This window comes from Nocardia sp. BSTN01 (assembly GCF_015354405.1).
Lineage (GTDB): Bacteria > Actinomycetota > Actinomycetes > Mycobacteriales > Mycobacteriaceae > Nocardia.
In genome coordinates this window covers 1-44535 of sequence record NZ_JADKYP010000053.1, presented here as the reverse complement: position 1 = coordinate 44535, position 44535 = coordinate 1, and the positions used below count along the sequence as shown (strand labels likewise).

Annotated in this window: 46 protein-coding genes and 1 pseudogene; 27 read left to right on the top strand and 20 right to left on the bottom strand. The window is 67.8% G+C overall.

The annotated features are described in order from the left end of the window. Positions 1-75 precede the first annotated feature (75 nt). Positions 76-273 (bottom strand): hypothetical protein, encoded by a 198-nt coding sequence (locus IRT45_RS29330; RefSeq protein WP_194809060.1) that lies wholly within the window; start codon positions 271-273, stop codon positions 76-78. Between the two features lie 220 nt (positions 274-493). Here IRT45_RS29330 and IRT45_RS29325 point away from each other — a divergent pair, with 220 nt between their 5' ends. From IRT45_RS29325 to IRT45_RS29315, 3 genes are all read left to right on the top strand, one after another. Continuing rightward, a complete protein-coding gene (locus tag IRT45_RS29325) occupies positions 494-823 on the top strand; it encodes a hypothetical protein (RefSeq protein ID WP_194809059.1) in 330 nt (109 codons plus the stop codon). Positions 824-919: 96 nt separating this feature from the next. Further along, positions 920-2110, top strand: a complete 1191-nt coding sequence (locus tag IRT45_RS29320; RefSeq protein WP_194809058.1) for an NAD(P)/FAD-dependent oxidoreductase — start codon at positions 920-922, stop codon at positions 2108-2110. A gap of 10 nt (positions 2111-2120) precedes the next feature. Next, on the top strand, positions 2121-3062 hold the full coding sequence (locus tag IRT45_RS29315) for a sigma-70 family RNA polymerase sigma factor (RefSeq protein WP_194809057.1): 942 nt from the start codon (positions 2121-2123) through the stop codon (positions 3060-3062). A 6-nt stretch (positions 3063-3068) separates the two neighbouring features. Here the strand turns inward: IRT45_RS29315 and IRT45_RS29310 are convergent, their stop codons facing one another. From IRT45_RS29310 to IRT45_RS29295, 4 genes and pseudogenes are all read right to left on the bottom strand, one after another. Beyond that, the gene (locus IRT45_RS29310; RefSeq protein WP_228535432.1) at positions 3069-3485 is read right to left on the bottom strand and encodes a nuclear transport factor 2 family protein; all 417 of its coding nucleotides are present in this window, start codon (positions 3483-3485) and stop codon (positions 3069-3071) included. A 63-nt stretch (positions 3486-3548) separates the two neighbouring features. Continuing rightward, on the bottom strand, positions 3549-3818 hold the full coding sequence (locus IRT45_RS29305; protein ID WP_194809056.1) for a Txe/YoeB family addiction module toxin: 270 nt from the start codon (positions 3816-3818) through the stop codon (positions 3549-3551). Continuing rightward, the gene (locus IRT45_RS29300) at positions 3811-3981 is read right to left on the bottom strand and encodes a hypothetical protein (RefSeq protein ID WP_309241204.1); all 171 of its coding nucleotides are present in this window, start codon (positions 3979-3981) and stop codon (positions 3811-3813) included. Before IRT45_RS29300 ends, IRT45_RS29305 begins: the two co-directional genes overlap by 8 nt. 34 nt (positions 3982-4015) lie before the next feature. Continuing rightward, a pseudogene (locus tag IRT45_RS29295) lies at positions 4016-4417 on the bottom strand (zinc-binding dehydrogenase); the annotation flags it as partial. 4 nt (positions 4418-4421) lie between these two features. Between IRT45_RS29295 and IRT45_RS29290 the strand changes: the two are divergent. After that, complete coding sequence (locus IRT45_RS29290) at positions 4422-4787, top strand: hypothetical protein (protein ID WP_228535428.1); 366 nt, start codon at positions 4422-4424, stop codon at positions 4785-4787. Positions 4788-4824: 37 nt separating this feature from the next. On the opposite strand, the gene IRT45_RS29285 is transcribed toward IRT45_RS29290, so the two are convergent. After that, positions 4825-5976 (bottom strand): epoxide hydrolase family protein, encoded by a 1152-nt coding sequence (locus tag IRT45_RS29285; protein WP_194809054.1) that lies wholly within the window; start codon positions 5974-5976, stop codon positions 4825-4827. 61 nt (positions 5977-6037) lie between these two features. Here IRT45_RS29285 and IRT45_RS29280 point away from each other — a divergent pair, with 61 nt between their 5' ends. From IRT45_RS29280 to IRT45_RS29265, 4 genes are all read left to right on the top strand, one after another. Further along, entirely contained in the window at positions 6038-6997 is a 960-nt protein-coding gene (locus IRT45_RS29280) for a YafY family protein (protein WP_194809053.1), read from the top strand. 213 nt (positions 6998-7210) lie between these two features. Then, positions 7211-7651 carry a VOC family protein gene (locus tag IRT45_RS29275; protein WP_194809052.1) on the top strand — a complete coding sequence of 147 codons (441 nt, stop codon included), beginning with the start codon at positions 7211-7213 and terminating at the stop codon, positions 7649-7651. 85 nt (positions 7652-7736) lie between these two features. Next, positions 7737-8681 (top strand): ATP-binding cassette domain-containing protein, encoded by a 945-nt coding sequence (locus IRT45_RS29270; protein ID WP_194809051.1) that lies wholly within the window; start codon positions 7737-7739, stop codon positions 8679-8681. Next, the gene (locus IRT45_RS29265; protein WP_194809050.1) at positions 8678-9445 is read left to right on the top strand and encodes an ABC transporter permease; all 768 of its coding nucleotides are present in this window, start codon (positions 8678-8680) and stop codon (positions 9443-9445) included. Before IRT45_RS29270 ends, IRT45_RS29265 begins: the two co-directional genes overlap by 4 nt. Here IRT45_RS29265 and IRT45_RS37220 read toward each other — a convergent pair. Further along, positions 9429-12722 carry a BTAD domain-containing putative transcriptional regulator gene (locus tag IRT45_RS37220; RefSeq protein WP_228535426.1) on the bottom strand — a complete coding sequence of 1098 codons (3294 nt, stop codon included), beginning with the start codon at positions 12720-12722 and terminating at the stop codon, positions 9429-9431. The genes IRT45_RS29265 and IRT45_RS37220 overlap by 17 nt on opposite strands. A gap of 315 nt (positions 12723-13037) precedes the next feature. Between IRT45_RS37220 and IRT45_RS29255 the strand changes: the two genes are divergently transcribed. Both IRT45_RS29255 and IRT45_RS29250 read left to right on the top strand, forming a co-directional pair. After that, positions 13038-13682 carry a DUF4097 family beta strand repeat-containing protein gene (locus IRT45_RS29255; protein WP_194809049.1) on the top strand — a complete coding sequence of 215 codons (645 nt, stop codon included), beginning with the start codon at positions 13038-13040 and terminating at the stop codon, positions 13680-13682. Positions 13683-13728: 46 nt separating this feature from the next. After that, positions 13729-14955, top strand: a complete 1227-nt coding sequence (locus IRT45_RS29250) for a cytochrome P450 (protein WP_194809048.1) — start codon at positions 13729-13731, stop codon at positions 14953-14955. Between the two features lie 13 nt (positions 14956-14968). Here IRT45_RS29250 and IRT45_RS29245 read toward each other — a convergent pair whose 3' ends face one another. Beyond that, positions 14969-16192 carry an oxygenase MpaB family protein gene (locus IRT45_RS29245; RefSeq protein ID WP_194809047.1) on the bottom strand — a complete coding sequence of 408 codons (1224 nt, stop codon included), beginning with the start codon at positions 16190-16192 and terminating at the stop codon, positions 14969-14971. 149 nt (positions 16193-16341) lie between these two features. Here IRT45_RS29245 and IRT45_RS29240 point away from each other — a divergent pair, with 149 nt between their 5' ends. Beyond that, entirely contained in the window at positions 16342-16707 is a 366-nt protein-coding gene (locus tag IRT45_RS29240) for a DoxX family protein (protein WP_194809046.1), read from the top strand. A 31-nt stretch (positions 16708-16738) separates the two neighbouring features. Here the strand turns inward: IRT45_RS29240 and IRT45_RS29235 are convergent, their stop codons facing one another. Beyond that, positions 16739-18364, bottom strand: coding sequence for an amidohydrolase (locus tag IRT45_RS29235; protein WP_194809045.1), 1626 nt, complete (start codon positions 18362-18364; stop codon positions 16739-16741). A 177-nt stretch (positions 18365-18541) separates the two neighbouring features. Here IRT45_RS29235 and IRT45_RS29230 point away from each other — a divergent pair, with 177 nt between their 5' ends. Then, complete coding sequence (locus tag IRT45_RS29230) at positions 18542-19222, top strand: GAP family protein (RefSeq protein ID WP_194809044.1); 681 nt, start codon at positions 18542-18544, stop codon at positions 19220-19222. Between the two features lie 8 nt (positions 19223-19230). Here IRT45_RS29230 and IRT45_RS29225 read toward each other — a convergent pair whose 3' ends face one another. Next, positions 19231-19794, bottom strand: a complete 564-nt coding sequence (locus IRT45_RS29225) for a hypothetical protein (RefSeq protein WP_194809043.1) — start codon at positions 19792-19794, stop codon at positions 19231-19233. Positions 19795-20184: 390 nt separating this feature from the next. On the opposite strand from IRT45_RS29225, the gene IRT45_RS29220 reads away from it, so the two are divergent. Both IRT45_RS29220 and IRT45_RS29215 read left to right on the top strand, forming a co-directional pair. Further along, positions 20185-20883: an NAD(P)-dependent oxidoreductase gene (locus IRT45_RS29220; RefSeq protein WP_194809042.1), complete on the top strand. Its 699-nt coding sequence runs from the start codon at positions 20185-20187 to the stop codon at positions 20881-20883. Positions 20884-21023: 140 nt separating this feature from the next. After that, a complete protein-coding gene (locus tag IRT45_RS29215; protein ID WP_036504911.1) occupies positions 21024-21863 on the top strand; it encodes a mycofactocin-coupled SDR family oxidoreductase in 840 nt (279 codons plus the stop codon). 27 nt (positions 21864-21890) lie between these two features. On the opposite strand, the gene IRT45_RS29210 is transcribed toward IRT45_RS29215, so the two are convergent. Continuing rightward, positions 21891-22175, bottom strand: a complete 285-nt coding sequence (locus tag IRT45_RS29210; protein ID WP_194809041.1) for a hypothetical protein — start codon at positions 22173-22175, stop codon at positions 21891-21893. Between the two features lie 212 nt (positions 22176-22387). On the opposite strand from IRT45_RS29210, the gene hpnE reads away from it, so the two are divergent. Beyond that, complete coding sequence (gene hpnE, locus IRT45_RS29205; protein WP_375540165.1) at positions 22388-23746, top strand: hydroxysqualene dehydroxylase HpnE; 1359 nt, start codon at positions 22388-22390, stop codon at positions 23744-23746. A gap of 5 nt (positions 23747-23751) precedes the next feature. Here hpnE and IRT45_RS29200 read toward each other — a convergent pair whose 3' ends face one another. Beyond that, the gene (locus IRT45_RS29200; RefSeq protein WP_194809040.1) at positions 23752-24297 is read right to left on the bottom strand and encodes an HAD domain-containing protein; all 546 of its coding nucleotides are present in this window, start codon (positions 24295-24297) and stop codon (positions 23752-23754) included. A 329-nt stretch (positions 24298-24626) separates the two neighbouring features. Between IRT45_RS29200 and IRT45_RS29195 the strand changes: the two genes are divergently transcribed. Next, the gene (locus IRT45_RS29195; protein WP_309241203.1) at positions 24627-25292 is read left to right on the top strand and encodes a GNAT family protein; all 666 of its coding nucleotides are present in this window, start codon (positions 24627-24629) and stop codon (positions 25290-25292) included. 192 nt (positions 25293-25484) lie between these two features. Beyond that, complete coding sequence (locus IRT45_RS29190) at positions 25485-26048, top strand: hypothetical protein (RefSeq protein ID WP_228535424.1); 564 nt, start codon at positions 25485-25487, stop codon at positions 26046-26048. Positions 26049-26050: 2 nt separating this feature from the next. Here the strand turns inward: IRT45_RS29190 and IRT45_RS29185 are convergent, their stop codons facing one another. From IRT45_RS29185 to IRT45_RS29170, 4 genes are read right to left on the bottom strand one after another with little or no spacing between them, the layout of a single operon-like run. After that, positions 26051-27043 (bottom strand): glycine betaine ABC transporter substrate-binding protein, encoded by a 993-nt coding sequence (locus IRT45_RS29185; RefSeq protein ID WP_194809038.1) that lies wholly within the window; start codon positions 27041-27043, stop codon positions 26051-26053. Then, on the bottom strand, positions 27040-27795 hold the full coding sequence (locus IRT45_RS29180; protein ID WP_194809037.1) for an ABC transporter permease: 756 nt from the start codon (positions 27793-27795) through the stop codon (positions 27040-27042). The genes IRT45_RS29185 and IRT45_RS29180 overlap by 4 nt, the downstream gene beginning before the upstream one ends. Further along, a complete protein-coding gene (locus tag IRT45_RS29175; RefSeq protein ID WP_309241202.1) occupies positions 27792-28982 on the bottom strand; it encodes a betaine/proline/choline family ABC transporter ATP-binding protein in 1191 nt (396 codons plus the stop codon). The genes IRT45_RS29180 and IRT45_RS29175 overlap by 4 nt, the downstream gene beginning before the upstream one ends. Continuing rightward, the gene (locus IRT45_RS29170; RefSeq protein ID WP_194809067.1) at positions 28975-29625 is read right to left on the bottom strand and encodes an ABC transporter permease; all 651 of its coding nucleotides are present in this window, start codon (positions 29623-29625) and stop codon (positions 28975-28977) included. Before IRT45_RS29170 ends, IRT45_RS29175 begins: the two co-directional genes overlap by 8 nt. Positions 29626-29798: 173 nt before the next feature. Between IRT45_RS29170 and IRT45_RS29165 the strand changes: the two genes are divergently transcribed. From IRT45_RS29165 to IRT45_RS29155, 3 genes are all read left to right on the top strand, one after another. After that, on the top strand, positions 29799-30407 hold the full coding sequence (locus IRT45_RS29165; protein ID WP_194809035.1) for a CHAP domain-containing protein: 609 nt from the start codon (positions 29799-29801) through the stop codon (positions 30405-30407). Between the two features lie 179 nt (positions 30408-30586). Continuing rightward, positions 30587-31717 carry a hypothetical protein gene (locus tag IRT45_RS29160; protein WP_194809034.1) on the top strand — a complete coding sequence of 377 codons (1131 nt, stop codon included), beginning with the start codon at positions 30587-30589 and terminating at the stop codon, positions 31715-31717. A 215-nt stretch (positions 31718-31932) separates the two neighbouring features. Then, positions 31933-32664, top strand: a complete 732-nt coding sequence (locus IRT45_RS29155) for a DUF1906 domain-containing protein (protein ID WP_194809033.1) — start codon at positions 31933-31935, stop codon at positions 32662-32664. Positions 32665-32692: 28 nt separating this feature from the next. On the opposite strand, the gene IRT45_RS29150 is transcribed toward IRT45_RS29155, so the two are convergent. Both IRT45_RS29150 and IRT45_RS29145 read right to left on the bottom strand, forming a co-directional pair. Continuing rightward, complete coding sequence (locus IRT45_RS29150) at positions 32693-33007, bottom strand: hypothetical protein (protein ID WP_194809066.1); 315 nt, start codon at positions 33005-33007, stop codon at positions 32693-32695. A 199-nt stretch (positions 33008-33206) separates the two neighbouring features. Next, positions 33207-34085 (bottom strand): hypothetical protein, encoded by an 879-nt coding sequence (locus IRT45_RS29145; RefSeq protein ID WP_309241201.1) that lies wholly within the window; start codon positions 34083-34085, stop codon positions 33207-33209. A 315-nt stretch (positions 34086-34400) separates the two neighbouring features. On the opposite strand from IRT45_RS29145, the gene IRT45_RS29140 reads away from it, so the two are divergent. Next, on the top strand, positions 34401-35741 hold the full coding sequence (locus tag IRT45_RS29140; RefSeq protein ID WP_309241200.1) for a mannosyltransferase: 1341 nt from the start codon (positions 34401-34403) through the stop codon (positions 35739-35741). A gap of 5 nt (positions 35742-35746) precedes the next feature. Here the strand turns inward: IRT45_RS29140 and IRT45_RS29135 are convergent, their stop codons facing one another. Further along, positions 35747-36040 carry a 4a-hydroxytetrahydrobiopterin dehydratase gene (locus tag IRT45_RS29135; protein ID WP_036504880.1) on the bottom strand — a complete coding sequence of 98 codons (294 nt, stop codon included), beginning with the start codon at positions 36038-36040 and terminating at the stop codon, positions 35747-35749. 29 nt (positions 36041-36069) lie between these two features. Beyond that, complete coding sequence (locus IRT45_RS29130; protein ID WP_194809032.1) at positions 36070-36246, bottom strand: hypothetical protein; 177 nt, start codon at positions 36244-36246, stop codon at positions 36070-36072. Between the two features lie 162 nt (positions 36247-36408). On the opposite strand from IRT45_RS29130, the gene typA reads away from it, so the two are divergent. The 6 genes from typA to IRT45_RS29100 form a co-directional block, all read left to right on the top strand. After that, positions 36409-38310 carry a translational GTPase TypA gene (gene typA, locus IRT45_RS29125; protein ID WP_194809031.1) on the top strand — a complete coding sequence of 634 codons (1902 nt, stop codon included), beginning with the start codon at positions 36409-36411 and terminating at the stop codon, positions 38308-38310. 366 nt (positions 38311-38676) lie between these two features. After that, complete coding sequence (locus IRT45_RS29120; protein WP_228535420.1) at positions 38677-40458, top strand: ABC transporter family substrate-binding protein; 1782 nt, start codon at positions 38677-38679, stop codon at positions 40456-40458. After that, the gene (gene mshB, locus IRT45_RS29115) at positions 40455-41354 is read left to right on the top strand and encodes an N-acetyl-1-D-myo-inositol-2-amino-2-deoxy-alpha-D-glucopyranoside deacetylase (RefSeq protein ID WP_309241199.1); all 900 of its coding nucleotides are present in this window, start codon (positions 40455-40457) and stop codon (positions 41352-41354) included. The genes IRT45_RS29120 and mshB overlap by 4 nt, the downstream gene beginning before the upstream one ends. 60 nt (positions 41355-41414) lie before the next feature. Next, a complete protein-coding gene (locus tag IRT45_RS29110) occupies positions 41415-41573 on the top strand; it encodes a hypothetical protein (protein ID WP_167331885.1) in 159 nt (52 codons plus the stop codon). Next, positions 41570-42004 carry a hypothetical protein gene (locus tag IRT45_RS29105; protein ID WP_228535418.1) on the top strand — a complete coding sequence of 145 codons (435 nt, stop codon included), beginning with the start codon at positions 41570-41572 and terminating at the stop codon, positions 42002-42004. The genes IRT45_RS29110 and IRT45_RS29105 overlap by 4 nt, the downstream gene beginning before the upstream one ends. A gap of 254 nt (positions 42005-42258) precedes the next feature. Further along, a partial coding sequence (locus IRT45_RS29100) for a nitrate- and nitrite sensing domain-containing protein (RefSeq protein ID WP_309241198.1) occupies positions 42259-44535 on the top strand: 2277 nt, incomplete at its 3' end.

Genomic DNA, 44535 nt, shown 5'->3' with positions numbered 1-44535 from the left:
AAAACCGCATAAAGCGGCGAGGTTTGCACGATTTGTTCAGGCAGCGGTCGAACGCCACCCCCGCGGCCAGGGCCGCTAGAAGTCCATGCCACCGAGACCGCGGGGCGAGGACTCGGGTTCGCCCTGGCGACCGCCGGTCGGGTCGCTCGTGGTCGAGTGGTGTTCGGCGGCGAGATCGGTGCTCGGTTCGCGGCGGGGATGGTGGACCATGGCCCAGGCCGAATGTGCCGCGGCCGATATTCGATGCCCCAATTGGGTCGCGATTCCTGACATCGGACTACTCCTCATCGGACGACTGTTCTTGCCTCGCGCATACCCGGTGTCGGCCGGAGCATTCCCCACCTGCGCTTCCCCGAAGGCCGGGCCGAAGGCCACCTCCAGCGCGGGACATCAGAGGACGTTCTGCCCTTGGTCCCGCCCAGCGAAGCGGCAACGCTGGACAGCGACAACCGGGATCCTGCCGAGGATCGCACCGCTTCGAGAGGGCATGAATATGAAACCGTTGTCGGAATCACTGATGGATCTCGCGGTCCGGGTGAAGCAGTTCGAAGACTCCTCCGCCGGGGCGCGGGACAAGAGCCGTGCCGCATTGCAGGCTCGGCGGGAAAAGCTGACCGCGACTCTCGAACATGAGGGGCACGAGTTCGAGAAGACCGCGGCGGAACTCCGGGATGCCGCGCAGAGCTGGTGGTCGGACACCCAGGAAGCGCTCGAACGGCAGATCTCTGTGATGCGCGCGGACTTCGAGAAGTGGCAGGCGAGCATCAAGGCGCAGCGTGCGGGACGACCCCCCGAACTCGCGGAACCGGCGAGCAAGGGCTGATCGTTTCTCGGCGGTGACGCACATCACCATTCGTTCCTGTCAGGAATTCGCGCCCTGTCTCGTTCAGGGAGCACGTGAACCAGACAGGAGCGAACCATGAAGCACCGCATCGTCGTTCTCGGGGCCGGATATGCCGGAGCCTTCTCCGCCGGATACCTGGCCCGCCAACTGCACCCGGACGACTTCGAGATCACGGTCGTCAATGCCGAACCCGATTTCGTCGAGCGGTTGCGGTTGCATCAGCTCGCCGCCGGACAGGAGCTGCGCCACCGGCCGCTGGCCGAGGTATTCGCGGGTACGGGCGTCCGATTGAGAGTGGCACGAGTAACCGCGGTCGACGTCGAGGACCGGACGGTCACGGTCGCCGATGGTGACGGCATCGACCGACTCGGATATGACACCCTCGTCTACGCGCTCGGCAGCACTGCCGCCGATCAGGGTGTTCCCGATGTCCACGAGCATGCCTTCCATGTGGCCGCGCGGCCGTCCGCGCTGCGCCTGCGCACCCGCCTCGACGAATTGGGCGAAGACGGGAAGGTGCTGGTCGTCGGCGGAAACCTGACCGCGATCGAGGCTGCCACCGAATTCGCCGAATCCCGCCCGGGGCTGCGCGTCGGTCTCGTCACCAGCGGAGAGCTGGGCGGCTGGCTGGGCGCGAAGGCTCGCCGCCACCTATTGCGCGCGTTCGAGCGATTCGATATCTCCGTTCACGAACACACCACGATCGGGCGGGTCGAGAAGGACGCCGCCGTCGCCACCGATGGCACGGTTTTCACTTCGGACGTGACCGTGTGGGCCGCGGGTTTCGCCGTGCATCCAATCGCCGGCGCGAGCGGGCTCGAGGTCATCGCCAACGGTCAGATCACCGTCGACCGTCAGATGCGGTCGGTTTCGCATCCGGATGTCTACGTCGCCGGTGACAGTGTCTTCGTCATCGGCGAGAACGGCCGGCCGTTGCCGATGTCCTGTGCGTCGGCCGGATTCACCGCTATGCAGGCGACGGCGGCGATCATCGGCGACCGGACCGGGCGCAAGATATCGACGACCTCGCTGTCGTATGTCGGCAACCACATCAGCCTCGGCCGCAGGGACGGGATCTTCCAGCTGGTCGACGGCGACGCGCACGTGAGGTCGTGGGCCCTGTGCGGACGGACGGCCGCGCGCGTCAAGTCGACGATCCTCGACACCGCCGCCTGGACCCTGAGCCATCCGACCTTCGGAAAGCCGAGTCACACGTACCGCGCGGTCGCAGCCCGCGAGCATTCACCGCGCGTGGTCGCCGCATAGGGTCGTGCTCATGGATACCGCCACCGTGGCGCGTTTCGAGTCCAGCCGGAATCGGCTGGCCTCGCTCGCCTACCGTCTACTCGGCTCGGCCGCCGACGCCGAGGACACGGTGCAGGACGCGTTCCTGCGGTGGCAGGCCGCCGACCGGGAGTTCGTCGAGGTGCCCGAGGCGTGGCTGACCAAGGTCGTCACCAATCTGGCGCTGGACCGGCTCCGGTCGGCGACGGCGCGGCGTGAACGCGCGGTCGGCGCCTGGATGCCCGAACCGCTGCTCGACGGCGACCCGATGCTGGGCCCGGCCGACACCGTCGAGCAGCGCGAATCGGTGACCTTGGCGGTACTCGTGCTCATGGAGCGCCTGTCGCCGATCGAACGCGCCGTTTACGTACTGCGCGAAGCGTTTTCGTACAGTCACGCCGAGACGGCCGACATCCTCGAGATCACCGAATCGGCGAGTCAGCAATATCTGCATCGGGCGCGGCGCCGAATCGCCGCCGTCGGCACGACCACCGAGACCGACCGGGCATCCGCGCGCCGGATCGTCGAGGCGTTCGTCGCGGCCGCCTCCTCGGGCCGGACCGAACGGCTGGTGGCGTTGCTGACCGCCGACGCGACCGGCGTCTCCGACGGCGCCGGCCTGGGATGGGCCGCGAAACTCATCCGGTACGCGACGCCGGAGCGGATCGCCGGCGCGGTGCGGGCCGGCTTCAAACCGTCTCCTGCGAAGCGCAAACTCGCCGGTGGCTCGCCGGCTATCCATGCCGCCGTGGTCAACGGCTGTCCGGCCATGCTCGCCACGCTCGACGACCGGGTCGTGGGTGTGCTGATCCTGGAGGTCCGCGGCGACAAGATCGCGGGCGTGCGCGGCATCGCCGCCCGGCACCGGCTCGGCCGCCTCACCGAGGAATGGCAGCGGCAGGACCACGATGTCCCGCTGATCGAATCGTGGTAACCGTGCCTATACCTGCTCGTCCAGAACGGCCAGGACGGCCGAGGTGTCGTGATAGTAGGGCCGGAACTCCGTGATCAGCCCGTCTCGGAAGCTGATCCATTGCAGCAGTGAGGTTTTCAGTTCACGGCCGGTGCGGCGCGCCCGTAACCGGCCTCGGCTGTGGACGACCACCCGGCCGCCGTCGCTGAGGAACTGCTGATCGTCGAACCACAAACCGTCCCAGCTGTCGCTCATCGCGGCGATGAACTTCCGGAAGCCGTCGTGTCCGCGCCATTCACCGCCGTAGGGCAGGCTCGACGCTTGGTACATGACCACATCGGATGCCAGGTGCCGAGCCATCTCCCCGAACTCGGCGCCGTCGGTGAGGTAGGCCGCTTCGGCCGCATAGAACGCTCGCAAGGTGGTCATCACATCCGCTGACATGCCCACGATCTTGGTCGTCGTCGCATTCCCGTGCTGGCGAGAATCCGCCGTCACGCTCGGCCGTCAATCGTCGTAATGCCCGCCCACACCGATGATCACGATCTCGGTTTCGGTCACGTAGTAGATCAAGCGATGTTCCCGGGTTATTCGTCTCGACCAGTTTCCGGCGAGCTGGTGTTTCAGTGGCCCGGGTTTTCCGATGCCTCGGAAAGGGTCGGCCAGGACCGCGGTGATCAGTCTGTTCGCCGCCCGCAACACCGTTCGATCGCGAGTGAGCCACGACGAGTAGGTCTCCCAGCCGTAGGACGTGAAGACCAGCTTCCGGTCAGGCATCCGGGTCCAGCAGCTCTCGCGCTTCGATCTCGCCTCGTTGCGCTTCGCGCGCCGACTCCAGCAGGCGAACCCCGCCGTGAGTCGCGAGGACGTAGAGCGTTTCCTGGATGGAATTCCAGTCGGATTCCGCGACCAGAACCGCGTTTTCACCGCTCTTCGTCACCACGGTGACCGTGTCATGGTCGTCGTTGACCTGCGCCGAACTCCGGTGCATCGAGGTCGGCGATGGTGATCACTCGCTGTGGATCTCCGGTCAGTTCGACGAGTTCGCCGATGACTCCCGAGCCGGCCAGATCGAGGGCGGCGTCGATGCGACCGAGTCGGCGCACTCGTTCCACCCAGCCCTCGCCGTAGGTGGTGGCGATGGCGCCGAGGCTGCGCAGGTAGTCCTGGTTCGCCGCCCCGGCCGTGCCGATCACCGTGATGCCGCGCTCGCGGGCGATCTGGAGCACGGCCGATCCGACTCCGCCGGACGCGCCGCTGACCAGCAGCGTGTGCCCGGGCCGCGCGCCCACCTGGTCGATGATGCGCAACGCCGTCTCCACCACGGACGGATAGCCGGCCGCCTCCTCGAACGCGAGCCCGTCGGGCATGTGGGCCGCGGTGACCGACCGGGCGGCGGGTGAGCCGCTCATGCCGGTGCTGCGGCGCGAGATTCTCGCGTTGCTCCGGCATTGCACGGCGGACGGCGCCGACCCGATCTGGCGCATGATCGACGACTCACCCGCGCTGCGGCAGTACGAGGAGTCGATGCGGCTGCGGCACGCCGAGTCGCTGGCGACGGCCATCGCGGCGAACCCCGGACTGTCTCCCACTCCGACGGCCTGCCGGACGATCGCGAGATTCGTGATCGACGCCTACGCACTGGCCCGCGAGTCGGCCGATCCGGATGCTGCGGTGGACGAGATCTTCGCGATGATCGAGGCTGCCTGGGCGGTCGCGCCGGGGACCGAACCCGCTGCGGGATAAGCGATTTACCTCCCACGCCGGAATCGATTCCGGCCGCTCAGCCGGTGACCGATCGGAAGAATTCGCGAATATCGGCGACGAGTTCCGCGGGCGCCTGGAGGGAAGCGAAGTGGCCGCCCCCGGGGTACTCGTTCCAGCGCACGATCGTGTTGGCCGACTCCGCCAAGCCGCGAACGGCCCGATCGCCGCGGAAGTTCGCGACCGCGGTGGGCACACCCGACGGCGCGGGTCTGCTGCCCCACGACGCCCCGGACTCCCGATAGATCCGGGCCGCGGAACCGGCGGTGCCGGTGAGCCAATAGGTCGTGACGTCGGTCAGGATGATGTCGCGATCGACCGGCGCCTGGTCGGTGGCCGTCGGATCCCAGTCCACGAACCATTCGAGATTCCAGGCGAGCTGGCCGACCGGTGAGTCGTTGAGGGCGTAGGCGATGGTCTGCGGCCGCAACGCCATCTGGGTCGCGTAACCGTTGTGGCCGTACCACCACATCTGGTTCGCGACGGCCTTCGCGCGGTCCGCTTCCGACAGTTCGTCGAGTTCCCGGCCGGACCCGGTCGCGGTCGCGGCGTCGGCCAGTGCGTTGACGTGCACGCCGATGACCTTGTCCGGTGCGACCCGGCCCAGGGCGGGGGAGATGAGACTGCCGTAGTCGCCCCCTTGGGCGCCGTAGCGTTCGTAGCCGAGTCGTTCCATCAGCGTCGCCCAGGTGCGCGCGATTCGCGGTACGTCCCAACCGGTTTCGTGCGTCGGGCCGGAGAAGCCGAAGCCCGGCACCGACGGTGCCACCACATGGAACGCGTCGGCCGGATCCCCGCCGTACGCGCGCGGATCGGACAGCGGTCCGAGGATGTCGAGGAAGTCGGCGGGCGTGCTGGGCCAGCCGTGGGTGAGAATCAGCGGCGTCGCGTCCGGTTCCGGAGAGAGGACATGCATGAAATGCACTGTCTGCCCATCGATTTCGGTGACGAACTGCGGGACCTTGTTCAACCTCGACTCGTATTCGCGCCAGTCGTAGCCGGTGCGCCAGTACTCGGCCAGATCGATCAGGTAGTCGCGATCGACCCCGTACGACCAGCCGACACCCGGCAGGGCATCGGTCCATCGGGTACGCGCGAGCCGAAAGTTGAGTTCGTCCAGGTCTTCCTGCGGGATGTCGATGCGGAACGGGGTGATCGTCGTATCGGTCATGAAAGGAGCATCCACCCCGTGTAGGACGGAAACGGTCCTACTCGTGCGGGATGATCGATCCATGCCCGAAACCACGCCGGCGCGGCTGTTGCGATTGCTGTCGCTGTTGCAGACACCTCGCGACTGGACCGGAACGGAGCTGGCCGAACGACTCGACGTCACCACTCGCACCGTCCGGCGCGACGTGGAACGCCTGCGCGAGTTGGGTTATCCCGTGCACGGCGTGATGGGGCCGGACGGCGGCTACCGTCTGGGCGCGGGTGCGTCACTCCCGCCGCTGCTGCTGGACGACGACGAAGCGGTGGCCGTCACGATCGGACTGCAGACCAACACCACCGGCAATGTCGCCGGCATCGAGGAAACTTCGCTGCGCGCGCTGACGAAGATGGAGCAGGTACTGCCGGCCCGGCTGCGCCATCGCGTCGACGCGCTGCGCGGCGCCGTGGTCGCCATGCCACCCCGCTACGATCCGGGCCCCGCTGTCGACGCCGCGCAGCTCACCGCCATCTCCGCCGCCATTCGCGACGCCGAAACGCTGCGCTTCGACTATCACAGTCATGCGGGCGAGGACACCCGGCGCACCGTGGAGCCGCATCGCATCGCACATTGGAGTCATCGGTGGTATCTCGTCGGCTGGGACAGCGACCGCGCCGGCTGGCGCACCTTCCGCGTCGACCGCATGTCGCTGCGGACCCCCAACGGCCCGCGCTTCACACACCGTCCGTCTCCCGACGGTGATGTCGTCGCCTACCTGCGTCGCACCATGGGGTTCGCGATGTGGCCGTACCGGTCGGTCATGCGCGTCCACGTCCCCGCGGAACAACTGGCCGGGCGCATCGAGGGCCTGGTCACGCCGATCGACGAGCGCACCTGCCGCCTCGAAATGGGTTCGGACTCCTACGCTTTGGTGGCCCTGGTGGTCGGCATGCTCGATGTGGAATTCGAGGTCGAATCGCCGCCGGAACTGGTGGAACATCTCCGGGCCCTCGTGGGCCGATTCACCCGGGCGGCCGGTGGATAGAGGTCGGGGCACGCGACAACCCGTACCGTTCGGCCGCAAAGGCCGGGCCGTATAGGAGTTCCCTGCTCGGCCCGGCACGATTATGGGCGCTCAGGACGACCCGGTTCGGCCGTCGTCCCCGCCACTGATCCCACCGATGAGTTTCGGTGCGGCAGCGCGTCATGATTCGCGGACTCACGAAGACCGCGTGGGCCTGCGATCGGAGGAGAGACTGTGGCGATCAAGCGGATGGACAACGTGCTCATCGTGGTCGAGGACATCGACGCGGTGATCGCATTCTTCGTCGAACTCGGTATGGAGCTGGAGAACAAGGGGCCGGTCGAGGGGCGGTGGGTGGAACGCATCATCGGAGTCGACGATGTGCGGCAGGAGGTCGCGATGCTGCGAACTCCCGACGGCCGCGGCCGGGTGGAGCTCGCGATGTTCCATCAGCCGCAACCGGTCCGGTCCGAGCCGCAGCACGCGCCCGCCAATACTCTCGGCATTCGCCGCATCATGTTCGCCGTCGACGATATCGACGACGTCATCTCCCGCCTGCGTGCGCACGGCGCCGAACTCGTCGGCACGGTGGAGCAGTACGAACAGATTTTCCGGCTCTGCTACGTCCGTGGTCCCGAGGGAATCATCGTCGGCTTGGCCGAGGAGATCGGCTGAGGCCTGACCAGGTAAAACTCCGTATCAGTGGTCGTGTCAGGCCGGCGTCAGGGGCGTATCAGCCGTCCGCCGCACAGTTGTCCCCATGAACAGCACAGCAATTGCCGCCTCCGGGTTGCGGAAGGCATACGGGGACAAGACGATCCTCGACGGGATCGATCTGACCATCGAGGCCGGGACCATCTTCTCGCTGCTCGGTCCGAACGGGGCCGGCAAGACGACGACCGTGAACGTGTTGACCACGTTGGCGAAGGCCGACGGCGGGACGGCGCGAATCGCGGGGCACGATCTCGCCACCGAGGGCAAGGCCGTGCGGGCGGCGATCGGGGTGACCGGGCAGTTCGCCGCGGTGGACGATCTGCTGACGGGGGAGGAGAACCTGCGCCTGATGGCGGGCCTGCATCGCCTGCGCGGAGATGCGGGCAAGCGGGTGGTGGCCGACCTGCTGGAGCGATTCGATCTGGTGGAGTCCGCGGGTAAGCGCGCGGCGACCTATTCCGGCGGTATGCGCCGGAAGCTGGATCTGGCGATGACGCTGATCACCAAACCGCAGATCGTCTTCCTCGACGAGCCGACCACCGGACTGGACCCGCGCAGCCGGCGCACGATGTGGGACATCGTGCGGGAGTTGACTTCCGAGGGTGTGACGATCTTCCTCACCACCCAGTACCTCGAGGAAGCCGACCAGCTGGCCGACCGGATCGCGGTACTCGACCAGGGGCGCATCGTCGCCGAAGGCACACCCGACGACCTCAAGCGCCTGGTGCCCGGCAGCCACATCCGGCTTCGTTTCACCCAACCCGGGGAACTGGATGTCGCCGCGCGCAGCCTGCCCGGCGCCACCCGTGACGACAGCGCGCTGACCCTGCGCGTCCCCGGCAACGGCGGCACGAAATCCCTGCGCCACCTTTTGGATCGGCTCGCCGAGTCCTCGGTCGAGGCCGAGGAGGTCACCGTCCACACCCCCGATCTCGACGACGTTTTCCTTTCCCTGACCGGTCACGCGACCACGGAGGTTTCCCCGCGATGAGTACGATCACCATGCCCGCATCGCTGTCCGACGCGTCGATGATGTTGGGCCGCAACTTCACCCACATCGCCCGCACCCCCGTCACCATCTTCAACGCCGCACTGATGCCGGTCGTGATGATGCTGATCTTCGTCTACGTCTTCGGCAATGCCTTCGATGTCGGCGGCCATTACATCGATTACGCCACACCGGGTTTGATCCTGCTGGCCATCAGCTACGGCCTGTCCGGCACCGCGGTGTCGGTGAGCTCCGATATGGCGAAGGGCATCATCAACCGGTTCAAGGTCATGGACGTCTCCCGCAGCGCCATCCTGATCGGTCATGTGGCGGCGACCATGCTGACCAACCTGGTCGCCATCGCGGCCGTCATCGGTGTGGCCTTCGCGCTGGGGTTCCGACCGCCGGCCAGTGCGACGGACTGGCTCGCCGCCGTCGGCATCATGGTCGCGACCTCGTTCGCGGCATCCTGGCTCACCGTCGCACTCGGAATGGCCGCGAAAACACCGGAATCCGCCGGTATGAGCGTGGTGCCGCTGATCATGCTGCCCTTCGTGAGCAGTGCGATCGTGCCGGCCGACAAGATGGGCCAGGGTATCCGGCAGTTCGCGCAGTACCAGCCGTTCACGCCGATCATCGAATCGCTGCGCGGATTTCTCGAAGGCCACCCGTCCGGCGGTTATACGGCCGCCGCGCTGGCCTGGTGCGCCGGATTCGCCGTGGTCGGATTCCTCTGGTCGCGTGCCACGTTCAACAAGCGAGCGTAGTCGCCACCAATTCCTCCCAGTTTCCCTCTGCCCCTTCCTTCGTCGCCTCGGTGAACCGCTGGTCACCGAGGCGGCGTCGTGCTGTCTGCTCGATCCGCGCCACATCCGGCTGAGACCGGTCGACCAGGCCGCGAATCGCGGCGCTGGCCGCCAGCAACCGGACCGCCTGTTCGTCCTGCTCGGCCCGCGACGCCAGATCCGCGATCCCCACCAGTATCAGGGCGGTGAGAGGTGCGTAGCCGGCGCCGGTCGCGGCGCGGAACGCCGCGGCGTGCAGCGTACGAGCGGCATTCAGATCTGTTGTGAGACAACCCATCTGGTGGTTCCGTAAGGCGTCGACGTAGCTCTGGCCGGCGTCGCTGCCCTGCGCGGACGTCGCGATCTCGATCTGCCGGAGGGCCTGTTCCGTATCGCCCTGCCACCGCGCCAGCTCCGCCTTCGTGAACGCGAATTCGGCCAGTGCGTTCGGCCAGGCGGACCGGTCCGCGTACCGCTGCGCTTCGGACATGGCGTCGGCACTCGCCTCCGCATCGCCCTGCAGCCAATACAGTTGAGCCTGGCGCGCCCGGATCAGGAACACGTCCTCGATGGCGCCGACTTCGGTGACCACCGCGATCGCCTCGTCCAGATAGGCACCGGCCGTGGCGAATTCGCCGCGCATGGCGATCCTGTTGGCCAGTTCGGTCAGCGCGAACGACATGCCCCAGCGCTCGCCGAGCGCCCGGAACTCCGCCAGTGCCGTCTCGAGATGGTCGTCGGCTTCCCGGCCGGGGAAGCCGAGGGCGATGCGCGCCTTGCCCACCTGCAGCCGTGCCAGCGCCCGCACCCAGGGATCGTCGTGGGTGAGCAGCGGTTCGAATGCGGTCAGGAATTCGTCTCCGCCGCGCAACATGCGCTCCAACGCGCCGATGAAAGCCAGTAGCGGATAGTCGGATTCGCCGTTCCGGCCGAGCTGGTAGGCCTTGTGGACCCATTCCGCCACCTGGTGTTCGTCGTTCGGCCCGGAACTCATGAAATGCACGATCAAGCCGTAGACCCTGGCCCGGAATTCGTCGTCACCCGAATCGTTTGCGGTGCAAGCATTCTCGCTGCCGCCTTCGTGCCCGCCGATGCGTGCTGGGTCGTTGGCGGCACTGTCGAGGGCACTGCGTGGTGACGCTTCGCTGCCGCCTTCGTGCCCGCCGATGCGTGCTGGGTCATTGGCGGCACTGTCGAGGGCACTGCGTGGTGACGCTTCGCTGCCGCCTTCGTGCCCGCCGATGCGTGCCGCGGCGGTGATCAGTTCCATACCTTCGGCTTTGTGCCCGCCGAGCCACCAGTACCAGCCGGCGGCCGCCGCGAGCCGCATCGCTCCCGCCGCGTCGTCGTCGGCGAGCGCGCCGCGCAGGGCCAGCGCGATGTTGTCGTGTTCGGCCTCGAGCCTCGCGAGCCACTCCAGCTGCTCGGCGCGGCGCAGATGCGGCTCCGCGGTCTCGGCGAGCGTCGTGAAGTACGAAAGATGCTGCCGTCGTAGAGGTTCCGATTCGCCCGCCTCGACCAGGCGATCGTCGGCGTACCGCCTGATCGTCTCGAGCATCCGGTAGCGGGGTTCGCTGTCGGCCGCCGTGAGCAGCAGCGACTTCTCGGTCAGCGCCGTCAGCAGTTCGAGCACCTCCCACTGCTCGACTTCCCCCGGTGCGCCGGATACGCCCGCGCAGATCTGCTCGGCGGCCTCGAGACTCGCGCCGCCGGCGAACACCGCCAGCCTGCGCAGCACCATCCGCTCGGCATCGGTGAGCAGCTCCCAGCTCCAATCGACCACCGCGCGCAACGTCCGGTGCTGCGGGATGGCGGTGCGGCTGCCGCCGGTGAGCAGGCGGAAGCGATCGTCGAGGCGGTCGGCGAGTTGGTCGAGCGACATGGTGCGCAACCGGGCCGCGGCCAGTTCGATGGCGAGCGGTATGCCGTCGAGGGCGCGGCAGACGCGCGCGATGGTCGACAGGGTGCCGGGATTCGCCGTATCCAGATCGGTGCGGATCGCACCGGCCCGGTCGCGCAACAACTGCACGGCGGGGGAGGATTCGATCTCGGCCGGATCCGCGTCCTCGGCGGGCAGTGCCAGCGGTGCTACCTGCCACAACGCCTCACCGGTGATGCCCAGTGGTTCCCGGCTGGTGGCAAGGATCCGCAGACCCCGGCATTCTCCGAGCACCCGGTGGGCGAAGGCCGCCGCCGCATCGATCACATGCTCGCAGTTGTCCAGGACCAGCAAGGTCTCGCGATCGCGAATCGCCGCGACGAGCCGGTCCATCGGTTCCGCGTCCGGTGCCCCGCCGAGCAGGGCGTCCCGGAGCCCGAAGGCGGCGAGGGCCGATTGCGCCACGTCTCCGCTGGCCCCGACGGAGGCCAGTTCCACCAGCCACGCCCCGTCCGGCAGATCGTCGAGCAGGGTGCGCGCGGTCTCCAGCGCCAACCGGGTCTTCCCCGAGCCGCCGGGACCGGTCAAGGTGGTGAGCCGATGGTTCGCGATGAGTTCGCGCACGGCGGCGATATCGGTGTATTTGCCTACATAGGTGGTCAATTCGGCGCGGAGGTTGGTCTTGCGTTCGGTGTCTCGGGGCCCCGCTTCGCCCCGCAGCAGAGCCACGTGCAGATCGGACAGTTCCGGTGCGGGATCCACGCCCAGGGTGTCGGCGAGTGCCTCCCGAGCTCGCTGATAGACCAGCAGCGCCTCGGCGCCGCGCCCGGCGGCGGCCAATGCCCGCATCAGTGCGGCGACCAACCGCTCCCGGACCGGATGCCGGGCGACCGACTCGGTGAGTTCGGCGACCAGATCCGGTCCGCGACCGAGACGGATCTCGGCTTCGTACAGATCTTCCAGCGCGGCCAGATGCAAACCCTCGAAGCGGGTGACCACCGCCGCGACCGCCTCGTTGTCGCCGGCATCGAGGTCCTGCATCGGCGCCCCGCGCCACAGGTCCAGGGCCTCGCGCAGCAGGTGCGTCTGCCGGACGACGTCACCGCCGCGGGCCTGATCGAGAAGCCGTTCGAACCGCAACGCGTCGACCGTGCTCGGGTCCACTGCCAGCCGATAACCGCCCGCCTGCGCGTCGAGCGAACCGTCCGGCAGCACCCGCCGCAACCGGGAGACCAACGCCTGCAACGCATTCGCGGCATCGGCGGGTGGTTGCTCGCCCCAGATCCAGTCGACCAGTGACGCTTTCGGGACCGCGCGGCCCGGTTCGAGTGCGAGGGCGATCAGCAGCGCCCGCAACCGGACGCCCGGTATTTCGATCATTTCACCGTCATCTGCCCGGATGTCGAGCGTTCCAAGCATCCCGATTCGCACCCCGATCATTCTGCCGTGGCCGGCCGACCGGTGTGAGATCGCCCGGCCCAGGGCTGACAAGAGCTCGTGCGACATCACATTCGACCGCCTCGACCAGCGGAAACATGATGTCAGCGGGCATGTCAGGCCGGCGTCAGCCCGATATCAGCCGGGGTGGCGACAGTAGTTCTCGTGAACAGCACAGCGATCCGCCCCGCGGACCGGTTCACCGGCCGGATCACCCGATCCCGCCGCCCGATTCCCAGCAGAACCCAGGAGAACACCATGTCTACTTTCCAGACCCCGGAACCGATCGCCGTCGCCGTCGAGGTGCTGTCCGGCAACGTCACCGTCATCGCCTCCGATCGCACCGACACCGTCGTCGCGGTCCGCCCCGCCGATCCGGCCAAGAAGGCCGATGTGCGCGCCGCCGAGCAGACTCGGGTCGACTTCGCCGACGGCACCCTGACCGTGACGACGCCGAAGGACTGGCGGACCTACACCCCCTTCGGCGGCAATCCGTCGATCGAGGTGACCATCGAGGTGCCGACCGGCTCCCGCGTCCAGGGCACCGCCGGTGTGGGCCGAATCCTCGGCGCCGGCGAGCTCGGCGACTGCGTGCTGGAGGTGTCGGCCGGTGACATCGTCGTCGAGCGTCCGCTCGGTTCGGTGACCGCGAAGACCGCCCAGGGCAATATCCGGATCGGCGAGGCCACCCGCGGTGTGCTGCGGCTGGAGACCTCGGTGGGCGATCTGGAGGTCGGCATCCGTCCGGGGAGCGCGGCGCGGCTGGAGACCATGGTCGCGAGCGGCGCCGTGCACAACCAGCTGGGGCCGGTCGACGGCGCCCAGGACGACGAGCACACCGTGCGGGTGTACGCGCGCAGCGCCCTCGGCAACGTCGTTATCCAGCACGCGTCCGCCGCCTAGTTCCCCTCGATCTCCGCCGATCCATCTCTCCCGAGAGGAAAACGCCATGACCCGAACGGTTTCGGTCCCGCACGGCCTGCCCATGGACCGCAATGCGGGCCCCTTCGATCCGCCCCGCGAGATCACCCGGCTGCGTGATGCTCACCCCGTCAGTCCGATGATCTTTCCCGACGGACACGAGGGCTGGCTGGTCACCGGCTACGACGAGGTGCGCAGCCTCCTGGCCGACTCCCGGTTCAGCTCACGTCAGGACATCGGCGTTCTGCATGTGCCCTACGAGATTCCGGGCATGCCCGCCGCCACCGAGCCCTCACCGCAGATCCCCGGCGTGTTCATCGCGATGGACGCGCCGGACCACACCCGGTTGCGGCGCAAGCTCGTCGGCGCCTTCACCGTCAGACGGATGAAGCAGCTCGAAGACCACATCGTGGACATCGTCGAGGCGCAATTGGAGGCGATGGCGCGGCTGACCCCGCCGGTCGATCTGGTAGCGGAGTTCGCCCTGCCGGTGCCCTCGCTGGTGATCTGCGAACTGCTCGGGGTTCCCTACGAGGATCGCGACACCTTCCAGGTCAACTCGGCCAAGTTCCTCGTCAAGGACCAGGCGCTCGAGGAGAAGATGGCGGCCTACGGCGCGCTGACGTCCTATCTCGCCGAACTCGTCGTCCGCAAGCGCGCCGAACCGGGTGAGGACATCCTCTCCGACCTGGCCCGCCACGACGATCTCACCGTCGAGGAACTGACCGGCATCGCCTTCCTGCTCCTGCTGGCGGGGCACGAGACCACCGCGAACATGCTGGGGCTCGGCACCTTCGCGCTGCTCGAGCATCCGGAACAGGCGGCGGAGCTGCGTGCCGATCCGGCCCTGGTTCCCGATGCGGTCGAAGAACTCATGCGCTACCTCTCGGTCGCCGACATCTTCTACCGCTACGCCACCGAGGACATCGAGCTCGGCGGCGAAACCATCGGCAAGGGTTCGACCGTCGTCGTCTCGCTGCTGGCCGCCAATCGCGACCCACGCCGCTTCGACGACCCCGACACCCTCGACGTGCACCGCACGGCCCGCGGCCACCTGTCCTTCGGGCACGGCATGCACCTGTGCCTCGGCCAGCAACTCGCCCGGATCGAGATGCGCGCCGGATTCGCCGGCCTGCTACGCCGCTTCCCGACCCTGGCCCTGGCCGTCCCGGCCGATGCGGTGAGGTTGCGGACCGATATGAATATCTATGGGGTGCACGAACTTCCGGTGACATGGACGGATGTCGCGGAGTAGCCGGGCGAGCGGTTCAGGCGGCCGGGGTGATGTGCTCGGCCGACCCGCCGATCACCGCGGCGTCGGGGCCGGCGAGGGTGCGGATGAACGACAGTTGCGCGGCCCGGCCTTCGGCTACGACGCGCTCGAACTGCCCGGGAATCAGCCGGGCCCGCGCCGACCGCGCGAGGTTGATCGGTATGCGCAGCACGGGATACCAGGGCAGGGTGCGACTGGGCAGTCCGAGTCGTTTCATCGCGGACGGGCCCAGATACATCATCGCGATCGACAGATGCTGGGATCGGGCGATCCGTCGCCGCAGCCCCTGCAGATGGTCGTAGTGCCAGCCGAGCGGTTCGTCGCGCATCGGGATCGCGAGCTGGCGGGAGGTGTCGTCGGGGTTCGTGATGGCGGTCAACGTGTGGTAGAGAATGCGGACGCTGTCGCGAAAGTCGGTGGGCAGGAAGCGTTCCTCGACACCCATCACCCAGCCGACGTAGCGGGCGAGATGGGCCATGGCGTCCGCGTCGCGGGGCGTGATCACGACTCCCATGCCGATGGCGCCGATCATCGGAGCGATCACCGCGCCGACCAGTGTGGCGGCCATATCGGTCTGATTGATCGGCAGTCCCCACTCCTCGGCCCGCCAGTCCGGCATCGCGGCCACGTGCCGGCGCACCAGCGAATGGATCAGCCGGACGTGCACGGTCGAGCGAAAACCGCTGCCCCGCAATGCCATTCCGCCGGGTGCGGTGACATCCATCGCCCACTGAGTGGTCTCGGCGAACCGTTTCGCCGGGCCTTTCTCCAAGGCGCCGGTGCGCAGCAGGGTCTTGTTGAAACCGGAGGCCAGGTAGCCGCCGAGGAACGACATGTCGCGGGCGACGTAGATCCCGTCGCGGCCGCCGAGACAGGAGACGCGCTCGGCATGGCGGATCTTTCGCCGATCGACCCACTCGGGCACCGTTTCGACGTATTCGAAGAATTCGCGCAGCGGCTCCGGGGCTTCCGGCACCGCGGCGATGCCCTCCCGCAGGGCGCGTTCGAACAGCGGCCGGGTAGTGGCCATCCCCTCGCGGTACATCCACTCGACGAGCTCGTCCATCGGCCGGTCGCCCACGGTCAGGGCCTCGCCCAGCTCGCGAAATTCCTCCGGGCCCGGTGTGCTGAGCCCGAGCATCCGGGCGAGGGTGCCCAGGCCGGGGCCCGGAACGGGGCGCGGTGCGCTCGGGTGCCGCAGCGGAACGGTGGGCGTCACGGGGTCCTCCTCATCGAAGATCTGGCAAGATCCTCTACCAGAAATTCGTTTTTGGCAAGGTCGCCTGCCAGAAGTGAGGCGCAGATGCGCTGCTGCACTATTCCGGCGGATGATGCTGCTGCTTACTGTTCGTAACTTGGGAGGCTGCGGTGGAAATCGCGTACTGGATCGTCGGGGCGCTGCTGGCGGTGTTCTACCTCTACTCGGGCGGAATCAAGATTCTGCGGTCGAAGGATCAGCTCCGGCCGATGATGGGGTGGATCGATACCGTGCCACTGGGGCTGGTGCGCGGCATCGGTGTGAGCGAGGTGCTCGCCGCGGCCGGGCTGATCCTGCCGCCGCTGACCGGCATCGCCGTGGTTCTCGCGCTCGTGGCCGCCGTCGGATTGGCGCTGGTGCAGGTCGGTGCGCTCGTGCTGCATCTGCGCCGCGGCGAGGTGAAGCTGATCGGCCTGAATGTCGTCCTGCTGGTACTCGCCGTCATCGCCGCGTGGTTGTCCACCGTGTGGTTGTGAGCGATACGCTCGCGAATTCGGCCCGCGCCGATCAGGTTTGGGGCACGCGGTCGCTCACGAGTCGTCCCGCCAGATAGGTCGCCCGAACCTCCAAGGCTGCGATGTCTTCGGGCGCGACTGCCCAGGGATCGTCGGACAGCACGACCATATCCGCGTACTTACCGACCTCGAGCGATCCGATGACGTCGTCCGAGAACAGTTGCCATGCGGCATCTATCGTCTGCGCCCGGATCGCCTGCTCGACGGTCAATCGCTCCTGCGGGGCCAGGACGCGACCGCTCGGCGCCGTCCGTGTCACCGCGACGCTGATGTTGCGCAACGGTTCTTCCGGAGTGACCGGAGGATCGTTGTGCAACGAGATCCGCAGTCCGGCCGCCACGGCGCTGCCCGCCGGCATCCAGAGCGAACCGTGTTCGGGTCCGAACAGGCCGTCCACGAGAACATCGCCCCAGTAATGGATTTGGTCGACGAAGAAGCTGCACGTCACGCCGAGTTCGGCGGCGCGGCGGAGCTGGTCGGGCCGGATCGCGCTGCAATGTTCCAGGCGCAGCCGGTGATCGGTGCGCGGATACCGGTCCAGGACGTCGGCGTAGACATCGAGGATCATGTCGATCGCGACATCGCCCATCGCGTGGCAGGCCATCGGCCAGCCCTGGGGGAAATACGCGTGCACGATCTCGCGCAGCTGGTCGGCGGTGTAGTTGGCGTGGCCGCACGAGCCGGGGATGACACCGATGGTGCGAGTGGCGTCGGTGTCGAGGTACGGGAACGACAGCGCGATATTGCCGATCCACGGTGAGCCGTCGACCCAGATCTTGATGCCGACCTGTCGCAGCATGTCGTCGCCGGCACCGGGCGTCACCGCGGTGGTCATGTCCGGGTTGGAGATCTCGTAGGTCCGGAACCGGACGGTCAGCTCGTCGGCGGCGCGCATCCCCTCGAGCACCGGGCGAAATCGTGGACTGAACGCCATTTCCGAACACGTCGTCAGTCCCGCCCGGTTCAGCCGCGCACATTCGGCGCGCAGCATCGCGGGGTAGGCGGCGGGATTGGCGATGGCCCCGGCCACCAGTGGAAATACCGCACCCGTCTCGTAGGCGCGGCCGTCCAGCGCACCCTCGGCATCGTGGCCGAAGGCGGCGCCCTTCGGGTTCGGTGTCGTGTGGTCGATGCCGGCCTGTTGTGCCGCAGCCGAATTGAAGTAGGCGAGGTGTCCGGAATTGTGCAGAACGACCAGCGGGTGGGCGGGCGCGATATCGTCCAACCAGGCCAGGGTCGGCTCCGGAAGTCCGTGCTGCAACAACGGATCCCATCCCACCAGGTAGGCGCCCTCGGGTCCGCGGTCCGCGACCTCCCGCCGGATCGCGTCGACGACCCGGCCGGCGTCGGTCGTGGTGACCGGCCGGATATCGACCATCCGGTCCGAGAGCACGATCGCTTCCATCAGCGGATGCCCGTGGGCCTCCACGAATCCGGGCAGCAGGCACCCCTCGCCGATGTCCACCACTTCGGTCGCGTCCGCGATCCACGACCTCAGTTCCTTCCGGCTGCCGACAGCGGCGATCCGGCCGCCGGCGACCGCCACACCCTGCGCGCGCGGTCGGCGCTCGTCGACGGTGACCGTGGTGCCCAGGACTACGAGATCGGCGGCCGACATCGCGCCTCCATATCCGAAATACCGACTAGGGAATCTCTGGCAATTCCAGCTGAGGGCCTCAAGTATGGCCTATAGTCCCAGCTAGATTGGCGGAAATGGTCGCAGTTTCGAACCTGTAACCACATTACAGCGAGTTCTTGGCAAATATTCGCTCGGGTGGGGCGAAAGGAACGGCGGATGGGCACCGTGATCGGCAGGACCCTGCCATTGGCCGCCGCGATCGCGGTGAGTCCGCTGCCGCTGATCGTCGCGGTGCTGATGCTGGTGTCCGGGCAGGCGCGAGCGAAGAGCAGCGGATATCTGCTCGGGCGGATCTGCGGATTCGCGGTGCTCGTCGCCGCGGTGGCGCTGCTGATCGGCGCGTCCGCCGCCGAACATCTGCATCCGCATCACGCCTCGACCGCGACCTCGCTCATCCGGCTCTGCTGCGGGATCGGGCTGCTCGGTATCGCGGTGTGGTTCGGGTACCAGCGCACACGCGGCGAGGAGAAGCCGCGGAAACTGTGGGACCGAGTCGACCGCGTGACTCCGGTGGGCGCCTTCGGACTCGGCGTGGCGTTCGTGATCGTCGATGTCAGCACGCTCGTGCCCGCCGTCATGGGCGGGCTCGATATCGCGGAGGCGCGGCTTTCGGCGCCCAGAGCGCTGGGCGCCGGTGCGATCTTCCTCGTGATCGCGCTGGCCTCGTGCATCGCGCCGGTCGCCGCCTACCTGGTCGCGGGCGATCGGCTCGACCGACCCCTGGCCACCACCAAGACCTGGTTGGTCGCCAACGATCGAACCGTGATGATGGTGCTGCTGGTCCTCGTGGGAACGATGCTGATCGGCCGGGCGATCGAAGCCTTGACGTCGGGATAGCCTGCGGTTCAGTCCCGCCCCGTATCCCACGCGGACGTGCCGAGCAGCCCCGGATAAGTGGCGAGCAGTGCGAGAAGGCTCGTCACCAGCCGTGGATCCCAGTGGCCGTCGACGCGCAGGACGTCGTCGGAGAAGTCCAGCGGCACCGTGCCGTTCGCGTTGTCGCGCCAGCGGATCCGGCGGGGCATGCGAGCGAGGTCGCCGTCGCCGCCGCCGAGGAAGATCGACGCGACGATGAGTACGCCGAGGGCCAGTTGGATCGGGAAGAACAGCCACCACACGACCCACCAGCCGGACTGGCCTTTGTGGCCGACGAGCGGTTCGCGGCCCACCGGGGTGACCGTCCAGCGCGTGCGGAACCGTCCGCCACGGCATCCCGGCTCCCGAACCACGGTGCCGACGGGTTCGCCCGCGGCGCCCAGGATGTCGAAGTGTGCGGTTCCGCGGCGTTCGGCACTCTTGGTGACGACGCGAGCGAACATTCGGCGCCGGTCGGTGTCCGCCCAGAGGACGAAGGCCCGGCCACCCTGTTTGCGCAGGTCGTCGTATTCCGCGAATCCGTCTGCGGGCATATCGCGCTCCGCGTAGACGGGAGCGATTGCGGGCCCGGTGTTTCCGTGTCCGTCCGGCCGGCCGGACGTGCCGGAGATCCTCCAGACCGATCCGCGCCTGTTCGTTCGTATATCGGCGGCCTTCCCCATCGACAGCCTCATCCCAATCCCTCCCCGCCGAGACGGCCCTTCGATCCGACAAGCGGTGAAGAGCCTACCGTTTGCCTGCGGCACGCCGCTGCGCCGACGTAGACGTCACGGAGCAATCGGTGACCACCGCCGGTGATGCAGATCACCGTCGCGGGTTGTTACGCGATGAGCGCGGCGGGCGTCTTGTGTGCGTCCAGGCAACGAGGGTTCGGCGGCTGTCTCGCCGTCGCCGGTCCGCCTCCTCTGTCCGAAGGAAAGACCATGCGTATCACGATTTTCGGGGCCAACGGTCCCACCGGTCGCCGGCTCACCGCCCAGGCTCTGGCGGCCGGGCATCAGGTCGCGGCGGTGACGCGGCGGCCGGGCGAATTCCCGCTGCGCGATGATCGGCTCGAGGTGATCGGCGCCGATGTCCTCGATCCGGGGGCGGTCGACACCGCGGTGAAGGGGCGGGATGCGGTGCTGTCCGCGCTCGGGGTGCCGCCGAGCAAGGAACCGATCACCACCTACTCCGACGGTGTGTCGAACATCGTGACGGCGATGCGGCGCCACGGCGTGCGCCGGATCGTGGTGGTGAGTTCGGCCGGGGTCGATCCGCGCCCCTACAGCGAGGGCGGCTTCCTCTTCAACCGGCTGCTGGTGCCGTATGTGACGCGGGTGGCGGGCAAGACGCTGTACGACGATATGCGGCGGATGGAAGCGCTGCTGCGCGACAGTGATCGGGACTGGACGGTGGTGCGCCCGAGCGGACTCTACGACCGTCCCGACGTCACCGATTACACGATGGTCGAGGGGCACGCCGACGGGATATTCACCGCCCGTAGCGATCTCGCCGCGAGCATGCTGGCCGCCGTCACCGAGGGTCGCTTCGTCCGCGCCGCGGTTGGGGTGATCACCACAGATTCCGGCAATCCCACCCTGCTGCGGTGGATCCGGCAGCAGGCGAGCGCCGGCCACTGAACCGCACGGGCGCCGGGTGTGGAAATTTCATTCTCGATGTTGGAGAATCCCATTAGCAAGTGAGCGATCGCTCGGCGCGGGTGGTCGGCAATCCGACATCGGGCATCGGTGTGCTCGAGTGGCAATGAACGAGGTGCGTTATGGCTGGGCGGGTAGAGGGCAAGGTCGCCTTCATCACTGGTGCGGCACGCGGCCAGGGACGAAGTCATGCGGTGCGGCTCGCGGAGGAGGGCGCCGACATCATCGCCGTCGACGTCTGCAAACCGGTGAGCGGCACCGATCTGATTCCGTCCTCGACCCCGGCCGATCTGGCGGAGACGGTGGAGCTGGTGAAGGGTCTCGGGCGCCGCATCGTCACCGCCGAGGTCGACGTCCGCGATTTCGACGCGTTGAAGGCCGCCGTGGACAACGGGGTCGAGCAGTTGGGCCGGCTCGACATCATCGTGGCGAACGCCGGCATCGGCAACGGGGGTGCGACCCTGGCCGAAACCAGCGAGCAGGACTGGAACACGATGATCGGCATCAACCTGGAAGGGGTCTGGAAGACGGTGAAAGCCGGTGTACCGCACCTGATTTCCGGCGGAAACGGTGGCTCGATCATCCTGACCAGTTCGGTCGGCGGACTCAAGGCCTATCCGAACACCGGGCATTACGTCGCCGCCAAGCACGGTGTGGTCGGCCTGATGCGGACCTTCGCGGTCGAACTGGGCGCGAATTCGATCAGGGTCAATTCCGTGCACCCGACCAACGTCAACACCCCGATGTTCATGAACGAGGGCACGATGAAGATGTTCCGCCCGGATCTGGAGAATCCGGGCGTCGAGGATTTCGAACCGGTGGCGAAGTTCATGCACGTGCTGCCGGTCGGCTGGGTGGAGCCGGTGGATATCAGCAACGCGGTGCTGTTCCTGGCCTCGGACGAATCGCGCTACATCACCGGCCTGCCGGTGACCGTCGACGCGGGCAGCATGCTCAAGTAGGCGTGCGCCGCGCCACCGTGCACTCCGCTAGGCCCCGCCGAACCCGCGGTAGGGGCTCAGCGGGATCACGGTGAATTCGGAAACTCCGGCCGCGGCCATGGGCAGTTGCGCGACGATGGTATTCGCCTGTTCGGCATCGGCCGCCTCGATCGTGAAGCAGGCGCCGGCGATATCGCCGCGCAGCCAGATCTGGCGGACCACGCCGTCGAGGTAGAGCTTGCGAACATGGTCGGTTTCAGCCGGGAGCACCTCCTCGAAGTCCGCATCGCTGAACGTCTCGGTGCGCCGGCGGGAGAGAACCATGAATTGCATTGCGACTCCGGATCTTGTCGAGTTGAGGCGACCATTCTCCCTCGCCGACGGCCGACGGAGCATGCGCCGGGTGAGAGAATGTGACATCTTTTCGCTCACCGTTGACCGTCGATGGTGACCTGCCTACAGTGATCGGAACCCGCTCTGTGCGGCTCGGCCTTCGGATCGCGGTCGCCGCGGGTCGAAACTCGCTGTTGCACACGGAGGATCGGATGAACGACGCTCGTCGGTTCGTGGTGATCGGTGGCGGTCTGGCCGGGCTGGCCTCGGCCGTCTGGCTGGCCGAGGCCGGCAAGCGAGTGACACTGCTGGAACGCCGGGCCCGGCTCGGTGGTCGCACCCAGGCGATGACTGTCGCCGAGGTCGGCGATACTCCCGACAACGGCCAGCATGTGATCGCCAGCGGATACCACCACCTCTTCCGGTACCTCGCGAGCGTCGGCACCGAGAAGTACCTGGAATTCCCCGCCGGAGGCACGCTGCGCTGGCCGGACGGTCGCGCAACGGCGTTGCACACCAGAGGTATCCGGGCGTTCGGCACCTTGCTGGGCGCCCATCCGGATGCCGGGCTGGGTGAGCGACTGGCCGCGGCGCGGGCGACGATGCGGCTGGGTCTGCAATGTCTGTTCCAGCCCGCGGATCTGGCCGACATCACCACCGAGCAGTGGTTCGAGCGCATCGGTATGCCCGCGAAAGCCCGTGAAGCGCTGTGGGATTGGCTCGCGCTGGGCATCGCTGCCGAGCCGGTGCAGCGCGAATGCGCGAAGGTCTTCGCCGATGTGCTGGCCACCGGCATTCGGCTGGGGGTGCGGGATCGGCGCGCGGTCACCATCGGCTATCCGACCGTCGACCTCGATACGCTCTACATCACCGGTGCGGAGGACGTGTTCCGCCGCCACGGCGTCGAGGTCCGCTATCGCGCGGTGGCGGACCGGATCCGGATCGAGGACGGGGCGGTGACCGGTGTCGATCTGGTGGACGGCAGCACGGTCCCGGCCGATGCCGTGATCTGCGCCGTACCCAATTCCCGGATCCACGGCCTGCTCGACGATCTGCCCGAACACGCCGAAATCTACGCCGCCGCAGACAAATTGGGTGCCACCCCGATCGTCAGCACCAATCTGTATCTGGACCGCCCGCTCGGCACCCGCAGCGCGATGGAGGCGATCATCGGCGGAACCGGGGTGATCGACGAGGTGTTCGACCGGCAGCGCATGCACGGCCGCGAACCGGACGGCACCTGGCTCTACTGCCTGACCACCAGCGGCGCCTACGAGCAGATCCACAAGAGCAGCGACGACATCCTCGACGAGCAGATGGCACTGCTGCGCCGCTACTACCCCGACGCGGCTGATGCGCGGGTGGTGCACGGTCATGTGGTCAAGATGCCGAAGGCGACCTTTTCCCAGGCCCTCGGCACCGACGGGTTGCGGCCGGATCAGCGCACCTCGGTGCCCACACTGATGCTGGCGGGGGACTGGACCCGCACCGACTGGTCGGCCACCATGGAAAGCGCTGTTCAGAGCGCCTCGAAGGCGGTGGCGGCGCTGCTGCGACTGCCGCCGCTCTAGCGAGCTCACGGCCCGCGAAGCGGCTCCAGGAACGCCCTGGCGACCTCGAGGTGGTCGGACGTCAGACCGGTGTGCCGATCGACCGGGACGAGCAGGGTGGGTGCGACGGTATCGGTGCGGCGCTGGGCCCAGCCCTGGTCGGCGGGCTGGAATTCGTCGTCGAACCAGCACAGCGGCCGACGTCCGGCCCAGCGGTCGATGGTCGGAAGCTTTCCGTGGTGGCCCTCGCGATGCCGAATTCCGGTGTCCTCGAAGATGATCACTTCCAGCGGCGGCAGTCCGAGCACGGGACCGAGGACCGTATTCGCCGCGTACTCCCATGCGGTCGCCCACACGAGTTCGGCATCGGTGATCGCGGCCAATTCCAGCAGTCGCGCACCGACGGCGGCATCGAGCAGCACCTGCTGGTCGATGGGCGGAATCGCGGCAATGATGCTGTGCTGCAACACATACGGCCGGTAGCCGTGCGGGGGCGGATGGGTGGGCCGGGGGTAGGGATTGAGGGGGCCATCGACATCGAGCAGGATCGCCGCGCGTGATGTTTCGGTCATGACGCCCCCCGTTCGCTCCTACCAGGCTACGACGTCACATCGGGAGGAGTCCGCCACTCGCGGCAACGGTTTCATGTCGACCCGATAACCGGGCGAACGCACCGAAAAAGGCGCCGAAAACCGCCCAACGACGCGCCGAGCGACACGCGAGCAATCCCGTAAAATTTAAGCCGCACCTGCATTGACGACGGCACACGTTCGGTTATCGTTCATCTCACTGTCCGATGCTGCTGCCGGCGCGCCAGGACTGGTCGTCGATCCGGAGCGTTGTAGGCCGGTGTGACGATCGTTGGGCGTTACCGGAGTCCGTCCCGAAAGATCGAGGGAACGTGCCTGCACCCGTCATCCTGACCGGCCGCCTCGTGCGGCTGGAACCTTTGGCACCGCACCATGTTCCGGGGCTCGCCGAGGCGGGCGCCGCGGATCGCGATGCATTCGCGTTCACCCCCGTACCGCACGGCCCCGCCGAGGCGGCGGACTACGTCGCCCAGGCCGCGGCGGCGCACGCGGTCGGTTCGGCACTGGCCTTCGCGGTCGTCGCCACGGCCGACAACCGGGTCCTGGGTTCGACGCGCTTCTGCCGCTTCGACTACTGGCAGGGGCCGATGGTATGGCCGGTCGTGCACGGGATGCCCACCGGAGATCCACTGCTCGCGGTGCCCGATGCCGCCGAGATCGGCAATACCTGGCTCTGCGCACAGGCGCGCGGCGCCGGTATCAATCTGGAGTCGAAACTGTTGCTGCTCGAGCACGCCTTCGACGTGTGGCGGGTCCGGCGGATCGCGCTGCGCGCCGATGTGCGAAACGTCTGCTCGCGCAAGGCGATCGAGCGTCTGGGCGCGACCAGCGATGGCGTCCGCCGGGCACATTCGCGCGGCTTGGACGGCACCGTGCGCAGCACCGCGTTCTATTCCATCCTGGACGAGGAATGGCCGGCGGTGCGCCGGCGCATCGATACGGAGCTGGGCGGACTCCCGCGGCTGCTGAACGCCTGATCGCACGGACGAAGCAACCGGATAGCGAATTCCGGATGTCGCGTCGTGCCCCCGGCTCCTATAATTCATGGCACAACGGTCGGACGTCGAGGAGATCGGTCCGAGTCGGGTAACTCGGCGGCCGGCGCAGCTTCGGACCTCGTACCAGCGCGTTCGCGGGAGGGTCGCTCGCCCTCCCCTCCAGGAGACCGCATGTCCGACCCGATCACCACGCCCCAGCCCCCGCCCGCCGCGCCCCCTTCGCCCGATCGATCACATACGCGGATATGCCTGACCGATGCCGCCCACACCGGACCGATGGTGAGTTTGTTCCTGGTGCCGGAGCCGCGAGTCCGGGGCGCGTCCATGCTGCATCTGCTCGAGCAGGTGCCGGTGCGTGACGCGCCGGCGCCGGATCCCGAGCTGACCGCCGCACTGGAAGCGTCGACGCTGCCGGGCGCGGCAATTCGGTTGTTGCCCTGCGTCTCTCGGCATGCCGATGCGTCGCAGCTGCGTCACATCTTCCATGATCACTACATCGCCGACGGGCCGATGGGCCTCGACGTCTGCGATCCGGAGGAGATGGCGCGGCTGGCCGCGCTGCCCGAACGCGCGATCGGCCCGCGCCGCATCGACGACTTCGCCGACTACTCGGTGCGGCAGGCGATGCTGGCGGTCTTCCGCTATTTCGGTGTGGACCAGCGGATTCCGCTGATGTATCACGGCTATGCCGATCCGGGTGGTCGCTGGCTCGCGGTGCGGACGGCACTGGCCTGATCTCAGCCCGCGGTCACGAACCCCTGCCGGATCAGCCACTCGCGCGCGACGGTGGCCGGCTCGGCACCGTCGACGTCGACCTTCCGGTTCAACTCGGTGATCGTCTCGTTGGTGAGCAGCGCGGAGATGGGCGCCATGACCTGCGCCACCTGCGGATGCGCGTCGGCGAAGGATTTCCGCATCACCAGTGCCGCATTGTATTTGGGGAAGAAGTTCAGATCGTCGATGAGCTGCACCAGATTCAGCGCCTTGGTGCGGCCGTCGGTCGCGGTGACGTCGCCGAATTGACAGGTGCCGTTCGCGACGGCCGAATACACCAGCGAATCCTGCATGATCTGCTTGTGCACCTTGCCGAGGTCGATACCGTATTTGCGGGCCAGGCCCGGAAATCCGTCCTGGCGGACGCTGAATTCGGTCCCGAGGCAGGTCGGGCCAGTACTCGGGTCGGTATTCACCAGACGGGCATAGTCGGAGATCGTTTTCGCGCCGGTGCGGGCGGCGCTGCCCGCACCGGTGACCATCGTGTAGGTGTTGTTCATCGGGGCCGGATCGGCCCAGACCATGCCGTGTTGTGCGAGATCCGCATCGCGCACCGCCTCGAATTGCCGCGTGGAGTCGGGAATCGGTGTCTCGTTACCCAGATAATTGATCCATCCGGTTCCGGTGTAGTCGTAAGCGATATCGACCTGGCCGTGCAATTGCGCATCGCGCAGACTGTTCGATCCGGTGATATTGGTGAGATCACGGACCTGAGCTCCGGCGGCGGTGAGCGCGAATTCGATGAGGTAGCCGAGGATGTTCTGCTCGGTGAAATCCTTGGAGCCCACGGTGATCTGCACACCGTCGAGGGCGGGAATCGGCTCGATACTGCCCGGCCCGACCGGCAGCGGTACGGCGCCGCCGGCCTCGAGACCGCAGGCAGCGGCCACGGCGACCAGCAGCGTCGCCGCCGCGGTGGCCGCGCGTCGCGCTGCGCCGCTTGCCCGCCGCTTCATCGCAACCCCCGTGGTCCGAGAAATTGTTCGGCGAGCGCACCCAGCCAGTCGACCAGCAGTGCCAGCGCCACCGCGAGAATCGCTCCCACCCACAGGGTTACGTTGTCGCGCAGCTTGTAGCCGGTGTCGATCAGAATCCCCAGACCACCGGCGCTGACCAGGAACGACAGTGTGGCCGTGCCGACCGCCAGCACCAGCGAGGTACGTAGCCCGGCCAGGATGTAGGGCACCGCGAGCGGGAATTCGATGCGGCGCAGCACTGTCATCGCCGACATGCCCTGCCCTCGGCCGGCGTCGACGAGAGCGGGATCGACCTGCTGATATCCCAGAATCGTATTGCGCAGCACGGGAAGTAGCGCATAGAACGCGATCGGCGCGACCCCCACCCAGAAGCCGGTCTTCTCGGTCCACAGATAGGTGAGCACGATCAGGCCGATCGCCGGTGCCGCCGCACCGATATTGGCGACGCCGACGAACAGCGGTGTGAGACGCCGGTAGCGCGGCCGAGTCAGCAAGGTGCCCAACGGAACCGAGACCGCGACGACGATCAGCACCACGGTCGCGGTGATCGCCACGTGCTGGCGGACCACAGTGCCGATGGTGGTGGGATTGATACTGGCCTGCTGCGTCGCGGTGAGGGTGCGGTCGAAAGCCCACACCAGCACGCCGGCCGCCAACGCCACGGCCAGCACCGGCTGGATGAACAACCGGATCCGGTCGGCGCGCCGCTCGTGTCCGCGGGCGGGGCTCATGGCCGGTCACCCGAATCGACTGTGGCCGAAAGATGTTCGGCACGGGTGCGGGACAGGTGTGCGACCAGGGTGTCGATCGCGACCAGCCCGGCGTATTCACCCCGCGGCCCGGTCACGACGGCGTTGGCGGTACTTTCGGCGAGCAGGGTCTCGAGCGCCGCCTGCAGCGTCGAATCCGCCGTGACCGTGCCGGTCACCGGGGCACCGGCGTCGCGCAACGACTGTGCTTGCGCCAGTTGGCCTTCGGACACCCAGCGCAGCGGCCGGCCATCCGAGTCGAGGATCAGGCCCCACTTCCACTCCTGTGTGGCCAGCGCCGCGCGCAGCCTATCGACCGGATCGTCCTGCGCGGCCGTGGCGCAGTTGCCCAGTTCCACATCGGCGACCCGGACCAGCGTCAGCTGTTTGAGAGCGGCGTCGGCGCCGACGAAACCGGCCACCGTCTCGTCGGCGGGGCCGGCGAGGATCGCGGCCGGAGTGTCGTACTGGAGGACGCGGGAACTGTTGCCGAGCACCGCGATTCGATCCCCGAGCTTGACGGCCTCGTTGAAATCGTGGGTGACGAACACGATCGTCTTGTGCAGTTCGGTCTGCAGCCGCAGCAGTTCGTCCTGCAGCAGACCGCGGGTGATGGGGTCGACCGCGCCGAACGGCTCGTCCATCAGCAGCACCGGCGGATCGGCCGCCAGCGCGCGGGCGACACCGACCCGCTGCTGCTGGCCGCCGGAGAGTTGGCGCGGATATCGGTTGCGGAAGGTCTCGGGGTCGAGGCCCACGAGATTCAGCATCTCGTCGACGCGGGCGCGCACCCGGGCGCGATCCCAGCCGAGCAGACCCGGCACCGTGGCGATGTTGCGGGCCACCGTCATATGCGGGAACAGACCCGCCTGCTGAATCGAATAACCGATCTGCCGCCGCAGCCGGTCCGGGTTCACCGCGGTCACGTCACGTCCGGCGATGGTGATCGTGCCCGACGTCGGTTCGATCAGGCGGTTGATCATCCGCATCGTGGTCGTCTTGCCGCAGCCCGAGGGGCCGACGAACACCACGATCTCACCCGCCGGAATCGTCAGCGAGATCCGGTCCACCGCCGGATCACGTTGGCCCGGATAGTGTTTGGACACCGCGTCGAGCACGATCTCCGCGGGTTGGTGGTCGGTGCGGTCGGCGGTCGCGGTATCAGTCACGGATTCCCCTCGAGGTGGTGAGCCGGCCGACGCCCACGAGGACGGCATCGAGCAGCAACGCCAGCACGATGATCAGCACCGTGCCGGACAGGGCCTGCGGGACGGCGGTCGGACTGCCCAGCCGGGCCAGGCCGGTGAAGATCAGATTGCCCAGCCCCGGACCCTTCGCATAGGCCGCCATCGCCAGAATGCCCATACTCATCTGGGTACTGATCCGCATCCCGGCCAGAATCGACGGCCAGGCCAGCGGCATTTCTATCCGGGCCAGGATGCGCACCCGGTTCATGCCGACCCCGCGCGCGGCATCCGAGACCGCCGGATCCACCGACGCCAGCCCGATGATGGTGTTGCGCAGAATCGGCAGCAGCGCGTAGAGCACCAGCGCGGTGACCGTCGGCCGCACGCCCAGGCCCAGTACGGGGATGAGCAGTCCCAGCAGCGCGAACGACGGCACAGTGAGGATGATGCTCGCCGCCGCCGTGGCCGCCGCCGAACCCCACGGGCTGCGATAGACCGCGATGCCCAGGCACACCGCCACCGCGGTCGCGATCAGCACCGATTGCACGACGGCCGATACGTGCAGGTAGGAATCGGTGAGCAGTTGTCTGCGATGGTCCACCAGAAAGGTCCACAGAGTATCCAGGGCGATGTCCTCCCAGAGCTCGGCGGCGTCCGAGCAGTCTATCGATCCCGCGCCGCGGGCGCAGGCAATGAGCGGGACCGGTGTGCGTCGGCGGCGACGGTGGCGGAACCATGGCGGTCCCTCGCGCGTCCTACATCTCAGGAGGTCGATTCCGGTCGGGGACGGAGGGATTCATGAGTACCACGCAGGATCGGAGGTTCGGGCGCACGCGCTGGACAGTGCTGTCGGTCCTGGTGGTGATCGGCGTGCTGGCAGTCGGTGTCGTGGTGGCTCTGCCCTGGTGGCACGATCGCACGGCCGCCATCGCCGGGCAGCTGCTGGACGATTTCCCGGATGTCGATGTCGCCGCGCTGGATTCGAATCGGAGTCGGATCGTCACGGTGCTGCGCACGGAATACGCGCATCCCGGCGACGGGCCCACATACGCAGAGGGCGTGGATGAGCCATGGTGTGCCGATTTCGTCAGCTGGACCATGCGTCAGGCCGGGCAGCCGCTGTCCAATCCGAATTCCGGATCGTGGCGGATTCCCGGTGTGGCGACCCTGCAGGAGTATTTCGAAGCGAACGGCCGATTTTCGGCGGTGGGTTCCGGATATTCGCCGCGCCCGGGTGATGTCGTGATCTATGCCCCCGGCAGCCCGTTCGGGCAGCACACGAATATCGTGCTGGCCGCCGGTGAGCACAGCCTGACCACGATCGGCGGTAACGAGCGGGGCTCGGTGCGCATTCACCGTTACGACCCGGCCGGGATTGCCGGTATCGTCGGATTCGGCCATATGTGAAACGTTTTCGTCCAGTGGCGGGCGATCGCGTCGGTGGGGGTGGTGCCGCGACACCGGACCCTACGATGTAGCTGGTGGCGCCCGGCAGCGCCGCCGTTGCGGGTCCCCGCCCTGGCGGCCCCTCATCGGGTAGGACGGGGAGCTGCGTGTGTAGGTGATCGGTGGAGGAGTGGGAGCAGATGGCAGAGCCGGGCGCGCACGACGAGGCCGAATGGATGGACTACTCCGAATTCGGCGAACGTTTCGTCGTCCACGCCGTCAACCGGGACCGGATCGAGGCCGCCGTGTCCGGGATGGCCGGACGGGGGATGAGTATCGGGCCGTTCTCGATCGGCCCGGCGGGACTGGCCGGCCTGGTGGCGGAGGGCAAGGTCGGCAAGCCGGTGATCGCCCGCAGCGAACCACACGTCACCTTCGAGGTCCGGGTGCCGGTGTCGATGCATCTCACGGTCACCCTCGGCGGACAGCAGTTCCGGATCGAAGCCACCGTCGAGATCGACCTCACCCTGCACGCGCGGACCGCCGATCCGCTGCTGATCGTCATCGACATTCCGCGAGTGCGTGCGCGCGACGTGAGTTTCGCCGTCCGGGCGGAGGCGGTCGGCGCCGCCGTCGACGTCCTGCTCGACCCGATCGCGAACCTGGTCCAGCGTGAGGTCGCGAGCCGGCTCAACGCCATGCTCGCCGATCCCGCGGCGCGGCGTGGGCGGGTATTCGATATCGAGGCGATCATGAACGGCACCCGTTCGGAGCATGTGCTGCGCACGGACTTCGAATGGATCGAGTACGCGGAGTTCGGGCGACGTTTCTTCCCGCTGATCGTCACCCCGGATCGGGTGCGCGACGTGGTGGAAGGTCTGGCCGGCCGCGCGGTCGAGGTGGGCCCGCTGCGCACCGGGCCCGGTGACGCGGCGACGGTCGAGGTGCGGGGGGCCGTGCGGATGCCGCGGCTGGCCCGGCGGGAGGGTGACCATCCGGTGTCGTTCGACCTGACCATTCCGGTCGGGCTCGACATCACCGTCGACGTGCTCAAGGCGAATCGGTATCGCGCGGAGGTGGAGGTCGGGTTGCTGCTGGTGGCGCGGGCCGCTGAACCGCTGCTCATCGTCATCGACGTGACGCCGCCGCGCAGCGCCGACGTCGTCGTCGACCTGCAGGCCGAGGGATGGCGCGCGAAGGTGCTGGGTTCGGTCGGCAAGATCCGCCGCCAGATCGCCGTGCAGGTCGCACAGGTCATTCGGGCGGAACTGGCAGACCCGCGGGGCCGCACCATCGACGTCGCCGGCCGCATCGATGCGGCCACCTCCTGACACCTGTTACTTGTGGTGTTGATGTGACCGGATTGGCCTAGCGGTTCATATGTGCATATGGTGAAATGAGTCCACGTTCGAGGCTTCCGGCGCGTGGATGACAGCACTGTTGTCGTCGGGGAAGGCGCGCCGGACACGCTTGCATTTGCACCGGTCCGCGGGGTGGCCGGCATCAGGTGAGATCTCTATATCGCTGCAGCGCGAAGGAGTTTTCGATGCGTTCCGTTCCGATGACCCGCCGCACCCTCTTCGGATATGCCGGTGCCGCCGCGACCGCCGCCGGTCTGGCCGCGCTCACACCGGGTGTTCTCGCGCCGCCCGCCGCCGCCGACAACGTCCTCGGAACCCTGCTCGACTATGCCGGTGGCGTGCCCGACGCGGCGGCCATCCGCGCCGCCGGGCATGCCGGGGCGATTCGCTATGTCTCCGACCGGCGCCCGGGCGCGGAGTGGATGACCGGAAAGCCGTTGCGCGCGAGCGAGGTCGACGCGCTGCACGCGGCCGGCCTCACCGTGGTGTCGTGCTACCAATTCGGCAAGGGCGCCACCGCGGATTGGAAGGGCGGGCTCGAGGCCGGCAAGCGCCACGCCGACCGCGGACTGCAGCTCCACCGCGATGCGGGTGGGCCGGACGGGGTGCCGATCTACGCCTCCATCGACGACAATCCGACGCCGGTCGACTTCGCCACCCTCATCGCGCCCTACCTCGCGGGCTGGGAATCGGTGCTCGGCAACGAGAATGTCGGCGTCTACGCCAACGCGCCGACCATCGAACTGGCCACGGTCGCCGGCCTGGGTTCCTGGTACTGGCAACACAATTGGGGCACGCCGAAGGGTTTCGTGCATCCCGCGGCGAACCTGCACCAGATCGAAATCGACGATCGCACCGTGGACGGCGTGGGGGTGGATGTCAACAACATCCTCACCGCGCAGTACGGGCAGTGGTGAATCCGTGCAGCGATGAATCTGCGGTTACCTACGTCTGGCAGTGGCAGGTGGGGTCGGCGACGAGATCGGGTTCGTCCGGCACGACCGTGAGCGTCGGCCGCGCCTCGGGTGCGTCGCGCACGCCCATCCACGACAGCAGCGACCATCGCGACAGGCCCGAGAACGCTGAGCCGAGACTGAAGAACGAGCCGGCCGAACCGACCGACAGCACCGATCCGACGCTGCCGATCGAGAGGACGGAGTAGGCCGAGCCGATCGAGAGGATCGACCGTTCGGACCGGAACGACAGGATCGAGCGATGCGATCGGGTGGACAACACCGATCGGTAGGACCGTCGCGACATCACCGAATGCCCGGCTCTACCGCGCCGGACGCGAATCCCCGCGCCGGTGCCCGAGGTGGTGGGTGCAGACCGTTCGAGCTGATCGACAGTCGACATACCTAGCGGTCTACCACAGTCCGGGACATCCCATGGCGCATTGACAGCAAACGGCCCGGAGTGTCGTCTCAGCGACATCTCCGGGCCGTCGGGAGCCTGAAATTCAGTGCTGCGGGAGTACCGCGGCAGGCTGCTGCACCACGTGTGCGGCGGGCACCGTGCCGGCCGGGTTCACCGGAGCCGCGGCCTGGGCGGGGCCGGATGCGACCGTGAACAGACCCAGCGTGGGCAGGAACGAGCAGGTGATCGGCGCCTGATCGGCCGCCGGCTGCGTGGTCAGCGAACCCGCGACCACGGAGATCACGCGACCCGGCCCGGTGTCGACGATGGCCGACAGGGTGGCCGGACCATCCGGGTTGATATGCGCCTCGTCGGTCAGCGCCACGGTGCCGCCGCGGTGGTTGTCCAGGTTGTACCACTGGACGGTCATCGGCGGATTCTGCTGCGGCGTCAGGCCTTTGGTGCCCAGCGCGGTGAAGACGAAGCCGGCCTGACCGGCAGCCGGTCCGGGCGGGGGCAGTTCGGCCGGACCCGGAACCGCGAGCGCGGTGCCGACCGAGTCGGAACCGGGTCCGATGCAGTTCTTACCGATGGTCGGGTACAGGAACTGCGCGATGGCCGGACCGTTCTTCGGGATGTCCGGGCCGCCGCCACCGCTGCCGTCGAGGAAGGCGACGATGGCCTCGAGCGTCTGCTTGACCTGTGGCGGCAAACCGGCCCGATCGAGCAGCTGGATCGCCTGATCGAGGATGGTCTGAGTGCCCGGCGAGGCGATATTGCCCGCCTGGGCGGCGGCGCCGACGATGGCCGGAGCCAGCGACGCGATCGCATCGACCGGCACGCCCTCCGGGACCAGCGGGACATCGGCGGCCTGGGGCTTGGGTGCCGGTTCGGCAACCGCGATCGTCGACGCGGCGAGTGTCGCGCCGGCTGTCAGGGCCAGCACGGACAATGCGAACCGCGTTCCTCTGGTGCGAAGCACTGGTGTTGCCGTCCTTAACCTCGGGGTTACCTCGTCATGCGATGCGAGAACATCGCGCGATGGGGGCATCGCTTCGCGACACTCTAAAGACAGTGCCGCCGTGTTGTACAGCCGTGGGTGTGATCTTGCCTGCACCGCTCGGCAATTCCGATCACCCCGCCCGGCGCGTTGTCCGAACATAACCTGTGTTTTTGGCCTCCGCTTCGCTCCGGCGGGGTCTCGGCCCTCTGGGCCTCGTTTTTCCCTCCTCCGCTCAGTCGCTGCGCTCCTTCGCTCCGTCAGTCCAAAATCGAGGCGGGCCGAGACGCGCTGAGGGTGGACGAATCGTCGACGTATGCCCGGGGGTTCGCACGCCGTGAAGCGAAGGCAGAATTACAGCCCGTGACCCGACACCTCCGTTTGGCCGACATCCGCGTGGCCGGGGCTGTTCTGGCCGTTTCGGTCGTGGCCCGTCTGGTGCTGATGTTCGTGCTCCCACACGGTCTCGACGTGGTCGACCTGCGCGTATACGTCGAGGGCGCGGCCAATTTGGGCAGTGGGCATCTCTACGACTTCGTCTATGCCGACAAGACTCCCGATTTCCCACTGCCGTTCACCTATCCGCCGTTCGCCGCGCTGGTGTTCTACCCCCTGCATTTCCTGCCGTTCGGGCTGGTGACGCTGCTGTGGTTCGGGTTGATCGTGGTCGCGCTCTACGCCTCGGTGCGGATCGCCTTCGCGCTGTTGCCGAAGGCGGCGGTGGCGGAACCGAATCGGCGGGCGGCGGCGATGTTGTGGACCGCGCTGGGCCTCTGGTTGGAGCCGACGCGGACCACGCTCGATTACGGGCAGGTGAATGTGTTCCTGCTGCTGGCGGGGTTGGCGGCGGCGTATTCCGCGCGCTGGTGGCTGTCGGGACTGCTGGTGGGTGTGGCCGCCGGAGTCAAGCTGACGCCGGGGATCACCGGCTTGTATTTCCTGGCGCGGCGGCGGTGGTCGGCCGCGGTGTGGTCGGCGGTGGTGTTCGCGGCGACGATCGGCGTGAGTTTCCTGATCTCGCCGCCGGAGACTCGCACCTATTTCGGACCGCTGATCGGTGACGCCAACCGCATCGGCCCGGTCGGTTCGGTGGTCAATCAGTCGCTGCGCGGGGCATTGAGCCGCATTCTCGGCCACGACGCGGGGGCGCCCTGGTATCTGGCGGGGCATCGCGTCCCGTTCGGGCCGTGGTGGCTGGGCGCGGTGCTGCTGACCGTCGTACTGGCCTGGTTCGCTTGGCGCGCGGTCGATTTCGACGACCGGCTCGGCGTACTGCTGGTGGTGCAGCTGTTCGGTCTGATGGTGTCGCCGATCTCGTGGTCACACCACTGGGTGTGGTTGCTGCCGCTGATGATGTGGCTGGTGCACGGCCCGCTGCGTTCGATCGCGGGGGCGCGGGTGGTGGCCGGATTCTGGCTGGTGACCACGCTGGTCGGCATTCCGTGGATCCTGACCTTCTTCCAGCCGACGATCTGGGAGATCTCCCGGCCGGCCGTTCTGGCCTGGCTGGGTGCGATCTACGTTTTCGGCGTGGTCGCGACCTACCTGTGGATCATCTGGGCGGGCGCGCAGCGCGGGCGGCCGGGCTCACCGGTGTCGGCGCCCGCGGTCGCGGCGGGTTCGGTCCGGGCGGGTTAGGCCGTTCAGCTCTGGTCGGCGAGGCGGTCGATCTGGCCGGCCAGCGCGAGGTCCTTGCGGGTGATGCCGCCCTCGGAGTGGGTGGAGAGGGTGAAGGTGACTCGCCGCCACCGGATATCGATGTCGGGGTGGTGGTTGACCTTCTCGGCGGAGTCGGCCACCCGTCGCACGAGTTCGATGCCGGCCAGGAACGACGGAGCCTCGACGGTTCGGGAGATGCTGCTGCCGGTGTGGGTCCAGGCGGGTAGTTCGCGCAACCCAGTGGCGATCTCGCTGTCGGAGAGCAATGGGGTACTCATACTCTCGGTTCTACCCCAGCGGTCGCGGCTCAGGCCGCACGCGCGAGTTTGAGAGCCTTTTTGAGATCTTTGCCCTTGACCCCCGCGGCTTCACACTTCTTCATTTTCGAGACCACGACAGGGCATTTCAGGCAGCGCTTCTTCTTGCGGCAGCACTTCTTCTTCGGTTTGAGGTGTGCGACCTCCTTGGCCTTCACCTTGCCCATGGGGCCCAGGGTAACCAATCATGATGCCGGAAACGGCGGCCGAGGCGTGTTTCGGTACTGTGTACCTGGCCGCATGTCCGGTGAGATCAGTCCACCTGCCTTGTTCGGACCCGCTACGGCGCGGGTCGGCCGCAACCCATTCATTCAGCAGGAGGATTCAACGTGTCGTCTGTCGAGTTCCGCAATGTCGCCATTGTGGCTCATGTCGACCACGGCAAGACGACGCTGGTCGATGCCATGTTGCGGCAGTCCGGTGCCTTCGCCGAGCGTGCCGAGCCGGTCGACCGGGTGATGGACTCCGGTGATCTGGAGCGTGAGAAGGGCATCACCATTCTCGCCAAGAACACCGCGGTGCATCGTCATCACGGCGACGGCAGCGTCACCGTGATCAACGTCATCGACACTCCCGGCCACGCCGATTTCGGTGGTGAGGTCGAGCGCGGTCTGTCCATGGTCGACGGTGTCGTGCTGCTGGTCGACGCCTCCGAGGGCCCGCTGCCACAGACCCGGTTCGTGCTGCGCAAGGCGCTGGCCGCCTCGCTGCCGGTGATCCTGGTGGTGAACAAGACCGACCGCCCCGACGCCCGGATCGAGGAGGTCGTCGAAGAGAGCCACGACCTGCTCCTGGATCTGGCCTCCGACCTCGACGACGAAGCGTCCGAGGCCGCCGAGCTGGCGCTGGACCTGCCGGTGCTCTACGCCTCCGGCCGTGAGGGCAAGGCGTCCACCCAGCGTCCCGACAACGGCAGCGCGCCCGACGCGGAGAACCTCGACGAGCTGTTCGAGGTGCTGCTGAAGTACGTGCCCGCGCCCAAGGGTGACCCGTCGGCGCCGCTGCAGGCGCACGTCACCAACCTGGACGCGTCGCCGTTCCTCGGCCGGATCGGCCTGGTCCGCATCCACAACGGCACCCTGCGCAAGGGCCAGAACGTCGCGTGGATGCACGGTGACGGCGTCAAGACCGTGAAGATCACCGAGCTGCTGCAGACGATCGGCGTCGAGCGCAAGCCGGGCGAGGAGGCCGTGGCCGGCGATATCGTCGCCGTCGCCGGCATTCCGGAGATCATGATCGGCGACACTCTCGCCGATGTGGAGAACCCGGTCGCGCTGCCACGGATCACCGTCGACGAGCCGGCCATCTCGGTGACGATCGGCACCAACACCTCGCCGCTGGTCGGCCGGGTGCAGGGCCACAAGCTGACCGCCCGCATGGTGAAGTCGCGCCTGGATCAGGAGCTGGTCGGCAACGTGTCGCTGCGGGTGCTCGACATCGGCCGCCCGGACGCCTGGGAGGTGCAGGGCCGTGGTGAGCTGGCGCTGGCCATCCTGGTCGAGCAGATGCGCCGCGAAGGTTTCGAGCTGACCGTCGGCAAGCCGCAGGTGGTCACCAAGCAGGTCGACGGCAAGGTGCACGAGCCGTTCGAAGAGCTGACCATCGACTGCCCGGACGAGTACCTGGGTGCGGTGACGCAGCTGCTGGCCGCCCGTAAGGGCAAGATGGTCCAGATGAGCAACCACTCCGCCGGGTGGGTGCGCATGGAGTTCATCGTCCCCTCGCGCGGTCTGATCGGTTTCCGCACCGACTTCCTCACCGAGACGCGCGGCACGGGTATCGCCAACGCGGTCTTCGACGGTTACGCGCCGTGGGCCGGCGAGATCCGCGCCCGCCACACCGGCTCGCTGGTGTCCGACCGCGCCGGCAGTGTGACCCCGTTCGCGATGATTCAGCTCGCCGACCGCGGGCAGTTCTTCGTGGAGCCGGGCGCCGACACCTACGAGGGCCATGTGGTGGGCATCAACCCGCGCGCGGAGGATCTCGACATCAACGTCACCCGCGAGAAGAAGCTGACCAATATGCGTTCGGCCACCGGTGACGTGCTCGAAACGCTGGCCAAGCCGCTGCAGCTGGATCTCGAAGGCGCCATGGAGTTCTGCGCCGCCGACGAGTGCGTCGAGGTGACCCCCGAGATCGTGCGCGTGCGCAAGGTGATTCTCGGCGCCACCGAGCGTGGCCGCGAGGCGTCCCGCCGCAAGGCCCGCGACCGCGCCGCCCAGAACGCGTAGGGCGCACACCCCTGAGAACCCCAGAGGCGCACGTTCCACGAGACGTGCGCCTCTGTCGTTCCAGCGCCGGGTAGCCGGTGTGGGTGTAGATCTGCGATGAGGGCAACCCGGTGGCCACGGATCGGTCCGTCAGGGCGCACATCTGCGACATGTGCACTCGCTTTTATCGAGTAGACGACCCGGCATACATCCACGAGCCGTACACCACGGTGGGTTTCGGCCCGCCTCGATTTTGGAGCGACGGAGCGAGGGAGCGCAGCGACTGAGCGGAGGAGTGAAAAATCGAGGCCCAAGGGGCCGAAACCCCGCCGAAGCGAAGCGGAGGCCAACAACACTAGAGTACGAGCCGTGATGTCGGGAGTTCGAATGCGTGCGGGGCGGCGCGTGGTCTTGGTGCTGATGCTGGCGCTCGGGGTACTCACCGCGTGCACCGCCAATCCGCCGCCGCCGATCGAGAGCACCGACAGTCCGAAGACGACTCCGGCGACGCCGACGAAGTCCACGGTCGTGGTCGCGGTGGACGATATCGGGATCGGATTCAATCCGCATCTGCGGTCGAATCAGTCACCGGCGACGAATGCCGTTGCCTCGTTGGTGTTTCCGAGTCCGTTTCGCCCGGTGCCGTCGCCGACGGTGCCGGGGGGTACGGATTGGGTTCCGGATGCGGCGTTGATGGTGTCGGCGGATGTGACGCCGTCCGATCCGTCGCAGCCGGATCAGTTCACGCTGACCTACAAGATTCAGAATCAGGCGTCGTGGTCGGACGGTGCGCCGATCGCGGCCGAGGATTTCCGGTATCTGTGGCAGCAGATGATCAGCCAGCCCGGGGTGGTGGATCCGGCGGGCTACCGGTTGATCAACGATGTGAAGTCCTCGGAGGGCGGCAAGACGGTCACGGTGACGATGAGTCAGCCGTATCCGGCTTGGCGGCAACTGTTTTCGGATCTGCTGCCGTCGCATCTGCTGAAGGACGCGCCCGGTGGATTTCAGCGGGCGCTCGCCGTGGAGCGTGGCCTGATCGATCAGAATCCGATTTCCGGCGGGCAGTTCCGGGTGAAGCAGGCCGACGCGGGCCGCGAGGAGATTCTGCTCGAACGCAACGACCGCTACTGGGGTACTCCGGCGGTGCCGGATCAGATTCTGTTGCGGCGTGGCGGTACTCCGGCGCAGCTGGCCGAATCGCTGCGCGCGGGTGACGCTCAGATGGCGCTGGTGCACGGCGGTGTCGCGACGCAGGCGCAGCTGGCGGCGATTCCGCAGGTGCGGACCGCGATCATGCCGCAGGCGCGGGAAATGCAGATGGTGCTGAACGGGCGGACCGGGGATCTGGCCGATCCGCGGGTGCGCCACGCGGTGCTGGGTCTGCTCGATCCGGCGTTGCTGGCCTCGGTGGGCGCCGAGACGGGTGCGTGGGTGGATCCGGTGCGGGCGCAGATCCTGGCGCCCTCGGATCCGGGGTACGCGCCGACGGCGCCGCCGCGCCCGTCTCCCGACCAGGCGTTCGGGCTGCTGGCCGAGGCCGGATTCGGCCGTGCGCCGGAGACTCCCGCATCGGGCAATCCGACGACGTCGCCGGCGCCGCAGCCGCGCCCGGTCGCCAAGAACGGCCGGACTCTGACGATCCGGATCGGCGCGGTGGATAAGGACCCGACCACGCTGGCGGTCGCGAATACCGCCGCCGACCAGCTGCGCAGCGCCGGAATCGATGCGTCGGTGCGCAGCCTGCCCGCCGACGAGCTCTACGGTAAGGATCTGGCGGACGGGACCGTCGACGCGGTGGTCGGCTGGGAGCGGGCCGGTGAGGATCCGGCGACGATGTTGTCCTCGCGGTACGGCTGCCCGCCGGTGGCCGCGCCCGGGCAGGAGGACACCTCGCACGTCGATGCCATCCGCAAGGCGCCGAGCAATGTGTCGGGGATCTGTGATCCGTCGCTGCAACCGCAGATCGATGCGGCGCTGCGCGGGGTGGATGTGCCCAGAGCGATCGGTGACGCGGAGCCGAAGCTGTGGGATCTGGCCACCGTGTTGCCGATCGTGCAGGACACCGGTGTCGCCGCGGCGAGTTCGCGGATGGACGGTGTCTCGCTGAGCGGTTCGATCCAGGTCGGGATCTTCGGCGGCGCGAGTACCTGGCGGCGGCTGTCGTGACCGGAACCGGCGGTCTGGTTCTGGTACACGCCCATCCCGACGACGAGTCGATCACCACCGGCGGCACCATCGCGCACTACCGGGCTCGCGGCGTTCCGGTGACCGTGGTGACCTGCACGCTGGGCGAGGAGGGCGAGGTCATCGGGGCGCGATGGCAACAGCTGACCAGCGCCCACGCCGATCAGCTGGGCGGCTTTCGCATCCACGAGCTGACCGCCGCGCTGGCCGCCCTCGGTGTCGACGCGCCGCATTTTCTCGGCGGCGCGGGCCGCTGGCGGGATTCCGGGATGAGCGGGACGACCGCGGACCCCAAGCCCATGGTGCCGACGCACCCGCGTGCCTTCGTCGATTCCGGCCCGGCCGCGGTGGCGGAGTTGAGCGAGGTGCTGCTGCGGCTGCGCCCGCGCGTGGTGGTCGGCTACGACCCGCGCGGCGGTTACGGCCATCCGGACCATATACGCGCCCACCGGGTCACCATGGACGCGGTGGCCGCGGCGGCCGAAAAGGGTTGGGACACACCGAAGGTGTACTGGACGGTGACCGATGCCGATGTACTGCGCCGGCATACCGAGGCCTTGGCCCGCCGCACGGTCGACCGCCTGCCCGGGGCGCTGCCGAGCGGTTGGCGGCTGCCGGCGTTCGGCGAGCTGGCGTGTGTGGCGAGTGCGACGGTGACCACCACGATCGACGTCTCGGACGTGCTGGCGGCCAAACGCGCCGCCCTGCGCGCCCATGCCACCCAGGTCACCGTCGCGCCCTCGGGCCGCGAATTCGCGCTGTCGAACAACATCGCCCAGCCGGTGCTGCCGGAGGAGCATTACGTGCTGGTGCGTGGGCGGATCGGGCCGGTGGGCCCGGACGGACACGAGGACGATCTGTTCGCCGGACTGGATTGACCGCGGCAGCCGGCACTCGGGCTGGTCGAATCGTGGGTGGGTCGGCTTAGACTGCTGGGCATGTACAACTGGAGCCTGCAGGACGCCATCGTCGCGTTCGTCGAGAGCCAGAAGCCGAACTGGCAGGCGCAGCACGATCTGTACCTGTCGGTGCTCTACGGATTCGTCGATATGCAGAGTCATCTGTTGACCCTGCTCGGCTTCCCGCCGGTACCGTGACGGCCGCGACGACCAGCCGGACCGCCTATGTGCCCGGCGGGTCGAAGTATGCCTGGCCGGTGCTCGGAGGCGTGCTGGCGGCGGTCCTGGTGTTCGACGGGCTGCTCTCGGTGGTGCTCGAGGTGCTGTATCTGCCGCTCTACATCGGCGCCACGCCCTTCCCGATCGCGGCCCTGGTCGCCGCGGTGGTGAACGTGCTGCTGGCGCGGGGAATGGGTGTGGTCGTGTCGCGCCCGGCCGCGATGGGCCTGCCGGTGATCGCGTGGCTGTTCGGTTTCCTGATCTGCTCCACCACCGGGCCCGGCGGCGATGTGCTGCTGACCGACTCCTGGACCTCGCCACTGCTGCTGGCCTGCGGCATCGTGCCGGTGGGTCTCTATCTGTTCCGGCGGGCGTTCCTGCGTCCGAAAGTCACCCCCGTCACACTCTGAACCGGTGCCGGTCGTCCGGAAGGTCTTGCCGGAAAGAGATATCGGCGAACGGCTGTAGCGGGCCGGAGGGTCGGTTAGTCTCTCAGGCGTTATCTGTGGTTCTGCCGCCCGGCGGGCGGTGTGGTTAGGAAGTGGGGGCCGGTTGCTCAGCTGGCCGGTTGGCTCGGGTGCGCCGAGGTCCGAATGCGCGCGGACGTCGCCCGACAACAGGAAGATCACCCGTGGTTGAGTGGTCGAAGCTTCCTGGATTGCCTGTGAACACGAAGGATTCGCGCTGGTTCGGCCTGATGAGCCGGGGTGTGCGCGGACGGGTCAGCGTGCGCGTGCGCCTGCTCGCGATCGTGCTGATCTCCAGCATCACGCTGCTCGCCATCGGTGTGGGCGCGGCGTCGTATCTGGTGCGGTCGGGCCGCGATGCCCGGCAGTGGGCCGAATTGGCCAGCAGCACCGCCGCTCCCGCGGTCGCGATCATGGAGACCTTCGGTGAGGAGCGCCGGCTCTCGATGCTGCAACTGGCGGGCGATCCCGGCGCCACAGCGCAATTGACGGCCGCGCGGCAGCGCTCGGATGCGGCGCTGGCCGCCCTCACCGCCAAGGGCGACGAGGCGCAGAAGATGAATCCGGACAACTCCGGCGCCGATATCGCCGCCTACGGTCAGCTGCTCGCGCAGTTGCCGCTGGTGCGTCGCGGCATCGATTCCGGCCAGGCGCCGGCCGATCAGGTCTTCGGGCTGTTCAGCCGCTTCACCGCGGCGATCATCGATGCGTCGATGCTGGGCGCCCGGGTCGCACCGGATGCCGGCATCGCCGTCCAACTCGGCTATGCGGTCGAGGTGTTGCGCGCGGCGGAGGCGCTGTCCGAAGCCACGACGCTGGGTGAATTATTTCTGGTGACAGGCACTTCGACGCCCGCGCAGTGGACCCAGTACACCAACCTCCTGGGTGAATTCCGCGGCCAGATCGCCTATGCGCGGTCGGTGCTGAAGGGTGGACGCGCGGATCAGCTCCAGGCGATCGTGAACAGCCCGGCGTGGGCCCAGATCAACGAGATGGCCGACGTGGTCGCCGCGCGCGGTCCGATGTCGGCCACCGACGATTCCGACCCGAGCACGCGGACCGGCGATTCGACGCGGTCGCGCCCGAGCCGGCAATCCGCGAAACCGCTGCCGATGACCGTGCAGGCCTGGCAGGACAGCTCGGCACAGCTCGGCTCCGGACTGCTGACGCTGTGGCAGGACAAGAGTCGGGACGCGCACGCCGAGGCGCGGGATCAGGGTGACCGCACCGCCATCGGATCACTCGCCGGCGGTGGTGCGGTGTTGCTGGTGTCGATTCTGGCCTTCCTCGCCTCACTCGTGCTGGCGAACCGGTTCATCGGCCGGATGCGCCGATTGCGCCGCGACACATTGGAATTGGCCGACGAGCGGCTGCCCGACATCATGCGCCGGGTCTCGGCCGGTGAGACGGTGGATGCTCCGATGGAGGTGTCGCGACTGGACTTCGGCTCCGACGAACTCGGCCAGGTCGCGCAGGCGTTCAACCGAGCGCAGGTGGCGGCGGTGTCGGCCGCGGTCGCGGAATCGAATACCCGCGCCGGTATCAACACGATCTTCCTGGATATCGCCCATCGCAGCCAGGCGCTGGTGCATCGCCAGCTGGCTCTGCTGGACCAGGCCGAGCGGCGCGAGGAGAACGCCGACCAGCTCGAATTGCTGTTCCAGCTCGACCATTTGGCGACCCGCGCCCGCCGCAACGCCGAGAATCTGATCATCCTCGGCGGCAAACAGCCGGGCCGGCGCTGGCGAAATCCGGTTCCGCTGATCGAGGTGATTCGCGGCGCGGTCGCGGAAAGTCTGGACTACACCAGAATTCGCATCGGCCGTATTCCGCGCACCCGGGTGATGGGCACCGCGGTCGCCGACCTGATCCACCTGCTGGCCGAGCTGATGGACAACGCCACCTCGTATTCGCCGCCGCAGGCGCGGGTGGAGGTACACGCTGCCGTGGTGGGCCGCGGTGTCGCGGTGGAGATCGTCGACCAGGGTCTGGGTATGACCGCCGACGAACTGGACCGGCGCAACGAGATGTTGTCGCATCCGCCGGAATTCAGTGTGGCGGCGCTGTCCACCGATACCCGGCTGGGCCTGTTCGTGGTCGCTAAACTTGCCAACCGCCACGGTATTTCGGTGAAGTTGCGCGAATCGGTGTACGGCGGCGTGCGCGCGGTGGTGCTGATCGGCACGCCGGTGCTGGAAGCCGGTGAGGTGAACGGTACGGATTTCGAGGATCCGGGACCCGCCACCGGGGAGTTCGCCGTTCTGGGGCCGGTGACCAACGCATCCGCGGCCCGTGCGGAAGTGATTGTCGCCGAGGATGTTCCGCCGGCGACCGACCTCGCGCCGCCGCCCACCGCGGATCCGGACCTGAGCCCCCGGCGCTCGGCCTGGTTCACCTCGGCCTCGGAGCGTATCGATTCCGCACCCGCGACCGGAGTGTTCGGCGCGCCGGTGACCAGCCCGGGCGTGGTTCGC

Excerpts from the sequence above, each read along its gene's own strand:
- IRT45_RS29150 (WP_194809066.1), bottom strand. The coding sequence starts at position 33,007 with ATGTCGCGACGGTCCTACCGATCGGTGTTGTCCACCCGATCGCATCGC.
- IRT45_RS29255 (WP_194809049.1), top strand. The coding sequence starts at position 13,038 with ATGTCTACTTTCCAGACCCCGGAACCGATCGCCGTCGCCGTCGAGGTG.
- IRT45_RS29230 (WP_194809044.1), top strand. The coding sequence starts at position 18,542 with ATGGGCACCGTGATCGGCAGGACCCTGCCATTGGCCGCCGCGATCGCG.
- IRT45_RS29280 (WP_194809053.1), top strand. The coding sequence starts at position 6,038 with ATGCCCGAAACCACGCCGGCGCGGCTGTTGCGATTGCTGTCGCTGTTG.
- IRT45_RS29235 (WP_194809045.1), bottom strand. The coding sequence starts at position 18,364 with ATGTCGGCCGCCGATCTCGTAGTCCTGGGCACCACGGTCACCGTCGAC.
- IRT45_RS29250 (WP_194809048.1), top strand. The coding sequence starts at position 13,729 with ATGACCCGAACGGTTTCGGTCCCGCACGGCCTGCCCATGGACCGCAAT.
- IRT45_RS29270 (WP_194809051.1), top strand. The coding sequence starts at position 7,737 with ATGAACAGCACAGCAATTGCCGCCTCCGGGTTGCGGAAGGCATACGGG.
- IRT45_RS29330 (WP_194809060.1), bottom strand. The coding sequence starts at position 273 with ATGTCAGGAATCGCGACCCAATTGGGGCATCGAATATCGGCCGCGGCA.
- IRT45_RS29225 (WP_194809043.1), bottom strand. The coding sequence starts at position 19,794 with ATGCCCGCAGACGGATTCGCGGAATACGACGACCTGCGCAAACAGGGT.
- IRT45_RS29185 (WP_194809038.1), bottom strand. The coding sequence starts at position 27,043 with ATGAAGCGGCGGGCAAGCGGCGCAGCGCGACGCGCGGCCACCGCGGCG.
- IRT45_RS29305 (WP_194809056.1), bottom strand. The coding sequence starts at position 3,818 with ATGCCTGACCGGAAGCTGGTCTTCACGTCCTACGGCTGGGAGACCTAC.
- IRT45_RS29320 (WP_194809058.1), top strand. The coding sequence starts at position 920 with ATGAAGCACCGCATCGTCGTTCTCGGGGCCGGATATGCCGGAGCCTTC.
- IRT45_RS29285 (WP_194809054.1), bottom strand. The coding sequence starts at position 5,976 with ATGACCGATACGACGATCACCCCGTTCCGCATCGACATCCCGCAGGAA.
- IRT45_RS29315 (WP_194809057.1), top strand. The coding sequence starts at position 2,121 with ATGGATACCGCCACCGTGGCGCGTTTCGAGTCCAGCCGGAATCGGCTG.
- IRT45_RS29165 (WP_194809035.1), top strand. The coding sequence starts at position 29,799 with ATGAGTACCACGCAGGATCGGAGGTTCGGGCGCACGCGCTGGACAGTG.
- IRT45_RS29130 (WP_194809032.1), bottom strand. The coding sequence starts at position 36,246 with ATGGGCAAGGTGAAGGCCAAGGAGGTCGCACACCTCAAACCGAAGAAG.
- IRT45_RS29190 (WP_228535424.1), top strand. The coding sequence starts at position 25,485 with ATGTCCGACCCGATCACCACGCCCCAGCCCCCGCCCGCCGCGCCCCCT.
- IRT45_RS29220 (WP_194809042.1), top strand. The coding sequence starts at position 20,185 with ATGCGTATCACGATTTTCGGGGCCAACGGTCCCACCGGTCGCCGGCTC.
- IRT45_RS29310 (WP_228535432.1), bottom strand. The coding sequence starts at position 3,485 with ATGTCAGCGGATGTGATGACCACCTTGCGAGCGTTCTATGCGGCCGAA.
- IRT45_RS37220 (WP_228535426.1), bottom strand. The coding sequence starts at position 12,722 with ATGATCGAAATACCGGGCGTCCGGTTGCGGGCGCTGCTGATCGCCCTC.
- hpnE (WP_375540165.1), top strand. The coding sequence starts at position 22,388 with ATGAACGACGCTCGTCGGTTCGTGGTGATCGGTGGCGGTCTGGCCGGG.
- IRT45_RS29325 (WP_194809059.1), top strand. The coding sequence starts at position 494 with ATGAAACCGTTGTCGGAATCACTGATGGATCTCGCGGTCCGGGTGAAG.
- IRT45_RS29265 (WP_194809050.1), top strand. The coding sequence starts at position 8,678 with ATGAGTACGATCACCATGCCCGCATCGCTGTCCGACGCGTCGATGATG.
- IRT45_RS29110 (WP_167331885.1), top strand. The coding sequence starts at position 41,415 with ATGTACAACTGGAGCCTGCAGGACGCCATCGTCGCGTTCGTCGAGAGC.
- IRT45_RS29180 (WP_194809037.1), bottom strand. The coding sequence starts at position 27,795 with ATGAGCCCCGCCCGCGGACACGAGCGGCGCGCCGACCGGATCCGGTTG.
- IRT45_RS29120 (WP_228535420.1), top strand. The coding sequence starts at position 38,677 with ATGCGTGCGGGGCGGCGCGTGGTCTTGGTGCTGATGCTGGCGCTCGGG.
- IRT45_RS29210 (WP_194809041.1), bottom strand. The coding sequence starts at position 22,175 with ATGCAATTCATGGTTCTCTCCCGCCGGCGCACCGAGACGTTCAGCGAT.
- IRT45_RS29200 (WP_194809040.1), bottom strand. The coding sequence starts at position 24,297 with ATGACCGAAACATCACGCGCGGCGATCCTGCTCGATGTCGATGGCCCC.
- IRT45_RS29155 (WP_194809033.1), top strand. The coding sequence starts at position 31,933 with ATGCGTTCCGTTCCGATGACCCGCCGCACCCTCTTCGGATATGCCGGT.
- IRT45_RS29135 (WP_036504880.1), bottom strand. The coding sequence starts at position 36,040 with ATGAGTACCCCATTGCTCTCCGACAGCGAGATCGCCACTGGGTTGCGC.
- IRT45_RS29160 (WP_194809034.1), top strand. The coding sequence starts at position 30,587 with ATGGCAGAGCCGGGCGCGCACGACGAGGCCGAATGGATGGACTACTCC.
- IRT45_RS29215 (WP_036504911.1), top strand. The coding sequence starts at position 21,024 with ATGGCTGGGCGGGTAGAGGGCAAGGTCGCCTTCATCACTGGTGCGGCA.